This is a genomic window from uncultured Lacinutrix sp., assembly GCF_947500605.1.
Classification (GTDB): Bacteria; Bacteroidota; Bacteroidia; order Flavobacteriales; family Flavobacteriaceae; genus Lacinutrix.
The window spans coordinates 346,029-403,699 of record NZ_CANMSJ010000002.1; the positions used below are offsets into that span (position 1 = coordinate 346,029).

Below are 57,671 nucleotides of genomic sequence, written 5' to 3' on the forward strand. Positions count from 1 at the left end.
ATTAATATTGGTTATGCCCTAAACAATAAATTAAAAATACGTTCTGGTATTAATAAATTAAACTTAAGTTACGATACCGCAAACGTAATTATTTACGAGAATGTTAGCAATACTCCTAACAGCTCTCCTATGCGTAATATAAATTTTGTACCAACTAGTAATGGCCAAAATATATCTGTATTAAGTACAAATAGTTTTTCTGTACAACAAATTAGCGGTGTTATTAACGACAACTTAAATGCAGCATTAAGTCAACGATTAAGCTATGTAGAAGTACCATTAGAACTTGAGTATACAGTTGTAGAAAAACGTTTTGGATTAAATTTAATTGGTGGTTTTAGCACCTTCGTTTTAAATGATAATGAAGTTGTAACAGAAGTAGAAGGTAGAAAAAATAAAATTGGTGAGGCAAATAACATTAACAATATAAGCTTTAGTGCAAATGCTGGAATAGGAATAGATTACAAATTTAATAATACTGTTAAGTTTAGTTTTACTCCTACTTTTAAGTATCAAATTAATGCTTATAATGAAACCTCAGGGAATTTTAAACCATATATTATTGGTGTATATACTGGTATCAGTTATAAATTTTAATTTTTAAGTTATTTAGTTGGTTAAACTAATACCTAGTATCTCAATTATAATTGATCATCAATAATTATTTAAAAGCTGTTCTATGCCAAGAACAGCTTTTTTTATAATACAAATAAGTCATTATTAAAAACACTTCGAAATCTCAATTTTTGGCAAATAAAAAAGGTGAACGAGAGTTCACCTTTTTTGCCCCAAATCTACCATGAACTTAACCTACTTATGTTATGGTAAGCTCAAATATAACGAAGTGTTTGTAATAAAATTATTTTTTTAGATAAATGGCACATATATCTGATGAATAGCACCTAATTGAAGCCGTCGAATAAATTGATTATCAATAAGATATAATCTCAATAATAACTAAAAAGAAACAATAAGACATGAAAAAAGGTGAACGAGAGTTCACCTTTTTTGCCCCAAATCTACCATGAACTTAACCTACTTATGTTATGGTATTATAAATGTATACTAAAGATAGTTACCTAGGAAATCTTTTAGATTAAAAGCACTAAAGTTAGTTAAAGCGAAACACTCCTTTAATAGGCACGCTCTTTGTTTCCTTCGAAAAAGTTTATAAAGGCTCTATTAACTACTCGATTACCTCCTACTGTTGGATAATCTCCTGTAAAGTACCAATCTCCTAAATTCTTAGGACAAGCCTTATGTAAATTCTCTACAGATTGAAAAATAATTTCCACCTCTGCATTTACAGACTCATCACTTAATAATTGAGATATTTTAGCTGAAATTTCCTCTGGTGTAAATTGATTGTAAATTTCATTTACAAAATTCTTCACATCCTTATCTGGTAAATCTACTTGCGCTTTACACTTATGATAAACTTCTTCTACTAAATCGTATTTATTATTATCCTTTAACAACTCTAAGGCCGCATTAAAAGCTACCAACGTTTCTAAATTTGCCATATCAATACCATAACAATCTGGAAAACGAATTTGCGGTGCAGAAGAAACTACTACTATTTTTTTAGGATGTAATCTATCCATCATTTTAATAATACTCTTCTTTAATGTAGTACCACGAACAATACTATCATCAATAATAACAAGATTATCTGTACGCTTAATTACACCATAAGTAACATCGTAAACGTGTGCAACTAGGTCGTCTCTACTACTATCTTCTGTAATAAACGTTCTTAGTTTAACATCCTTAATTGCTATTTTCTCTATACGCGGTCTTTCTTTTAAAATATCGATAACCTGCTGCTTTGCTAGCTTACCATTACCATTTAAAATAGCTTGTGTTTTTCGCTCGTTAAGATGTTCTTCAACAGTTTCAATCATTCCGTAGAACGATGTTTCAGCTGTATTTGGAATATAAGAAAACACAGAATTAGCGGTATCATTACCAATCGCTTTTAATACCTCTGGCATTAATAGCCTTCCAAGCATTTTACGTTCTTGGTAAATTTCTGCATCACTACCACGAGAAAAATAGACACGTTCAAAAGAACAAGCTTTACGTTCTAAAGGCTCTAAAATTTTCTTGATTGAAACTTCTCCTGATTTTTTAGTAATAATAGCATGTCCTGGATCTAATTCCTTTACATCATCAAACTCTACATTAAATACAGTTTGAATAACTGGTCGCTCTGAAGCTACTACAACAACCTCATCATCCTTATAATAATAAGCCGGACGAATACCAGAAGGATCTCTTAAAACAAAACTATCACCATGCCCTAACATTCCTGCCATTGCATAACCACCATCCCAGTTTTTAGCAGCTCTTCTAAGTATTTTAGCAACATTTAAGCGCTCTGCAATTAATGGAGAGCATTCGCTTTTTTTGTAACCTTCTTTTTTTAATGTCTTATAAATTTTACTAACAGCATCATCAAGAAAATGTCCTATTTTCTCCATAATGGTAATAGTATCTGTGTATTCTTTTGGATGTTGCCCAAGTTCTACCAAACTACTAAATAACTCTTTTACATTAGTCATGTTAAAGTTACCTGCTAGAATTAAATTTCTATGCTGCCAATTGTTTTGACGTAAAAAAGGATGTACACTTTCTACACTGTTTTTTCCAAAAGTACCATAACGCACGTGACCTAAAAGTACTTCACCAATGTATGGTATATTTTGCTTTTGTAAAGCTACATCATCACCGTACTCAGGATGAGCTTCTAACTCATTATTAATACGTTCATTAATTTGAGCAAAAATATCCTGAATTGGTTGCTGCTCGATAGAACGTACTCTACTAATATAGCGTTCTCCAGGTTTTGTATCTAATTTAATACTGGCAAATCCTGCACCATCTTGCCCACGGTTATGCTGTTTCTCCATTAGTAAATACATCTTATTCACTCCGTAAAAAGCGCTTCCGTATTTTTCTTTATAAAATTCTAATGGTTTTAAAAGCCTAATATGTGCAATTCCGCACTCGTGTTTTAAAGCATCACTCATTGTTGTTGTGTTGTTGAGAGTTGTATGTTAATTTACAAAAATATTGTAAAAAATAATGTTTATTAAATTATATGAAATAAAAAACGCACTCAGTTTTGAGCGCGTTTTAATTTTATTTTAATTCTATTTCGAATTGCGTTAAATCCTTGAATTGCTGTAAGCGCTCGAAGATTTCTGCATCTGTTAAAGTTAGCATACGTTCTGTACCAAACTTCTCTACGCAAAAGGATGCAAGAGCAGAACCGTATATTACTGCATTTTTCATATTCTCGAAAGAGATGTTTCCTGTTTTAGCAAGATATCCAGAAAAACCACCTGCAAATGTGTCTCCTGCTCCTGTTGGATCAAAAACTTCTGCTAAAGGTAAAGCTGGTGCATAAAACATATCTCCATTATTAAATAGTAAAGCGCCATGCTCTCCTTTTTTAATAACTACATACTGTGGCCCCATTTCGTGAATTTTCTTTGCAGCATTCACTAAAGAATACTCTCCAGATAATTGGCGAGCTTCTTCATCGTTAATGGTAATAACATCTACGTTTTTTAATACTGCTTTTAAATCGTCCATAGCAATATCCATCCAGAAATTCATAGTATCTAAAATAGCCAATTTAGGTTTTTTAGACATTTGATCTAAAACACTTTGCTGTGTTAATGGATGTAAGTTACCAAGCATTACAATATCAGCATCCTTATATGTTTCAGGAACTACTGGAGTAAAATGCTCCAATACGTTTAGCTCTGTTGCTAAAGTATCTCGAGTATTCATATCGTTATGGTATTTCCCACTCCAAAAGAAAGTTTTACCGTCTTTTACAATTTCTATACCTTCGGTATCTATTTTTCTATCGGTTAAAAGATCTAAATATTCCTTTGGAAAATCGCCTCCTACTACAGATACTGCAGCAGAATCTACGTTATCAAAATTTGATGCAGATAAACCAATATAGGTTGCTGCTCCTCCAAGAATTTTATCGGTTTTACCAAATGGTGTCTCAATAGCATCAAAAGCTACCGTACCAACTATTACTAATTTGCTCATAAAGCGTTCTTAAAAATTAAAGTGCAAATATAGGTTTTTTAGTCGCTGTTTTTACTATTTCCTTTCGGAATAAAGTTGAATAAAAATTTATTTTTAATCTATATATAATAAAGACTAGTACTATTTACTTTCTCCCAAAGTCTGCAGGTATTTCTCCCCAAGCTTTAGTTTCCCATTTTACTATAGTAGTTTTGTAGTCATTCTCTTTTAGCCAAATCACCGCTCTATCTACTAGATCGTAAACAGGTTTGTTTTTTGCGGTACGCTTTAATTTAGAATTGCATGTTTTTTTTCGCACCCAACTCATAGCTGTTCTAGAATCTGTATATAAAATACGATCGCTATCGTGTTTTTTAAGAAAGCTTAAACCATGAACTAAGGCTAAAAACTCACCAATATTATTAGTGCCTTGAGCAAATGGGCCTTGAATAAATAGTTGTTTTTTAGATTTTGTATCAACACCACGGTATTCCATAATTCCTGGATTCCCACTTGAAGCAGCATCTACAGCAATAGAATTATAATTAGGTTTACCTATTTTTTTAAGTTCCTCTGCAGACAATTCTGTTTTAAAGCTTTTGTTTTTTCCTATAAAATCGAAATAATTTCCATTTAAAGCTTCGTTTGCTGCATCTTCAGTTGCAAAAGATTTGTATTGGGCACCGTCGTAGTTTTTTATCTGAATTTTACAATCTTTCCAAGATTTAAAAACACCAGTTTTATGTCCTTTCCAAACAGTATAATATTTTTTCTTTTTACTCATCTCTTACGTTTCCGTGAAAATAGAAATCTTATTTATTTGTTTTATGAAATCAATAAATCATTTACAACCTCAGGAAAATGTTTCATTTCCAATTCATGTATCTTACTAGCGATATCTTCTGCATTATCCGTAGTTAAAACCTTACATTTTGCTTGAAAAATGATTGCACCTTCGTCATAATGTTCATTTACGTAATGAATTGTTATGCCTGTTTCAATTTCTTTTTCACGAACAACGGCTTCATGAACATGCATTCCATACATGCCTTTTCCTCCAAATTTTGGAAGTAAAGCAGGATGCACATTTATTACTTTATTAGGGAAATGTCTTAGAATGTTTTCTGGGAATTTCCATAGAAAACCAGCAAGAACTATTAGGTCTGGATTAGCAGATTTCAATATATTAAGCACATCTTCTGTTTCAGTAAAGGCAATTTTATTAAATGATAAGGCGCTAACTTTCAGTTTTTTACAGCGATCCAAAACTTTGGCACGCGGATTGTTAGTTAATACTTGAATAACAGACGCATTGTCGCTATTTTGAAAAAACCTTATTAAATTTTCAGCATTACTTCCGCTTCCGGACGCAAAAATTACTACACGTTTCATTTTTTAGAATTCAATGTTAAATCTTCAAACAAAAAAAAGAATAATTATTAACAATTACGGGCTAAAACAGAAATTCCTCGAAATAAATTATTAACTTTCGGAGTCTTTTTTAATAGAAAGATCGGTTTTAAAATAAAGTTTTTTATTTTTGCCTCTTAATTAAAACTAAAAAAAATTAAAATTATGTCAGACATTGCATCAAGAGTAAAAGCGATAATCGTAGACAAATTAGGTGTTGATGAAAACGAAGTTGTAACTGAAGCTAGCTTCACGAACGACCTAGGAGCAGATTCATTAGACACAGTTGAATTAATTATGGAATTCGAAAAAGAATTCGATATCCAAATTCCAGACGATCAAGCAGAGAACATAGCAACAGTTGGTCAAGCTGTATCATACATTGAAGCTGCAAAATAAGCACTAATATTTATGGAACTAAAGCGAGTTGTAGTTACAGGTCTAGGAGCACTTACACCTATTGGAAACACCAAAGATGAATATTGGGATGCCCTACTTAAAGGTAAAAGTGGTGCTGCGCCTATTACGTATTTTGATACTGAAAAGTTTAAAACAAAATTCGCTTGTGAGTTAAAAAACTTTGTCGCAACCGATTTTCTAGATAGAAAAGAGGCGCGAAAAATGGACAGGTTCACGCAGTACGCAATGGTCGCATCTGATGAGGCTATTGCGGACTCGAACCTTAATTTAGATACCATCAACAAATTAAGAGTTGGTGTTATTTGGGGAGCAGGAATTGGAGGATTGGAAACGTTCCAGAACGAAGTATTAAACTTTGCAGCTGGAGATGGAACACCAAGATTTAATCCATTCTTTATCCCAAAAATGATTGCAGATATTGCACCAGGAAACATATCTATTAAAAATGGATTTATGGGACCTAACTATACAACTGTATCTGCTTGCGCATCATCTGCTAACGCAATGATAGATGCTTTAAATTATATTCGTTTAGGACATTGCGATGTTATTGTTACAGGTGGTAGTGAAGCCGCTGTAACTATTGCAGGAATGGGCGGATTTAATGCTATGCATGCATTATCTACAAGAAATGAAAGCCCAGAAACAGCTTCAAGACCTTTTGATGGAACTAGAGATGGTTTTGTTTTAGGTGAAGGTGCAGGTGCAATTATTCTTGAAGAATATGAGCACGCTAAGGCAAGAGGCGCAAAAATTTATGCCGAAGTATTAGGTGGCGGTATGTCTAGTGATGCTTACCACATGACAGCTCCACATCCAGAAGGAATAGGTGTTATTGCAGTTATGAAAAACTGTCTTGAAAACGCCGGTTTAAAACCTGAAGATGTAGACCACATTAATACACATGGAACATCTACACCACTTGGTGATGTTGCAGAACTTAAAGCCATTACTGAAGTTTTTGGTGATCACGCTAAAAACATCAATATCAATTCTACAAAATCAATGACTGGTCACTTATTAGGTGCAGCTGGTGCTATTGAGTCTATTGCATCTATTTTAGCAATGGAACATGGTATCGTGCCTCCAACAATTAACCATACAGTTGTTGACGAAAGAATAGATCCTAGTCTAAACTTAACGCTTAACCATCCTCAAAAACGTGAAATTAAAGTCGCGATGAGTAATACTTTTGGTTTTGGCGGACATAATGCTTGTGTATTATTTAAAAAGTTAGATTAAACCTTTAATGAAAAGAATTCGAAACATATTCTCAAAATCTAAAAAAGAAAAAGGAGAATTCTTTACAACCATTTCAGAAATTATAGGCTATAAGCCCAAAACGATTAAACACTTTAAAACAGCGTTTACACATCGTTCTATGAATATAAAAAACGATAACGGACATATTATAAATTATGAGCGTTTGGAGTTTTTAGGTGATGCTATGCTAAGTTCTGTAATTGCGCATCACTTATATATTGAAGTGCCTAGTGGAGACGAAGGTTATTTAACCAAAATGCGTTCTAAAATTGTTAGTAGAGAGCATTTAAACGAACTTGGTCGCGACTTAAAGCTTATAGATCTTGTGGAAAGTAAAATTCCTAAAGGGCAGTTTGGTGATAATATTCATGGTAATTTATTCGAATCTTTAGTAGGAGCCATTTATTTAGATGGTAACTATAAAGCTTGTGAGAAATTTATTTACAAACGTGTTATTACACCTTTTGTAGATATAGAACAGCTTGAAGGAAAGGTTATTAGTTATAAATCTTTATTAATAGAATGGTGCCAAAAAGAAAAAAAGACTTTCGATTATAATGTTTACGAAGATACCGGTAACGATAATATTCGTCATTTTTCTGTAAAACTATCTATAGACGATAAAATAGTATCAAAAGGTAGAGCAACTTCTAAAAAGAAAGCAGAAGAAAAAGCTTCAAAACGTGCTTTTTTTGTGTTTCAAAATCAAATTTCGAAAGCTTTTTCATAAGTTATTACTACTTTTCTTACTTCAAAATAAATTAAAAGTGAACTATAACGTTTTCGTGTTATGTTCTTGTTAAGATTCACTAAAATAAGCCACTTCAAACCATTTTAAATACTATATTTACATTTCTGTCAAAGAAAAGTTAGTATCAATATGGCAATTAAAAAACTCGTTTTAGATGATTTTTTAGAAGAAGAAGACTTCTCACTTATTGGTATTCATTGCACTATTGAAGATTATCGCTTAGCTTACTTACTTAACAAAGTTTTAGAATTAAAACTAGTTAGGCAAGACAATGATATCGATAATAACAATAATAAAACAGCTTTTTCTATTTTCGAATGGCAGGATGATACACAATTTAAAACTTGGAATTTAGTATCTAACACTTGTAAAGTGACTACAAGTCAAACAGATAACAATACAGATTCACTATTTAGTTTTAATCCAACTGTAACAAAAACGCACCATTTGGTGCCAGAGTTTAGCAAGGCCAATTACTTGTTAAAGATTAATAATGAGTTAAATTTTAAAAAAGAAAAACTCATTTTAGAAAAAATACTAAAAATAGATCAAGTTATTACAGCTTACAGTATAGCTCCTGAAAGCTTAAAATCTAAAGATCAACTAATATTCAACTAATGTTAAGAAAGAAAACCAAAATAGTAGCGACCTTAGGTCCTGCGACAAGTAGCAAAGAAGTTTTAAAAGGTATGTTAGACGAAGGTGCTAATGTTTTTAGAATAAATTTCTCACATGCAGATTATGATGATGTAAAAGAGCGCGTACAAATGATACGTGAACTTAATGATGAATTTGGTTACAACGCTTCTATTTTAGCAGATTTACAAGGCCCTAAATTACGTGTTGGTGTAATGAAAGGTGAAGTATATGTACAACCAGGAGACGAAATTATTTTCGCAACTGGAGAACGTTTTGAAGGCACAAAAGAACGTGTTTACATGACTTACGATAAGTTTCCTCAAGATGCTAAAGCAGGAGAACGTATTCTTTTAGACGATGGTAAATTAATTTTCGAAGTAATTTCTTCAGATAAAGTATCAGAAGTAAAAGCTAAAGTTATACAAGGTGGACCATTACGTTCTAAAAAAGGTGTAAACCTTCCAAACACAAATATTTCTCAGCCTGCTTTAACCGAAAAAGATATTGCAGATGCAAAATATGCTTGCGAATTAAAAGTAGATTGGATGGCATTATCATTCGTGCGTCATGCCGAAGATTTAATGGTATTACAAGAACTTATAAAAGAGCATAGTGACCATAAAATTCCAATTATTGCTAAAATAGAAAAACCAGAAGGTGTTGCAAACATCGATAAAATTGTTGCTTATTGCGATGGTTTAATGGTTGCTCGTGGAGATTTAGGAGTAGAAATTCCTGCAGAAGAAGTACCATTAGTACAAAAGCAATTAGTATTACGCGCAAAACGTGCTAGAATACCAGTAATTATTGCTACACAAATGATGGAAACAATGATCGATAGCCTTACGCCAACACGTGCAGAAGTTAACGATGTTGCAAACTCTGTAATGGATGGTGCAGATGCAGTAATGTTATCTGGCGAAACTAGTGTTGGTAAATACCCAGTGCAAGTAATCAAGCAAATGGCAGACATTATTCGTAGTGTTGAAAATAGTGATTTAATTAATGTACCTCACGAACCACCAACAATTAGAACCAAGCGTTACATAACAAAATCTATTTGTTATCACGCAGCGCACATGGCAAACGAAATCGACGCAAAAGGAATCTCTACACTAACAAATAGTGGTTATACGGCATTTCAAATTTCGGCTTGGAGACCAAAATCTCATATCCTTGTATTTACATCAAACAGACGTATTTTAACGCAACTTAACTTGCTTTGGGGAGTTAAAGCTTTCTTTTACGACAAATTTGTAAGTACAGACGAAACTATAGAAGACGTAAACAAAATGGCTCAAGAAATGGGTTATTTAGAAAAAGGAGACATGCTAGTAAGTTTAGCAGCCATGCCAATTCAAGAAAAAGGAATGGTAAATACTTTACGTATTACAGAAATTTAATTGTAGTTAAGAGCGTAGCGAAGAATCTATTTTTGGGCATTACCTATAGATCGTGCTTACACTAAGAAGCAATCACGATTTCTTCCTAAATAAATTAAGTGAGCAATCACTATAGAGTGACTAAGGACAGTAAATATAAATTAAAACCAGTTACAGGAATGTAGCTGGTTTTTTTATGCAAAAATATTATCCTCTAAACAAAAAGAAATCATCTTTCATGTCTTCAATCTGTGTATCTTCATTAGTAATGATATAATCTATTGCTTTAGAAGTAAACGTATCACCTTTGTCGGTAAGGGAGACAATATTTTTATCTACCACAATCATATTATTTTTCAGCGCAAGCTCCAAAACTGTTTTAGCTCTTACTTTCTGCCAATTAATATGTTCGCGTAAATGATTAACATGTCTTTCTTCTAACTCATTATGATTTTTTAAATGCAGCAAAAACGTTAATAGAGAAACCTCAATACGTTGTTGTTTTTCGCGATACATTACAGCAATAACTCCTTTACTAGGCGCAAATAAATACACAATTAAAAATAGTAAACCTAACATGGTTGTAATAGAACCTGCAATAGAAGCATCTAACCAATGTGCAAACCAATAACCAGAAATAGCACTCAACACGCCAAAAGTGATAGCAAGCCCTAACATCTTCTTTAAATCTGTAGTTAACAAATAGGCAGCAGCAGCAGGCGCAATCATAAGAGCGACCACTAAAATAGCTCCTACAGCATCAAAAGCACCAACAGTTGTAACCGAAGCCACACTCATTAGCCCATAATGGATAACAACAGGAGAAAACCCTAAAGAAGCAGCTAAACCAGCATCAAACGTACTCACTTTTAATTCCTTGAAAAAAGCTATAAGAAGTGTTACTGTAATTAATAAAATAACACCAATAATCCATAAAGCTTTCGGGCCAACATCTACACCAGCAATTAACAACCTATCGAAAGGTGCAAAAGCCAATTCTCCCAAAAGAACTGCATCTACATCTAAATGCACATCGTTAGCATTCTTTGCAATTAAAATTACACCAATACTAAACAGTGCAGGAAACACTAAACCAATAGCAGTATCCTCTTTTACTAATCCTGTTTTTTGAATATACTCCACCAAAACAACTGTTATAATTCCTGTAAAAGCAGCAAATAAAATTAATAATGGTGAATTTAAATCTTGAGTAATAAAGAAACCTATTACAATACCTGGAAGTATAGAATGACTTATCGCATCGCTTATCATCGCCATTTTACGTAACACTAAAAACGTACCTGGAATTGCACAAGCAATGGCTACCAAACTTGCAATAAGCTGTATTTCAATTTGAGCGTTATTCATCTTCTGTAGATTGTTTAGTGTATAAATTTTCAGCAGTTTCGAAACCCACTTCAGTTAAACTCCACATATTACCTTTCAGTTCCACATAGTTTTTTTCTACTAATTTTTGAAGTGTAGAACGTGTGTAACCTTGAAAATTATTTAATAATTTAATAGCATGAGGATGCGAAATATTCTCATGTGTTTCTGCAATATGATGCATAAAAGCAAGTGTTTTATGAAGCTCTAAATCGCGTCTGTTTTTAATAAATCGAATTTGCTTAAATAGTAAACCACGACTTGGAGAAAACACAAACGAAAACAAAACAAAAACCGAAGCCACCAATACAATTACTGGTCCTGTGGATAAATTCGTTTGACTTGCACTAATTGCTGTACCAAAAACACCTGAAAAAGCACCAAAAATTGCAGCTAAAAATACCATCGTCGCTAAACTATTTGTCCATTGTCTTGCCGCCGCAGCAGGCGCCAAAAGCATAGCACTCATTAAAACAACACCAACTGTTTGCAAACCTAAAACAATAGCTAGCACAATAAAACTTGTAATTAATATGTCTATAAATTTAGTATTGAATCCTAAGGTTTTAGTATAATCAGCATCAAACAATAAAAGTTTAAACTCTTTCCAAAACAACAACAGAACAAATAAGCACAAACCGGTTACAATTACCATTAACCAAACATCACTTTCTACTAAAGTTGCTGCTTGACCAAAAAGATATTTATCCAATCCTGCTTGATTTGCATTTGGCTGTTTTTGAATGAACGTTAATAATAACATACCAAAACCAAAAAACAGCGATAAAATTAAACCTAAAGCTGTATCACTTTTTAAATGTGTTTTCTTTACAATACTTTTAATCCAAAATGTACCAATTAAACCACTAACTAAAGCTCCTAAAAGCAATGTGTTAGTGTCTTTTGCTCCAGTAATTAAAAAGGCAATTGCAATTCCTGGTAAAGCTGCATGAGAAATGGCATCTCCAAGTAAACTTTGCTTTCTTAGTACAGCAAAACTACCAAGCATTCCTGTTACAGCTCCTAAAACAGCTGTACCAAGTGTGATGGTTCTTAATGTGTAGTCACTAAAGACTAATGAAAAATATTCTGTTATGTCCATTTTTGTCATTCCTGCGAAGACAGGAATCTATTTTATTATTTTAGTTAATGAAATTCTTCGCTACGCTCTGAATAACATATTAACTATTCTATTTTTAACCGAGTAAATACTGCTAACTGTTGACTGCTCACTGTCAACTTTCTTACTCTTGAACACTTACTTTAAAGTTAATACCATAGGTTTTTGTTAAGTTATCATCGTTAAATATATCCTTAACTGGTCCTGTAGCAATTTTCTTTACATTTAAAAACGTTACCCAATCAAAATATTCTGGAACCGTTTGTAAATCGTGATGCACAACAATTACTGTTTTACCAGCTTTTCTTAATTCTTTTAAAATATTGATAATTGCTATTTCGGTTGTAGCGTCTACACCTTGAAACGGTTCATCCATAAAGTAAATAGATGCGTTTTGTACTAAAGCACGTGCTAAGAAAATACGCTGTTGTTGCCCACCAGATAACTGACTTATTTGCCTGCCCTTAAAAGCCAACATCCCTACTTTCTCTAAAGCCTCTAAAGCTGCTTTTTTCTCTTTTTGTCTTGGTCTTTTAATCCAACCTAAACTACCATAAGTTCCCATCATCACCACATCTAAAGCTGTAGTTGGAAAATCCCAATCTACACTCCCTTTTTGTGGTACATAAGCAACTAATTGTCTTTGCTTTTCGTAAGGCTTCCCATAAATAGTAACACTTCCTGCAATAGGTTTTAAAATACCGAGAATAGATTTTATAAGTGTTGATTTCCCAGCACCATTTGGTCCAACAATAGCCATTAAAACACCTTCTGGAATTTCTAAATCGATATCCCAAAGTACTGGTTTGTAGTTATAAGCTACTGTTAAATCGTCTACTTTTACAGCTATTTTTTGTTTCATGTTTTTCGTTTAGATTCTTCGCTACGCTCTGAATGACATTTACTCATGCTTTTTTACAATTGGGTATGCACTGCCAACTGAAGACTACTCACTGTCAACTTATTTTAAGGCATTTACAATAGTATTCACATTATATTCAAACATTCCTACATAAGTTCCTTCTACAGTTCCTGCATTTCCTAATGCATCAGAAAACAAAGTACCACCAATAACAACATCGTGACCTTTAGATTTTACAGCTGCTTGTAATGCTTCAATAGTACGCTTAGGCACAGAACTTTCTACAAAGATTGCTTTCACTTTATTTTCTATTATAAAGGTAGCTAATTTTTGAACATCTTGAACTCCAGCTTCCGTTGCAGTACTTAATCCCTGTAGTCCAACAACATTAAAACCATAATTTTTTCCGAAGTAATTAAAGGCATCATGTGCTGTAACTAATATTCTTTTTTCTTTTGGAAGTGTTTCTATTGTTGCTAAAACCTTTTGCTCTAAAGCTTCTAACTTTTGAAGAAATAGCTTTTCATTTTCTAAAAAACTTGCAGCATTCTTTGGATCTTTTTCAGATAAAACCTTAGTTACGTTTTTAGCAAATTGCTTAAAAAAAGCAATATTAAACCATACATGTGGATCGTAATTTGAAGCAAAATACTCCGATCCTATTAATTGCGACTTATCTAAAGCTGCACCAAGCTCTACAGTGTTTTTAGTTTTACTTCCCATTTTCTCGAAAACCTCAACTAGCTTTCCTTCAAGATGTAAACCGTTATAAAAAATAATATCTGCGTTAACTAATTTAGACACATCGCCTTCACTTGCTTTAAATAAATGAGGATCTACTCCACTACCCATTAAGCCTTGAATGTTTACTAAATCTCCACCAATGTTATTAACCAAATCGGTTATCATGGTTGTTGTTGTTACAATGTTTAATTTCCCATTATCTTGGTTAGCATCGTTTTTACATGAGAATGCAATAAGTGTTAGTACTAATATTATTATCTTTTTTTTCATAAGTCTAAAAATTTGTTGTGAAGGTACTAAAAATGATGTAATTAGTTTAAAGTATATCTCAAACCAATAAAAATACGACGTCCTTGATTTGGTCCATAAACATAAGAAGGATCAAAAGTTAGTGCATAAGGATTATCTGCAGTTACTTGCGCGTTTCCTTGGGCATCAAATTGCACATCTTCGTCAAAAGGATCCTTAGCTCTTGCTATAATAAATGGGTTATTATTATTTGGTGTCCAATTTAAAATGTTTTTTACACCTCCATAAATTTCAAAATTATTAAAACCATCATAAGTTGCTTGAATGTTTTGAATGCTCCATGTTGGAGAATACTCTTGCCTTGGATCTAAATCACCTAAAATTGGCAATCGCATTGGACCATAAATATTTCCTGTATAATCGAAAGTTAAATTTGTTGGATAGTTTTTATAAGAAAACGACCACGTTCCTGTAAAACGTTCTGTTAATATTTGCCTTGTTTTTATATCATTTTCTGTTTGATTAACGTCTTGAACCGTAATTCCCAAACCTCCTGATATTCCACTACCAAAAATAGCATCAACATTTAAACTAAATCCTTTTGATACAGAAAAGCCATCTAGGTTATCGTAAATAATTTGATTTGGATTAGTATCGTAATCTGGAATAATAGCATTAGAAAAATAAGTATACCAAGCAGAAGCATCTATTGTAAATTGTAATGCATTTTTAGTGTATATTTTTTTTAAATAATTAATATTTACATTAAACGATTGCTCAGGTTTTAATTCTTCTTCAACAATAACATCTCGAGAACCTGTTAAGGCTGCATGCTCTTCGGTAAACAAGTTAACCACTCTAAATCCTGTTCCTGCATTTACCCTAAAAATATCATCGTTTGTTGGTTTATAACGGTATGCCACTCGCGGTGTTACAATAGAACCATGACGTTTATCATAATCATAACGCAGGCCTAAAAGCACTTTTTGTTTTTTAGTTAAGGTAATTTCGTCTTGCACAAACACAGATGGAATTATAATATTATCTGCCTCTACAGTTGCCGTAGTATTGTCGTTATAATAATTATAGCGTCCTGCAACACCAAATAACAAATCGTGATTTTTTAAAGATTTATCCCAAGTTAACTGTCCGAAACCTATACGCTGTTGTGCTAAATAAGGCACATTGCCATAAACCGAATTTTGGTCATGATCTGAATATGAAAACTGAAAATTCATGTTTTCCTCTACTGGTAATTGGTACTCTCCAAGCAACTCGTATCGTGTGGTGTAAATACTTTCGCCATAAACTTCGTCTCCTCCTCTAAAACCTTTATTCCATTGTAACTCTCCTCCCCAACGGTCTTCGTAAAAAAAACGTCCTGCAAGAGAAAATTTCTTTTTACTTTTTCTATCAAAACTCCATTTTTGAAATACCGAAATACGGTCTTGCAGCGTTAAGTCTGTAAAATTATCGTTGTTATTATCTATTGAATTATCATATTTAAAATAATTGGTACCAAACAAAAGTGTCGCTTTTTCACCAACTTTTGTTTTAAAACCAATATCTGCATTTACTTCTCCCCAACCACTAACATAACTATCTGCAAAAACAATAGGCGCATGTTCTGGAAGTTTTGTAATTATATTTATTAAACCACCAACAGCTTCACTACCGTAAAGTGATGATGCTGGACCTTTTACAATTTCAATTTGTTCGATTAAAGAATTTGGAATTCCGGACAAACCATAAACGGTAGATAAACCACTTACTATTGGCATACCGTCTATTAAAACCAAGGTATAAGGCCCTTCTAAACCATTAATATGAATATCTCCTGTATTACAAACATTACAATTAAGCTGTGGTCTTACTCCGTTTACATTCTGAAGTGCTTCGAAAATGTTTGGCGTTGGATTCTTTTTTAAGAAAGCAGGTGTATACACCTCAACAGGTACCGGACTTTCTAAACGACTAACCGATTTTAATGTTCCTGTTATTACAACTTCATTTAAAGCTTGATTTTCTAGTAAATCGAAATTCACAATAATATTAGTACTAGAAACTGTAATACTTTTTTTTCTTGTGTTAAAACCTGTAAACGAAGCGATAATTTTATACGCTCCTGAAGGCACATTTTTAATTTTGAAAGAACCATCTTCTTCACTTGTTGTGCCTAAGCTTGTACCTTGTAAATAAACATTAGCATATGGTAATGTTTCTCCTTGGGAAGTTATCACTCCTGAAATAGTGACTGTATTTTGAGCTTGACAAAACAAGCTTAAACAAAAAACAAAAGTAGTTATTAGTTTCATGAAATTTATATTTTGTGCAAATGTAAATAAAAATTTAGATTAATCTAAATTTAAATTTTAGAAGAATATATTACTATATTTGTTTCTGTTATATAAACCTATGATTACACAGACAGAAGAAAATTACATTAAAGCAATTTACCATCTCGGACAACAAGGCATGGAAACTGTAAGCACAAATGCCATCGCAGATTCTTTAAACACTAAAGCATCCTCTGTAACAGATATGTTAAAAAAATTAGCTGAAAAAAATTATGCTGATTACATTAAATATCAAGGTGTAATTTTAACTAAAAAAGGGAAAAAAATAGCTGTTGGTATTATTAGGAAACACAGGCTTTGGGAAGTTTTTTTAGTTGAAAAATTAAACTTTACTTGGGACGAGGTTCATGAGGTTGCAGAAGATTTAGAACATATACAATCGGAAAAATTAACAGACGAATTAGATGCTTTTTTAGAACACCCAACACATGATCCACACGGAGATCCGATTCCAGATAAAAATGGTAATTTTAAACAAATTGAAAAAATATTATTATCTAAAGCTTTGGTAGGGAGTAAATATCAATGTGTAGGTGTTAAAGACACATCTTCAACTTTTCTAAAATACTTAGATGCAAATGAAATTGCCTTAGGAACGGAGCTTAAAGTATTACACAAAGAACCGTTTGACCAATCTATTAAGATTAAATTAAATGGTCTCGACACAACGGTATCACAAAATGTTGCAAAAAACATTTTTTTAAAAACGCTATAGTTTATGAAACACACTCTATTCCTTTTAAGTTTTTGTTATATAAGTTTTATTTCTGCTCAAGACTCTACAAAGACTAAAGTTGAAACTCCAAAGATTATAACTAAATTAATGTACGGTAACACTATTAATATAGAAGGATTAGATTTTAAATTTGTTGGAACCCAAAGTGACTCTCGTTGTCCGAAAGGAGTACAATGTGTTTGGGCCGGAGAAGTAATTGCTACTGTAAATATTTTAAAAGAAGGGACTGTTTTAGAACGTAAACGCATTGTTTTTTCAGCTACATCTAAAGCACAAAGCTTAACAGGAAACATATTTTCTTCTGAAGCTTTTAATGTTTCGGGATTAGGCGTTGGACCATATCCTGAATACAGAAATAAGATAAAAAAGGAAGACTATTATATAAACCTAGAAATTAGAAATTAGACTTGAGTAAGTGCGTTAAGGATGGAACGGCATGTTTGAGCTCTTTTTTGTTTTTCTCAAAAAAAGCGAGTAGTGACAGCCTGTTAAAACGTCCAAAAAAATTATATTTTAGATTTAATGGCAACCGCAATCGTCTGTTCCGCAAGCTTTTTTAGACTTCTTTTTCCAGAAATACTTCTTTACAAGAAATCCTACAGCAAAACTTAAGATTATTAAAACGATAATATTTTGAAGTGTTGTGCTCATTATTTTAAGAATTGATACGCAATTAATGCAAAAATATATGCAATAGCCGTCATTATTGTAAATTGATAAACTGGCCATTTCCAGCTATTGGTTTCCTTTTTTACAATTGCCAAAGTACTCATACACTGCATGGCAAAAGCATAGAATAATAATAGTGAAATTCCTGATGCAAAATTAAACAATGGTCCGCCAAGAATAGGATTTACTTCGCCTGCCATTCGGTTTTTTATGGTTTCTTCGTCATCACTACCTACACTATAAATAGTCGCTAAAGTACCTACAAAAACTTCACGAGCTGCGAAAGAACTTACAATGGCAATACCAATTTTCCAGTCGTAACCCAAAGGTCTAATAGCTGGTTCAATAGCATGACCTGCAATACCTATAAAAGAATGCTCCAGTTTGTGTGATGCTATTTTATGCTCTAAATCGTCTAAGCTTAAATTATCTTGAGCGTACTGTTCTGTTATAATATTTTCGGCATTATTAAATTGTTCTCCAGGACCATAAGATGCTAATACCCATAAGACAATAGAAATCGCTAAAATTATTTTTCCTGCGCCAAAGATAAAAGATTTTGTTTTTTCTAAAACCGTTAATGCTACGTTTTTTAAAAGTGGTACTTTGTAGTTTGGCATTTCGACAACAAAAAACGACTTACTTTTTATTTTTAGAATTTTATTTAAAATCCAAGCCGAACCTACTGCTGCACCAAAACCTATTAAATACAATAACATTAATGTTAATGCTTGATAGCTTAAACCTAGTATTCTTCCTTCTGGAATAACCAACGAAATAATAATTAAATACACAGGTAAACGTGCAGAACAAGTTGTAAAAGGCGTCACTAAAATAGTTATTAAACGTTCTTTCCAACTTTCTATATTTCGTGTTGCCATTATTGCAGGAATTGCACAAGCAGTACCCGAAATTAAGGGCACAACACTTTTTCCACTTAGTCCAAAACGACGCATGACTCTGTCCATTAAAAACACCACACGACTCATATAGCCACTTTCTTCTAGAATAGCAATAAAGAGGAATAAGAATGCAATTTGTGGTATAAAAATAACAATTCCACCAAGTCCAGAAATAATACCTTCGGCAATTAAATCTGTCACCTTCCCTCCTCCCGGGAAGGTATCTTTAACCCAATTGCTTAGTGAAGCAAAAGACGAATCTATCCAATCCATTGGTATGCTTGACCAATCGTAAATAGCTTGAAAAATGGTTAAAAGAATAAAAAAGAAAATAACATATCCCCAAATTTTATGAGTAAGGATACGGTCTAATTTTGCACGTACATCTGTTGCTTGAGAGGCGTCTATGGTTTGTCCTTTTTTAAGAACATTATTAATAAACTGGTAACGTTTTATGGTTTCTTTTTGCTGAAGTCTTTTTAAGTCGCCTTTAGATTTTGTTTTAAAACTAGCAATGGCATCTATGACTTTTCTATCTGTTTTACCAAAATTTACATCTTGAGTAATAACCAACCATAATTTGTATAACAATTGATTAGGAAAAGCATTACGTAATCTATTAAAATACTCTACATCAATCTCTGATGCATTTAAACAAGGCTTAACAGAAAGCTCTTTATAATTGGTAATTTGTTGCTTTAAGTTATCTATACCTTCGTTTTTACGCGTACTAATAACAGCTATTTTAGTTTCTAATTGCTGTTCTAAATATTCAATATCTAGCGTAATACCTTTTCTACGCATTCTATCTGCCATGTTCACCACAAGCAAACAAGGAATTTCTAGATCTTTAATTTGCGTAAAAAGTAAAAGATTACGTTTAAGATTTTCTACATCACTAACAACAACGGCTACATCTGGAAAATCTTTATCGTTTCTATTTAACAGTAATTCTATAACTACATTTTCGTCTAAAGACGATGCATTTAAACTGTACGTTCCTGGTAAATCTATTATGTGAGCTTTAACACCACGTGGTAGTTTACAAATACCTTCTTTTTTCTCTACAGTAATACCTGGATAGTTACCAACTTGCTGGTTTAAACCTGTAAGGGCGTTAAAAACTGATGTTTTTCCGGTATTAGGATTTCCTATTAAGGCTACATTTAATTGCTTACTCATCTATTCTATCTATTAAAATGTGAATAGCAGTCTCTTTTCTAATTGCTAAATGACTTCCATTAATGTTTAGATATAATGGATCTGAAAAAGGCGCAACTTGTACTAACTCGACAAGATTACCAGGAAGGCAACCCATTTCAAGCAGTTTTAAAGGGATTAACACAGATGAGACATCTGTAATTATTCCTTTTTCTCCGCGTTTTAAATGTGCTATTGTATGTTGCAAGCTTATTTAGATTGATTTTAAAGAAGCAAAAGTAAGAGAAAAAACTTAAGCTAAAAATTTAAAACCTAAAAACTATTGTTTTTCCATACGTTTTAACTTTTCTATATCATTTAAGAGCTGAGAAATGGCTTCAGGATCTGTACCGTCGTAAAAACCACGAATTTGACGTTTTTTATCGATAAGCATAAAGTTCTCGGTATGGATCATATCGTACTTATCACCGTTACCTACAGATTTTACTGCTAAATAACTTTTCCTTGCCAGCTCGTAAATTTGCTTTTTATCACCTGTTACAAGGTTCCACTTAGCATCGTTTACTCCTTTTCGTAATGCATACTTTTTAAGTTGCACAACACTATCGATAACCGGAGTAACAGAATGCGATAACAACATAATATCATCATCTTTTAATATTTCTTTTTGAATAACACCCATATGATCTGTCATTATCGGACAAATAGTCTGGCAAGTAGTAAAAAAGAAATCGGCTACATAGATTTTATCTTTGTAATCGTTTTGAGTGATGGTTTTTCCGTTTTGGTTTATTAAACTAAAATCGGCTATTTTATGATATCTTTTTACATGCTGAATTGTACTATCAACCAAGGTCGTTTCTACGTTATTAGGCTGGTAGATAGGTAATGGTTTTTCAACATTTAGAATATTATATATTATTAAAACGATTACAGCTGAGAGGATAAAAAATCCAATCGCAAATTTTTTATAATCTTTAAAAAAAGAAAGCATAAAAGCAGAATTTAGTGGATATTTTGCAAAAATACAACGCAAACGTTTCTTAACCCATTTTTTTGGCTCATAAATTGCTGTTAAAACACAAAGCAATTAAGCAATAGCTTTTAAAACTAAGTCTAAATACTTACTTTTGGGCGTTATAAAAATGAATAGATAAACTACATGGGAATTATTATACAAATCTCTCAGTTTTTACTGGGTCTTTCACTATTAATCATACTTCACGAGCTTGGGCACTTTATACCAGCTAAATTATTTGGAACAAGAGTAGAGAAATTCTACTTGTTTTTTGATGTGAAATTTTCACTTTTTAAGAAAAAAATTGGAGAAACCGTCTACGGAATTGGATGGCTACCGCTTGGTGGTTATGTGAAAATTTCGGGAATGATAGACGAAAGCATGGATACCGAAGCAATGGCCGAAGAACCAAAACCGTGGGAATTTAGATCTAAACCAGCTTGGCAACGTTTAATTATTATGCTTGGTGGTGTGTTTGTAAACTTTGTATTGGCATACGTTATTTACTTTTTCTTGTCTTTTATTTATGGAGATCAGTTTAGAGATGCTACTACTATACAAGATGGTTATTTAGTTGAAAATCCATTATTAACCGATTTAGGTTTTAAAACTGGAGATAATATTACAAAGGTTGGTGATTATGTTGTTGAAAACGTTTCGGATATAAAAGGAAATTTTATTGGAGCAAAAACAATAACATTTATAAGAGATGGTGTAGAGCAAACTATTACAATGCCTGTTGATTTCTTAGGTCAGTTTTCAGATAGTAAACGTAGAGATTTGTTTGAAATGCGTTATCCTTTAATGGTTGTTAAAGCTTCAGATACTTCAGTAAATAAGGGAGCAAACCTTAAAGACAAAGATGTTATTAGAACTGTTGGAGGTAAAACAATAAAGTATATAGATCAATTAAAACCCGTTTTAAACGATTTAAAAGGACAAGAAGTAGAGGTTACACTTTTAAGAGACGAAAAGTTAATTACCGAAAAATTAAAAATAGATGATAATGCTAACTTAGGTATTGTATATTATTCTGGAGCAGACTCTAAAACAATGGAGAAACTTGGCTATTATAAAATGAAAACAAAAGAGTACTCTTTTGGAGAGAGCTTTGCAGGAGGTTATAATAAGTTTACTGGACAAATGGGTAAATACTTTGGACAGCTTAAAGAAATAGGAAATGTAGAAACGGGAGCCTATAAAGGTGTTGGTGGTTTTTATGCAATATTAAACGTTTTTCCAGATTATTGGCATTGGCAAACTTTCTGGAGCATTACAGCTTTTCTATCGATTATGTTAGGTGTGCTTAATTTATTACCAATTCCTGCTTTAGACGGAGGACACGTAATGTTTTTACTATACGAAATGATCTCTGGACGCAAGCCAAGTGATAAATTTATGGAATATGCACAAACTGCTGGTTTCTTTATTTTAATAGGCCTGGTGCTGTTTGCGAACGGAAATGACATCTTTAAAGCAATTTTTAATTAAAAAAATTAAAAATAATTTTGCAGATACTAAAAAAGAATATATATTTGCACTCGCAATAGCGAAAAACACTCCTCTTTAGCTCAGTTGGTTAGAGCATCTGACTGTTAATCAGAGGGTCCTTAGTTCGAGCCTAAGAAGAGGAGCAAGTTTACAGAAGCCACTAGAAATAGTGGCTTTTTTTATGGAGTAAACTCTCACCTAGAAAAAATTACTTCCATCTACACTTCTACTATTAATAATAAAGCATTACTAAATCCTCATATTTCTCAAAATAGAATAACAGGTGACAAATAACTTCACATTAAAGGAACTAATCCTAAAAAAATAAAGAAGCTATTAGAAGCAACTTAAATAACCTCAAACAATTTTCCTGGCAAAGGCCTAATTACACCTTTCAATTCCATATTTAACAACAAGCCAGCAATCTTAAAGGTTGGCATATTACAGTTTAGCGCTATAATATCTAACATTACCTTATCCTTATCTTTTAAATAATTATAAATTACTTTTTCGTTGTCGTCAAGCTCTACAAACAACTGTTTTTGTATTACCGGTTTTTTATTGTCTTCTAATTGCCAATTAAGTATGTAAGGCACATCTAGTGGCGTAGATAATAAATGTGCTCTTTGCTGTTTAATTAAATTATTACACCCAACACTCTGCGAATCTGTTGTGCGACCAGGAACCGCAAACACATCTCGATTATACGAATTTGCAATATCGGCAGTTACCAAACTACCTCCTTTATTAGCAGACTCGATAACTATAGTTGCTTCGCTGATACCTGCAATAATGCGATTACGTTTTAAAAAATTATTACGATCAAATTTGGCAGTACTCCAAAAATCGGTATAAAAACCTCCATTACCTTCCACCTCTGCCATATACTTTTTATGTGTTTTAGGGTAGATTTGATTTAAACCATGAGCCAAACAGCCAATAGTTTGCAAATTATGTTTTATAGCAGCCTTTTGCGCAGTAATATCTGTACCATAAGCAAAACCAGACACAATTACAGGATCGTAAATAGCAAGCTCTTCAACTAATTTTTCGCAAAAGGCAATACCCGAAGTTGTAATTTTACGTGCACCTACAATACTAATAATATGTTTTTTATTGAGGTTTATATTTCCTGCTTCAAAAAGTAAAATAGGACTATCTATACAGTGTTTTAATCTTTCAGGATAAGAATCGGAATTAAAATAGTGTGTTTTTATGCCTTCAGCTTTAATAAACTTAAGTTCGGCTTCTGCTGCTTCTAAGTGATTTCGGCTAAATAAATCCGAAATTGTAACACTTCCTATACCATCAATTTTTAGAAGGTTTTGTTTCTTTTCTTTAAGCACACCTTCGGCAGAACCACAGTGTGAAATGAGTTTTTTCGCGGTTACATCACCAATTTTAATGACATTTTGTAGCGCTAATATGTAAATCAAGTCGTTTTCCGTCATTTTATCTAATTGATTTTGAGACTACAATAAAAGAATTTTAACGGTGTTAATAACTAATAGAGCCTACCTTTTTATGGACAACAAAAAATCTTAACTTTGTTTTTATGCAATTAGAGACTTACATAAGCGATTTATTATACCGTTACGAATGTGTTACTGTACCTGAGTTTGGTGCTTTTTTATCACAACGCGTATCTGCAACTGTTCACGAAACTACAAACGCCTTTTATCCTCCAAAAAAACGATTATCGTTTAACGAGCAAATACAAACTAACGATGGCTTATTAGCACGTTACATTGCCGATGTAGAGAAAATTCCGTTTGAAACTGCTAACGAAAAAATTGCTAAACGTGTAAAATCTCTTAAATCTAATTTAACTGAAGGCACTACACTTTCTTTTGATAATATTGGTGATTTAAAGCTTAATGTTGAAGGTAAAATTGAATTTGACCCTAGTTATCACTTAAATTACTTAACTGATGCTTTTGGATTATCTCAACTAGTTTCTCCTGCTGTAACACGCGAAGTTTATAAAGAAGAAGTAGAAGCGATAGAAAAAGTAATCCCGTTAATAATTACTCCTGAAAGACGTAAAACAAAGCCTTATCTTAAATATGCAGCTATTGCATTGATTGCATTAACTATTAGCGGCTTAGTTTCTGGCAATTACTATGTAAATGAGATTAAGTCTCAAAACCAAATTGCCCAAGAAGAAGCTAATACACAACTAGAAACTAAAATTCAAGAAGCTACTTTTATTATTAGTAATCCATTGCCTGCTGCAACATTAAATGTAAGTAAGCAATCTGGAAATTACCATATAGTTGCAGGTGCTTTTAGAGTAGAAGAAAACTGTCTTACAAAAGTAAAACAACTTCAAGAGCAAGGTTTTAAAGCTAGAAAAATTGGTGTTAACAAATACGGTTTACATCAAGTTGCTTACGCAAGTTTTAATGATAGAAATGAAGCGCTACGTGAGTTAAATTCTATTCGCCAAAACAATAATGAATCTGCTTGGTTATTAGTTAAAGACTTAAACTAAACTCTTTCTCTTAATATTTACTAAAACTTAAGGCTGAATTTTTAAATCGGCTTACCTTTGCATTTTTAAACTTGAAATTTTTCTAAATACTACATTTACAAAGTGTCTATTAAGAAAAACTCATTAAACAGATTCCTGCTTTTGCAGGGAATATTATGGAAGCAAGAACAGCAAAAGACTCAAGAACAATAATGACGGATATGGTTTTACCAGGTGAAACCAATCCAATTAACAACCTTTTTGGTGGCGAACTATTAGCAAGAATGGATCGCGCTGCAGGTATTAGTGCGCGTCGTCACTCTAGACGTGTTGTAGTAACAGCATCGGTTAATCATGTTGCTTTTAATCGTGCTATTCCTTTAGGAAGTGTTGTTACTGTAGACGCAAAGGTTTCACGCGCTTTTAAAAGCTCTATGGAAATTTATATAGATGTTTGGATAGAGGATAGAGAGTCTGGTGTAAAAGCAAAGGCTAACGAAGCTATTTATACTTTTGTTGCTGTAGACGAAACCGGAAGACCTGTTCGTGTACCAGAATTAACTCCTGAAACCGAAATAGAAATTGAACGTTTTGAAGGCGCTTTAAGACGCAAACAACTAAGTTTAGTTTTAGCTGGAAAAATGAAGCCTCATGATGCTACTGAGTTAAAAGCTTTGTTTGAGTAGAAAATAATGCTTTAAAATATTCTTATAATAAATTAAAATAAAGAGTATAAGATTCCTGCGTTCTCAGGAATATGTTACATCTTAAAAATCCAACTCGAAGGATTCTGAGTCTTATTATCCTTATCAATTCTAAATTTTAAAATTGTTTCTCCTGTAGATGGATTTGTAAAAACCTCTCCAATTTCTTGCTTAGTTGTTACCTTATCACCAGTTTTAACGTATATTTTGCCAAGGTTTTGGTATGTAGTAATATAGTTACCATGCTTTACCATTACAATAGGATTACTACGTTTAGGTTTTAAAATACCCATAACTTCTCCATTAAATACGGCACGTACTTTCGCTCCTTTTTCGGTAGAAATTCTTACACCATTACTATTAATAGTTAAATTTCTATCTACAGGCGATGGCTGCTTACCATAACGCAGTTTTACCACACCTTTTTCTACAGGCCAAGGCAATTTACCTTTACTTCCTAAAAAGTCTGCAGCGAGCGCCTTAGCTTCTGCCGTTAATGCAAAACCTTTAGACTTTGTTGTTGTTTTAGCACCAGCTTTTTTATTAGAAGCCGCAATAGCATCTCTAATTAACCTATCTATCTGGTTATCTATTCTTTTTGCTTCTTTTTGTTTAGCTTTAATTTGAGCCGTGTATTTATTTAAGTCCTTTTTTATGGACGCCATAATAACCTCGTGTTGCTTACGCTCTATTTCTAAAGTCTTTTGTTCCTTTTTATTCTCAGCAATCAGTTTGTTTTTTGCCTCTTTTTGCACCAATAGATTAGTATTTGCTTTTTGAAGTGCAATGGTTTTAATCTTTATTTTATCGGCTTGCTCCTTTTGGTAGTCTGCATATTGGTTTAAATACTGAACACGTTTATAGGCTTGTTTAAAGTTTGTTGAAGACAATAAGAACATAATACGACTTTGCTTATTCTTATTTTTATATGCTTTCTGAAGCATTTTAGAATAACCATCTTTTAAAACCGTTAGCTCATCGCGATTTGCTGTAATTTGTTTTTGATTGGTATTAATTTCTCGCGTTAATAAATTTGCTTGCTGGTTCGTTACCTTAATAAGATTCTCTCGAACACTAACCTTATGGTTAAGATCTTCTATTTGTGAAACTTCCGATTTTTGTTTGGAATTATTTGAAGCTAACAATGCATTTATTTGCTGAATTTCTCGAGACAACTCTATACGTCTAGCCTCTAATTCCTTTTGCTTTCCGCTTTGCGAAAAAACAAAAGCACTGCAAAAAAACAGCACACTAAAAACTAATATTCTATGTTGAAACTCTCGCATTATTTTAATTCTATTAGATCGTATCCTGAAGGAACCTTGAATGGAAACCTTAGATCTTGGTTTAATTGTATACCTTTATATTCAAGTTCGATTTTTAATTCTTCTTCCTTTTCGATTGCTATAATTTTAATACGCTCAGGAAGGATTTCTTTCTCTACTTCTTGGTATGCTAAATAGTTTATCTCTAAATGACGTTGCTCTTTCGATTGTGTTATTTGTTGAGAATCCATTTTAAAATGGGCAGGATTAAACAATAAAAAGACTTCAAATAAAACTTCTTGATTTTTAGGCTGTAACATATACGAATTTTCATAAACTGAAGCTTCGTAGTCTTTTGTGTTTGGCTTGAATACAGGTTCTCCCAAAAGTAAAGCCTGTACTTTATAAAAATCTAATTCTGTACCTAATAGCTCACTTAAATAAGTAAAATCTCCATCAAAATAAGTACCATCTAACTTGTTATAAAACGCAACTCTTTTGGGTGTAATTATAGCCTTAACAACTGTTATTGGTGAAGATATTAGCATTATTGTACTATCCTTATGCATTCTTAGTTTTAAAGAATAACTTTTGGACTTATCACCTTCAATAACATTTATCTTAACTTTAGCACTTAACATACTAAACTTCGTATTATTCTTATCGCTGTTTTTTATAATTTGTCTTGCTGAAAGATTTGGATTTAATGTACCATTATCTGTAATTGTTTTAGCAGATCTACAACTTACTAAACCAATACAAAGTATAAGTATTAGCGATACTATTTGAGGTTTAAATGTCATTTACTTAGGAGTTTCTAACTTTTTGGCTTTATCACTAAACGTTTTTGCTTTAGCTAAATTGTTTAAACCAATGTAAGCTTTGCTTAGCTGTTTAAAAAAATCGGCTTCCATTTTATTATCTTCTATAATATAATCTAATCCAGTTTCAAGTGTTTCGATAGCATTATCGTACTTAGTTAATTGGTTTAAAGCAACACCATTAGTAAGATAAAGTACTGGTTGCGAAGGATATTTTTCTAATCCTTCTTTACTTTTTTGTTCGGCTTTATCAAAGGCTTTTAAATCGATATGCAATAAAATAATGTTCCTTAATATTCCAAAATTATCAGGTTCAAGAGCTTGAGCTTTTGTGTAATATTCTATCGCCGTTGTTTTATCGTTTTTAGCTAAATAATATTGAGCAATCTCGATAAAAGTCTTGGTATCGGCTGCGCTGTCGCTAACCAAAGATGTTATTTCAACCAAATCTTTTTCGTACTGCGGATTCTTATTTACAAAGTTTACAAAATCTGCAAGTACTTTTAGCTTAGCTTCAGGTTTAATTTGTCTACTATTTAAAACTACTTTCATAGATTTTATAGCCATTGCTGCTTCACCATCGTCTAAATAGAATTTATACAATGCTAAATGTACTAATTGAGATTCTGGATGAACTTCTAATAGTTTTTTAGCTGTTTCAAATGCCTTTTTAGTATCGTTACTTTCGCTATATCTAAAGATTAAAGCTAAGTAATTTTTTTCGGCTTCTGGATTTTCGTCTACACGTTCCTCTAGCGTTTTTATTTGCTGTTTTTTCTGCCCAGTAGCATTATAGATTTGATTTCTTAAACGGTCTCTTTCGTCTGAAACACCCAGTTCTTCATCTATATCGTCTAATACTTTTAAAGCGTCTTTGTATTTTTTAGTTCTTACGTACAATGAAGCTAAGTCTTCCTTATAATCAGGATGGTATTTCACTAATTGCTTGATTGTTTTTATGGCCTTATCGTAATCTTTTTGCTGCGCATAACTTTCGTACAATTCATCTAAATACCATTCGTTATCTGGTTCTTTACTTACGGCTTTTTTAAGCGCATCTTCAGCTGCTCCAAAGTTTTTAAGTTTATTGTAGTTTTTACCTAACTCAAAGTACAAAATAGATCGCGAATCGTCCATTTCAATACATTTCTGTAATGCATCAATAGCTTTATCGTAGTTCTCGATTGCCTTTTCTTGTAATGCTTTATAGAATAATTCTTGAAACTCATCCGTTACATTTCCTAAATCGTCATCTGGTGTTGCATTGAAATCTACTTGCGCAGAAGAAACGACCGGAAATAGGAGTATTCCGAAGATAAAAAGTAATATATAGCTTAGTTTATTCATTTATGTTAGATTCTTCGCTTTCGCTCTGAATTACAGCTCAAAAATTATTCCAAAAAATTACAATATTCCTACTTTCATAAGAGTTGAATTATTCTAAAATAGAATAATCGCCAATACTAATTTTAGTGAATTTACCATCGTACTTAACGTGGTTACCAATCATAGCTTCATCTAAATTAGCGTTTTTAATTGTAGTTTCATTCTGAATCAAACTATATTTAATTGTACTGTCTTCGATAACACAATTATTTCCAATAGAAACATGAGGTCCTACTGTTGCGTTTTTTAAGATTACATTTTCTCCAATATAGCAAGGCTCGATAATAGTTGAGTTTTTATTTTTAACTGAATCTGCTATTAATTGCTCCTCTCCATCAGCTTTTAAAAAGTCTAGCATACGCTGGTTAGTTTCTAACGTTACTGCTTTATTTCCGCAGTCCATCCATTCACTAACCTCACCTGTTTTAAAAGTTTTACCATTAGCCATCATACCTTTAATTCCATCATTAATTTGGTATTCGCCGCCATTAATAATGTTATTATCTAGTACTTTTTGTAATTCGTCTTTTAAAGCAGAAACCTCTTTAAAATAGTAAATACCAATTACTGCTAAATCACTAACAAACTGTTCTGGCTTTTCTACAAGCTCCACAATTTCTTTATTTTCGTTTAATTTAACTACACCATAAGCTTCAGGCTTATCTACTTGCTTCACCCAAATAACAGCATCTGCTTCTGGATCTAGGTTAAAATCTGCACGAATAAGTGTATCGGCATAAGCAATTACTGCTGGTCCAGATAAAGACTCTTTTGCACACATAATAGCATGTCCTGTTCCTAATGGCTGGTCTTGTCTGTAAATAGATACTTTTGCACCTAAACCTGTAGCTAATGCTTCTAAACTTTTTACAACATCGTCACCAAACCAAGCAGCATCACCTAAAACAAAGGCAATTTCTTCTATTGGTTGATTTAATACTTTTACAATATCTTTTACTAAACGGTGCACAATAGGCTGTCCAGCAACTGGAATTAATGGTTTTGGCACTGTTAAACTATGTGGGCGCAGTCGAGATCCTCTACCTGCCATTGGTACTATTATTTTCATCTTATATTATTTTTATTTCCGCTTTAGCGAAACGTATTTACAAATTCCTTCTTATTTTACTCCTGTACTTCCAAAACCACCTTCACCTCTATCGGTTTTAGAAAGTGTTTCTACTTGTTGCCATTCGGCTCTTTCGTGTTTAGCAATTACTAATTGAGCAATACGCTCTCCATTCTCTACAACAAATGTTTCAGAAGATAAATTAATTAAAATCACACCTACTTCTCCTCTATAATCTGCATCTATTGTTCCTGGAGCATTAAGCACTGTAACGCCTTTTTTTGCGGCTAGACCACTTCTTGGTCGTACTTGTGCTTCTACACCAATTGGAAGCTCTAAAAACAATCCTGTTGGCACAATTGCACGTTCCATTGATTGTAATGTAATACTTTCTTTAATGTTGGCTCTTAAATCCATTCCTGCAGATGCTACAGTTTCGTAATGAGGTAAAGGGTGAGCAGATTTATTTATAATTTTAATATCCATTTTATATTCTATTTTCCTAAGGGAATAAATTGTTTTTATGAGATTCTTCGCTTTGCACTGAATGACAAATTATTTTTTACTTAATAATTGTTTTAATTCTTTTTTTTCAAGCTGAAAAACAAGGGTTAAAAATACAATTAATACACTAATTCCTACAATATAATTACCTCTAAAATTATAGAAATACACCATAGAAAGTACTGTTGAAAGTCCGAAATACAATACAATCTTATTTAAATTGTATGGAATAGGATAGTATTTTCTTCCGAAGAAAAAAGAAGATAACATCATTATTGCGTAAGCAGAAAGTGTTGCTATTGCAGATCCTTTAAAACCTATAATAGGTATTAAAATATAATTTAAAGCTAATGTAATTACAGCTCCTAATATTGAAATGTAAGCACCAAACTTAGTGCGGTCTGTAATTTTATACCAAACCGAAAGATTGTGATATATGCCTAAGCAGAAATTAGCTAAAAGAATAAATGGAACAATCCACATGGCTTCGTAGTATGCTTCACTTCTAATAATGTAAGGTTTTAAAACATCGGCAAAGACAACAACACTTAATAGAATTACAGAACCAAAAGCAACAAAGTACTCTAATATTTTCGCGTAATTTTTTTGAGGATTCTCTGTTTTAGAATGACTAAAAAAGTAAGGCTCGATACCTAAACGAAATGCTGTTGCGAACAAGGTCATAAACAATGCTAATTTATAACATGCAGAGTACATACCTATTTGCTCATCGGCAATGTTAGCTGGCAATAATTTTTCTAATAGTATACGGTCGAAAGTCTCGTTAACAGAATAAGCTATTCCTGCAATTAGTACTGGCATAGCATAACGCATCATTTTTTTCCATAATACAAGATCGAAGCTGAATTTTATTTTAGAATAAAACGGAATTAATAATAGTAGTGTTATTGCACTAGCAATTAAGTTAGAAATGAATATGTAACTGATTTGAAAATCATCTACACAAATTTTTGATAATAAGGTGTTTGAATAAGATAATTCATATAAATACAATAACAAGAAAACATTTAAACCTAAATTAATAGCTACGTTTAATATTTTAATAATAGCATAACGCATAGGCTTTGCAGTTGCACGTAACCATGAAAATGGGATAATTACCAAAGCATCCAACAAAAGTATTATAAAAATTAAATTTAAATACCTAAGCTCAATATCTATAAGTGTGGAAATTTGATTTCTAAAAAGAAAAGCTACACCTAGCAAAGCAAAGGAACTTACTATTAATGAAATTGCAGATGTACTTGTTACTTTCTCTTTCTTTTCATCTTTATTAAAAAACCTAAAAAACGCAGTTTCCATACCGTAAGCCAAAACCACATTAAAAAGTACAAAATAGGCGAATATAAAAGATACACGTCCATATTCTGCAGTAGACAGCACATTTGGATCTGTATAAAGTGGTACCAAAATAAAACTTAACATTCGTGGTAACACAGTTGCTAAACCGTATATGAATGTTTGTTTAAAAAGAGATTTAAATCCGCTCAAATTTATGTGTAATAATTAGCTTAAATGTACTGTAAATAATGAAGAATTACAATGTTAATTGCATTAACGTCTTTGAGGAGCACTTGGATACTCTATTCTACTTTTTTCTTTAATATTCTTTATTAATAAGTATTTTAATGTAGCGTTCTCCGTATAACTAATAACAGCTTCATTATCTTTTAAGTCAAAAGGAAAATCTTGTTTAGTTGGTATTTGATTTCCATACTCAGCATTTTTATTATTACTCATAACAATGTCTTCTTTTTGATTTGCCTTAGTTTTAAAACTAGCTATGTAACCCATTTTACTAATTTCAACTTTAGCTGTTAAGCCTTTAAAGTAAACACTATCTAGCACTACATTGTTTGTATTAGTTAAAACATTAATATACATATGAATTCCAGAACCTCCTCCTTTTACACCTGCAACCCAACTTTGGAAATAGGTCTCACCTAGAGTAAATGAGGCATTCTCTTCAAGTTTATAGGCTTCCTGATTATCATTTACATCACTTATTTTTTTTGAGCTTGTACATTGCGTAAAACTCGTTAGCATTACAAAAAGTAAAGCTATAACTGTAACAGATTTATAGTGTTTCATAATTATGAATTGATTCTAAATATATTAAATAATTTTCATTCCCTTTTCTAATTAGAAATCTATTAAAAGAAAAGCGTTTTTTATCTATAAATTAATTCGAATGGTTTTAAATACAAAAAAAACCTTGCTCAAGAAGAACAAGGTTTTTATTATTTTAGATTCTACTTCAAGTGTAGAAAAACAAATATTAATTATTTAAAGCTTCAGCTCCACCAACAATCTCTAAGATTTCGTTAGTAATAGAGGCTTGACGTGCTTTGTTATAAGTTAATTTTAACTGATCTCTAAGTTCAGTTGCATTATCTGTTGCTTTATGCATTGCTGTCATACGTGCACCATGCTCACTTGCAAAACTATCTCTAATACCTTTGTATAATTGAGTTTTAAGTGACTTTGGAATTAATTGTTCTACGATTTCTAATTTAGATGGTTCGAAAACATAATCTGTATTAACAACAACCTCTCCTTCAACTGGAACAATTGGTAAAAACTGCTCTGTCATTATAATTTGAGTTGCAGCATTTTTAAACTTGTTATAAACAATTTCGATTTTATCGAATTCACCAGTAACAAATTTATCCATTAACATCTCTGCTATAATTGCCACATTATCGAAAGTTAAATCATCGTATAACTCACTGTGGTTTGCAACAACATTACCTTTTTTTGCAAAAGCATCGTTTATTTTCTTTCCTACAGCAATTACAGAAACGTTTTTACCTGCATAAACATTCTCAATTAAATTATTAGTTTGCTTGATAATGTTCGAGTTAAAAGCTCCTGCTAAACCTCTGTTTGAAGAAATTGAAACGATAAGCACATTTTTAACTTCTCTTACTTCAGAATACTGACTTCCAGTATCTGCATCAAGAGTAGCACTTAAACTTTGTAAAAGTTCTGTTAACTTATCTGAATAAGGACGCATTGCTGTAATAGCATCTTGTGCTTTCTTTAACTTTGCAGCAGATACCATTTTCATGGCACTAGTAATCTGCATCGTTGAAGATACTGAAGATATTCTATTACGTATTTCTTTTAAATTAGCCATATTGAAAATATGAATATTAAACTCCTACTTCCATAAACATGAAAGTAGGACTATTAATTATGATCTGTATTTAGCTGAAAGGTCTTTACATACAGTTATTAATGTATCTGTAACCTCGTCAGTTAATTTTCCTGCTTTTAAAGTATCTAAAACACCTCTATGCTTAGCGTTTAAGAATTCAAGATAATCTCTTTCGAATTCTTTAATTTTATTTACAGGAACGTCTTTTAATAAGTTTTTAGATCCAGCATAAATAATTGCTACTTGATCTTCTACTGTAAATGGATCGTTTTGACCTTGCTTTAAGATCTCTACGTTACGTTTACCTTTATTAATTACGTTTAAAGTAACAGCATCTAAATCTGAACCAAACTTAGCGAAAGCTTCTAACTCACGGTATTGTGCTTGATCTAATTTTAAAGTACCAGATACTTTTTTCATAGATTTAATCTGTGCGTTACCACCAACACGAGATACAGAAATACCTACGTTAATTGCTGGACGAACACCAGAGTTAAATAAATCTCCATCTAAGAAAATTTGTCCATCAGTAATCGAAATTACGTTTGTTGGAATATATGCTGAAACGTCACCTGCTTGAGTTTCAATAATTGGTAATGCTGTTAAAGAACCACCACCTTTTACGATTGGTTTTAATGAATCTGGTAAATCATTCATTTCTTTAGCAATAGCATCATTATTAATGATCTTTGCAGAACGCTCTAATAATCTTGAGTGTAAATAAAATACATCTCCAGGATATGCCTCACGTCCCGGTGGACGTCTTAATAATAAAGATACCTCACGGTAAGCAACTGCTTGTTTTGATAAATCATCAAATACAATTAAAGCTGGTCTACCAGTATCTCTAAAGTACTCACCAATAGATGCTCCTGTAAAAGGTGCATATACTTGCATTGCAGCAGGATCTGATGCATTTGCAGCTACTATTGTTGTGTATGCTAAAGCTCCTTTTTCTTCTAAAGTTTTAGCAATAAGTGCTACTGTTGAAGCCTTTTGACCTACAGCAACATATATACAATATACAGGCTCACCTGCATCGTAAAATTCTTTTTGATTTAAGATAGCATCAATACAAACTGCAGTCTTACCTGTTTGTCTGTCACCAATAACTAACTCACGTTGTCCTCTACCAACTGGAATCATAGCATCAATTGCTTTAATACCTGTTTGTAATGGTTCTGTTACTGGTTCTCTGTAGATAACTCCTGGAGCTTTACGCTCTAAAGGCATCTCATAAGTTGTTCCAGCAATTGGTCCTTTACCATCGATAGGGTTACCTAATGTATCTACAACACGACCAACAATACCTTCACCTACTTTAATAGATGCAATACGATTAGTACGTTTTACTGTAGAACCTTCTCTAACTCCTACTGATGTTCCTAAAAGTACAATACCAACGTTATCTTCTTCAAGATTAAGTACAATACCTTCTAATCCACCATCAAATTCTACTAATTCTCCATATTGAGCGTTAGCTAATCCGTATGCACGAACGATACCATCACCTACAGTTAATACTGTTCCAACTTCGTCTAATGAAGCGCTAGCTTCAAATCCTGCAAGTTGTTGTTTTAAGATTGCTGATACTTCAGCTGGTTTTACTTCTGCCATCTTATTATTTATTTAGATATATAAATACCTTAGTTTAATGTAAATTCTCTTCTTAATTTGTTTAGTTGATTTGTAATACTTGCGTCGTATTGTAAATCTCCTACACGTAAAATAAAACCTCCTAGGATAGTTTCATCTATAATATTTTCTACAGCTACTTCTTTTCCAGTAAGTTCTTTAACTTTTGCTAAAACTTTTACTTTTAAATCGTCTGTTAATGGTAATGCCGTAGTTACTGTTGCAACTTCAGTTCCATTTAATTTATCGAATAATAAAGAATATTGCTTAGCAACTTCACTAAGTAATACAATTCTTTTATTTGCAATTAATGTATTTATAGCATTTACTGTTAAAGAATTAATGCCTTTAAAAATCTCTAATAAAGCAGATTTTTTTATTGCTGCACTAACCACAGGACTATTAAGCATATCGCTTAAATCTTTACTTGCTGCAATAGTGTTTGTTATTAGCTTCATATCATTATTAACAACATCTGTTGCTTTTTGATCTGTTGCTAAACTTAACACTGCTTTTGCGTAACGTATTGCTGCTCTTGTTCCTGCCATAACTACTAGTTAAGTGTTGCTTCTGCTAATAGAGAATCAACTAATGCTAATTGCTTGTCTTTGTTTGCTAATTCTTCACGTACTACTTTCTCTGCGATATCTACAGATAAACCTGCAACGTGATTTTTAAGTTCTGCCATTGCCGATTTCTTTTCGCTTTCGATAGCTGCTTGCGCTTGAGCAATTATACTATTTGCTTGCGTTTGTGCTTCTACTTTAGCATCGTCAATCATTTTATTCTTCATGTCGCGAGCTTCTTTAAGCATTGCTTCACGTTCTGCACGAGCATCGTTTAATAACTTTAAGTTATCTGCTTGAAGATTTTGCATTTCTAATTTAGCTTTTTCAGCTGAATCTAATGCATTTTTAATCCCATCTTCTCTGTTTTGTAAAGCGTCTAAGATTGGTTTCCATGCAAATTTTCTCATTAATAAAATTAATATTAATAAGATAAAGGCTTGCATAAAAAATAAGCCTACTGAAAAATCATTTATTAAAGTTTCCATACTATATAGATTACTTAAATTCTTTTTGTTTAATTTTTAAAAACAGTTTCTGCAACCAACCGTTGCAGAAAGCTGTTCTTTTTGTTTTTAGGATTATGCTCCTAAGATTAATGCACCAAAGGCTAAACCTTCTAATAAGGCTCCGATAATGATCATTGCAGTTTGAATTTTCCCTGCTGCTTCTGGTTGACGTGCAATACCTTCCATTGCTTTTCCACCAATTTGACCTAATCCGATTCCTCCTCCGATTACTACTAATCCTGCTCCAATTAAATTGTACATACTAATTTGATTTTTATAAATATTAATTAAACAAATTCTTCTTAATGATGGTCATGTTCTTCAACTGCCATACCTATAAATAACGATGATAACATCGTAAAAATAAACGCTTGTAAAAATGCTACTAAAAGCTCAATAACTGTAATAAATAATGCTAACACTAAAGACATACCTGTAGATCCTACAACACCAAATGATTTTTTCATTGTAATCATTAATGCTATTAAGCTCATTACAACAAAGTGTCCTGCCGTCATGTTTGCAAATAAACGCACTAATAAAGAGAAAGGCTTAATTAAAACAAAACCTACTAACTCTATTACTGCTAGTACTGGGCGTAATATTACTGGAACACCTGGCATCCATAATGTGTGTGCCCAAAAATCTTTACTTCCGCTAAACATATAAATAACCATAGTAAAAATAGCTAAACAAGCTGTTACTGCTATTTGTCCTGTAACGTTAAATCCTAATGGTGTTAAACCTAGTAAGTTTAATATCCATATAAAAAAGAATACTGTTAATAAAAAGCCCATAAACTTACGGTACTTTTTCTCTCCAATATTTGGCTTTGCAATATCGTCTCTAACATAAATTACTAACGGCTCTAATACACGACCAAATCCTGTTGGAATTGATTTACCGTTTTTATAACTTCTAGCTAAAGCACCAAAACCTAATAACATTAACAATCCTGCTAATAACATTCCAAATACAGATTTAGTAATAGAAAAATCTAATACTTTGTGTGCATTTGTTGCATGATGAGACTCATCAAAGTTAACAGTTGCTGCTCCTGCTTCTAATTCGTATATTTTACTGTGAAGTTTTACTAAACGCGCATTTCCTTTTTCAACCACAACTTTTCCTTGGTCGTCATGATGAAATGCTGAAGACATAAATGTTTTTAAACCATCTTTAGTCCAAACAATTACTGGTAATGAGAATCCCCAATGTTTACCAGACGCATTGTCTGTGTATAAATGAAAATCGTGAGAATCTTTTAAGTGATGAGCGATGTATTCTTTAATTTCTTCAGGTGAATCTATTAAATTACCTTTTTCATCTTGATCTCCACCTTCGGCAAATACCGAAAACGATGATAATGCCAAAACTAATACCGCTATAAACTTGATAGTTTTTGTTGCTACCGCCATACTTTTTTTAAATAATGAAATTTACGTCCTTCAAATTTTGTGCAAATGTACGGAATAATTTCAAATCGCAAACTCTTTTTATTTCAGTTTTTTCTACTCGAAATTTTTCTTAAAATAAACTAAATACTTCTTTACAACTATTTACTGTTTAATAACTTACCAACAGCTATTGCTTCAACTATTAAAAAAATAAATAAAGGCACCACCAAACCTATACGTTCTGGCTGTGTTAAACTCTCCTTTTCGAACACCGTTGTTTGAAACATAAGAACAAATATTCCTATTTTAAAGAACATAAGTGTTAAATAAGCGTAACCTGCTTGATTTGGTAATTTACTTGCTACAAAATCTACAGATGCATAAACAATTATTGCTGCTATAGCGTGATAACAATATACTTTTAATAATGAAAAAGATAATATAGATGTATTTAAATAATTGTGAAAATTATATGTTAACAGCAGTAAAACAGCTAGAGATACAGCAACATAAAGAATACGTTTTACCATTATTTTTTATTAGTTTTTTGGTCTTTGTTTGTTATTTTTAATACTTGAAATATGACGGAAGCTACCGCTACAAAAACAGCTATTAAGGTTACTATTTTGTAGTAAAGCTGATTATTATTATCAAACTTTACATCTAACCATTCTCCAAGCTTACTTCCTAAATAAATAGTTAAGCCCATTTGAATAGCTATAGACGTAAACTTTAAATATTGATTAAGCTGTTTTTTTGGTTTTTTGCTCACCTTTAATGTCTTTTACCGTAGATTTCATAACACATGTTACATTAAATGTTGCTCCAGGCTCTACTGCTAACTTCTCTGTTATTACTTCTCCCTCAATATGTGCAGATGCTTTTAGCGTTAGCGTTCCCGTAAGCTTAAGCTTTCCGGCAAACTTACCTTCGAAATGTGCATTACTACTTTCTAAAGAACCATGGATTTCTCCTGTTTTACCAACAACAACTTTTCCTGGCGTTATAACATCTCCTTCTATAATACCATCTATTCTAATATCACCTTCACTTGAAAACGTGCCTACTATTTTTGTGCCTTTGGCTATTAAATTTTGAATTGAAGAACTTTCGTTTTGTTTGCCTTTTTTATTCTCAGAAAACATTGCTATTATTTTTTTAAGGTTATGCGATACTTTACCAAACAAACTTTAAAAGAACCCTAAACAGATTGCTTTTTATTCGGTATTATTGGTTAGTTAAGTAAGCTTGTAAATTTTTATGAATTTGAAGCGTTCTGTAATTATTAGTTGAAATTCCAAAAAATGGACGATCAATTTTATTCTTCAATTCTGAAGGAAATAAATCTATAAATCCTTTTGCTGTTTCTATACTTCTTAATCCATGTACAACAACAAAGGTTTTATCTTTACTGTAAACATCTATAGATGTAGACATGTTATTGTATTTTGCTTCGCTTAATGTTTCGTCTAAAGCCTTTTTAAAAGCATCTATTTCAGTTTTTGCTGAACTAGAGAATTGATATACTACTTTGCATTTTGTCGCTGTAGTATCATCCTCAAAGTCTGATTTTTCTAATCCTCTTATAGATGTATCTAAAATCGCTTGTGCCTGAATTCCTTCTTGAGTATTAGCATAATTTACAGCAACCTCATTAATTGCTTGTTTGTAAGCTTCAAACCCATGTAACCTTCCTTTTGCAAAAGCTTTTAGCAACTCAAATTTTGGCACTATATCATCTCCTTCGAAGGTTCCAATATACTTTACACACTTTTTTATAACAGCTTCAAATTCTTGAGCTTCAAACTGCTTATAAGTATCTTCATAAATACTTTCTGGGCTACTATCGTCTTTTGCTAATGCTGCTTCTGGATTACTTAATATTTTCGCATAACGAGAATCGGGATAATTAGTAATGATTTCATTTTTAAGAATATCCTTTTCTGCAGTTCTACCTAAAGTCTCATACATTTTTAGCAAATTATACTTTGCAGGAAGTATTAAACGCTCTTCTGGATTGTTGTTTAACAAATCGGTAAACTTAGATTTTGCCAAGTCGTACTCTTTAAACTTCTCCTTATATATTAATCCTAGTTGGTAATATGCAAAATTGCGTTCTTTAGATATGCTATCTATCGCTTTTTCTTCCGAAGGAATCTGTGCTATATAATAATCTATATCTAGTAATTGATCGTCTTCTGTACTCTCGGTAGATATATTAGAACTTGTTATAATTTGAGCAGCTCTAGAACCGTCTGACCATCTCCAATTATCTGTATTTTCTCTATCTCCCCAAATACGTTGAAATTCGTTTTTACCGTATGCAACTGTTTGGTCATTATAGAAATAAAAGCTTGATGCCGATGGTAATCCTCCTTTTGGTTTAAAAGAATTACTTTGTGTTTGACCTGCATTATTTTGTGCCAATCCTTTTTTCTGTTCCTCTATAGCTAAACGATCTACTTCTGCTGCTTTCTCTTCTCTTAATTTGGCAACATAATTTCCAAAATAACTTTGTCTTGCATTATCATTCATTTTAACTAAACGCAAAATACTATCGTTTACCTCAGCAACTCCTTCGTAATAAATAACATCGTCTAGGTTTTCTCTTTTACGCTTAATAGTTCTATATGACTTACTGTTTTCTACCATTTTAGTCATGGTACTATCGTAATAAGCACCTGCTACTTTGTAGTTGTTAACATCGAAACTCATATCGCCAAGAATCTCGTAGTTTCTTGACATTAGAATTTTATCTTGAGAATTGGTGCGAATAGATTTGTTGTAATAAGCAATGCCTAAAGAATCTACATTTTGCTTAACATGGTATTGTGCTATTTGATGATAGATTTGATCTAAAAAAGGTCTGTTTTCTCTATCTTCTTCTAGCTTTGTTAAATGCTCTATAAACTCAAGTTTATTTCCTTTTTCGTAATCAAAGTTTTTAGCTTTTTCTACGTGCGCGCTTACTAGGTATTTACGAGGGATTTTTCGGTTTAAATCTATTACTTTATCAAAAGCAATATTTGCACTATCTTTATCTTGAAGCGCATTATACAACTGACCTTGAATAAAGTAATATCTACCTTCTTCGTTACGTTTTTTTGTAGACTCTGCAGCAATTACAATTTGCGTTAAAGCACTATCTAAAGATTTTGTGTTTATATATGCTTGAGCAATTGTAGAAGTTGCATCTGCCAAATCTTGACCTTCAAGTTCTTCTTGTTCTAAAAGCGTTTTAATATTTTTAATAGCCAACTCATCATTCTCAAGGCGCATGTTGGTTTTTTCTCTCCAAATTCGTGCTTGATTGATATTACTACTCGCTGGATATTTATATAAAATATAGTTGAAAGCCTCTAAAGCTGGAACAAAACGCTGATCGAAATAACGAGATTTACCTAAAAGAAGATAAGCTTCGTCTATTTGTGGATTATATTCTTTTCCTTGAATATTCATGCCATGTTTCTGGATGGCTTTTACTGCTTTCTCTTCTGCTGTAGTAAAGTTTGCGTTTTTAGACTGCCCAGGCATTACAATTTCATCAAGAATTTGCATGCGCTCTACGGGTAAAATATCCCAATAGTTATCTCTATAAGCCTCATTAAGAGTTTCACGTCCTTTCTCTAAGGCAATAAAACCATTATATAATGTGTTATATTCTGTAGTTACAGCGTGGTAGTTTCTACTAATAAAACTGTCGTTTTTACGCGAACAACTGGTTATTATTAAGGCAGAAACTGCTAGAAGTAATATGGATTTTTTTACTGTTTTCAACGGTGTTGTATTTAGTCTAATTAGATAACTTTAAACTTAATCGAATATTGTTAACCCTTAGATAAGCACGTAAAAATAAGCATCTTTTTTGAATTTACTAATTATTAGCAACAATCCAATAAGAAAATTAAACCTCAGCTACTCCCGAAAAATGTGCTTCCAACTCTTTTAAAGTTTCAGGATTGGTAGCTAAATCTTTTATTACTTCTCCTTTTTCTAAAACTACAATACGTTCGCAAACATCTGTAACGTGGAGTAAGTCGTGACTAGAAACTAAAACAGTAACTCCTTTTGTTTGTGCTAAATCTTTAATAATCCCTTTTAATCTAATTTGTGTTGTTGGATCTAAATTTGCAAAAGGTTCGTCTAAAATTATTACTTCCGGATTACCAATAAGAGCAGCAACTATACCAGCTTTCTTTTGGTTTCCTTTACTTAAGTCTCTTAGATATTTCTTTTTGTTTAGAATTTCGTCATGGAAGAAATCTTCAAACTGAGCTAAAAGCGCATCTACATCTTGCTTGTTTTGACCTCTAAGTTCACCAATAAAATAAAAATATTCTTCGGCAGTTAAGTAACCAATTAAAAAGCTTTCATCTATAAAAGCAGAAGTAAATGGTTTCCAATCTTCACTCTCACTAACTAGCACGTCTTTACTTTTTATAGATCCAGTTGTTGGTTGAATAAGATCTAATAACAAACTAAAATAGGTTGTTTTACCAGCACCATTGTTTCCTACTAATCCGAAACTTTGACCTTTGGGAATTTCTAAATTTTCTATATTTAAAACGGTTACTTCGTTGTATGTTTTTATAAGGTTTGATGTTTTTATCATGATTGTAATACGTTTAACTGTTGGTTATTTTTTTTCTGAAAAAGCGGCAATGGTTTTGTACTTTCCTTTTTTATAGACATTAACAATAAAATTGAAAATATACTTTCTAAATACAATACCTAAAACGCCACTTAAAGCTATTGTAATAAGTCCTGCATTAAAGCCAATAAGCTTATATGGTATGTAAAACAAAATCATTGGTAAAAACACTTTTGGTAAACTAATTAATAACTGAACAGGATTAAACCCATTAGTATTACTAAACGCCTTCGCTTTAACATTAAGCTCTATTGGTACTCTGTTAAGCGCACCTCCAAATAATGTAATAAATGAGTTTAAACCTACATTAAACACTGCTCCTGCAGCAATCATGGCATAAATATCCCATCCAAAATAAATGTAAGGTGTTGCTAAAATAAAAGAGATAATTACTGCAAAAACCATTAAATACCACTTAGACTCTAAATATTGCTTGTATGGTATATTTTGGCTCATTAGCATTTTATAATACTCGCTATCCCAAGATGGTACTAATTGACCAAATGAAATTAAAAACCCACCTGTTATAAACATAGATGCAAAAGCTAAAAGCGCAGGCATTTCTCTGTAAGTATCTTGTGTGAAGAAAAATAAGCCATAGAATAAAAACATAAACGACATCATCATTACTTGTTTTGGTCTTACATTTCTCCAAATTAGCTTCACATCATTTTTAATAAAAGGTGCAACACTTCCAAAACGATTAAGCCAAGATAAATCTGTTGCATTTACTTCTTTTACTTTTTTAGAAACAGCATCGTCTAAATAAAATCCTTTTTTAATAAAATTAAATGTGGCTTTATAAAGTAAAACTAAAATTCCTATTGGTAAAATTGCAATGTATGGGTTGTTATATAAGACATTGAACGCGTTACCAATAGGTTCCGATATTTTAAAAATATTGTAATATTCTAATCCTACAAACACGGCTAAAACAGTTAGTATACTATAGAAAACGACATTGTTTTTATTCACTAAAAAATTAGTAAAATTTAAACATAGCGTTATGGCCACAACCGAAACAAACCAGCCTAAAACATTAAGCACAGGATAGCCATGAAATAACATAACAATGCTAAATGGTATAAAAATAAAGAGTGGTAAAATATTAAAGAATGAAATACTCGTTTTACCAAGTAAAAAATGAATAACAGTACTTCTTTTTATAGGGATTACCATTAGCGGTTTTACGTTCATTACCGGTAATTGTTGCATAAAGTAACGGAAGAGCAAATCGAACAAAAACCAAAATATAAGAAACTTATTAACCGTTTCTATTGGGTCTACATCTGGTATTGCTTTTTTAGCAATAAAAAAGACACCTGCTCCAAAGGCTAAAGCTATACCTCCAAAATAAAGCACTATAAAGGCCATTAAAATTTTGATAGCAAGACCTTTTTTAAAGTAAGAAGCACGACGAAACTGCTTCCACTCTAAACTTAGAAATTTTTTAAACATAGTTTATGGTTTGGTTTAATAGATAAGTATCAAAAATATAGAAATTGTTACAAAGAAAATTCTGGATAGGTTTCATTTATTAGCTCCTCTGCTTTTCCTGGCAGTAATTCTAAGCTTATATAGCTTATTAAAACTAAGAAAGTAAAAATACTTGCAACTGACAATACTATATAATTATTATCTGAAAAACCATCAGAGACATTAAAGACATTATGAAGCTGTAATAATAAAAAGAAAGATGAACCACTGGCTTGTCTAAAAATCATTTCTTCTAACATCCATTTTTTATCGGAAACTTCTTTTCTTTTTTTAAATTGTCTTTTTAAATGCACACCCTTATAACCACTCCAAACAGCAATTAAAATATAGAATCCAAAAACAAAGTATATGGCATAATCTGTTGTAAAAGCTAAATAAAACGCTAAAAACATGGTAATGGTTATTACAATTTGAGGTAATGCAAACCATTTTTTAAGTTCTGTCCACAAATAGCGCATATACCTTTTATTCATAGCCTTTTGCTTTTGTTCGATTGGTTCCATAAACCCAAAAATACCGAATTTTTTAAAGGCTTTAGTTTTGGCGTCTTCAAAAGATAATTGTGGTTGTTCTTCCCACATAGCTTCAATATCGTTTGCTAAATGATCTACAAGTTCTGTTTGTAAATCATAATATACTACATAGTGCTTTCTTGTAAAAGCGTATAGGTCTTGTATTTCAAGTTTGTTTAATTTCATATTAGTTATGCAATAGATTTATATTGTAATACATACTCATTACTTTAATTGTAACTTTTACAAACACGTAAATTAAGGTAATACACAATGCAAATAATGCAGTAACAAACAGACTGTTTAAACTTTCTATTCTTGACTGAGTAATAATTGAGATCATATGTAAAAATTGAAATAAAATATAGTACATAAAACCTAATCTTTCTACACCAGAAAACCTTGAAAGATTAAATGCTTTTGAACCAATAAAATAAACTACCCCAATAATTGATACTGAAAACACAGGAACAGCAAATAGATATTTAGGTGATATTATAATAGAACCCACCAAATAGTTGTTTAATAAAAACACAAGTAATAGGAAGACAATTAATGTTTTAAAACAAACCAATTCTTTGAATATCAATTTTGAATTCCTACTTACTACAGAATTAATATATTTCTTATTATCACTTAACAAATCGGCTTTATTTTCAACCATATATACTTTAAAGACATCATAAAATGAAGATTCATTATCAGCATCCATTCTATTTTCAATCTCCGATGCTACGTGATCCGTCATTTCCATACGAATATCTGCATAAACAATATCTGAGTTATCTAAATAATTATCAATAAACTGTAAATGTTCTTTCTTTAGTTTTTCCATTATTCTAAATTAAATTTAGGATTAACCAACGCTTGCATAGTAGCAATATAGCTTGCTAACTCTTCTAATTTATTTGCTGTTTCTTTAGTTCCGTTTTCTGTTAACTTATAATATTTTCGTAAACGGTTATCTACTTTTTTAACCTCAACATCTAGCAAACCTTCGGCTTCAAGTTTATGCAACGCAGGATACAATGCACCTTCGGTTATTTTTAATTCACCTTTAGTTAACTCCTTAACTTTTTGAGTGATTTCGTACCCATACATTTTATCACTTTCGGTTAAAAGCTTTAAAATAATGGTAGTTAAACTGCCTTTGTATAATTTAGAATTACTCATAATCAAATATACATAATTTTCTTATGCATGTAAAACTTAGGTATTATTTTTTCCTTAATTGATTTTAATTGGTTTCAAGCTTCACTATTTTTACAAAAAATAAACACATGTCACATTTTCATAAATTATCAATAAAGAATATAACACGTCAAACAGAGCAATGTGTGACGTTAAGTTTTAATATTCCTGAAGATTTAAAACAGACGTTTAGCTTTACTGCTGGACAATACATTACACTTAAAGCTACAATAAATGAAAAAGAAGTACGTAGAGACTATTCTTTATGTTCATCGCCAAAAAGTGGAGACATTACTGTAGCGGTTAAAGAAGTTGAAAACGGTACATTTTCTAAATATGCAAATAACACTTTAAAAGAAGGAGATGTTTTAGAGGTTGCAGCACCTCAAGGTCGCTTTACTTTTACTCCAGACAGCTCAAAAACTAGAACAATAGCTGCATTTGCTGCTGGTAGTGGTATTACTCCAGTATTAAGTATTGCTAAAGCCGTTTTGGAAGAAGAACCAAACAGTACATTTGTATTGGTTTATGGCAACAAAACGACTAAAGACACTATCTTTTTTGATGAAATACTAAAACTTCATCACGAATACAAAGCACGTTTTGATACTAAATTTGTGTTTAGTCAGTCTCAAGAAGAAGACGCCTTATTTGGTCGTATAGAAAAGAGTACAGTTAATCTTATTGTAAAAAACAAATACAAGCATACTACTATAGATGCTTTTTACCTTTGTGGCCCAGAAGCCATGATACATACAGTAAAAGATGTTTTAACTGAAAACAATGTTGCTAAAGACAAAGTACTATTCGAGCTTTTTAAAGTTGCAAAAACAGAGCAAGCAATAGAAAACACTGTAAACACTGGAGAGACAGAAATAAAGGTAATAGTAGACGATGAAGAAGCAACCTTTATTATGCCTCAATCTCAAACTATTTTAGAAGCTGCCTTAGACAAAGACTTAGATGCTCCTTACTCTTGCCAAGGTGGTATTTGTAGTAGTTGTATTGCTAGAGTTACAGAAGGAGAAGCAACTATGAGACAAAACAATATTTTAACAGACAATGAGGTAGCAGAAGGCTTAATTTTAACTTGTCAAGCACAACCTGTAAGCTCTAAAATTGTCGTAGATTATGATGACGTTTAATAGAAAAACGTTAAAAACAGTATTTTACCTTGTTTTTTATTCATTTTATCGAAATACCGAATAATAAAATTATTATAATAGAATTATCCCGACAAACTACATAGATTTGTAGCAGGTTGTAACGCTAAAATTTGTTAGTTTAAGGGATAAAACAGTAGATATATTTAAAACGTTATAAAACCTATAAGTCTCACTTTTTTAAGTGAGGCTTTTTTTTTTACAACACAGATTCTATTTTCTTTATTACAGTTTCTGGAGCAATTGTCCTTGCAGCTTCTTTATAATTTTCCGGATACTTATTACCATAAATAGACGTAGGGATTAATGGAAACTGAACTCTATTTGCCAATAGATTATAGCTTTCGTTTTGATTAAATGGTGCAAATCCAGCATAAGGATGTGTAACATTCCATATCGTAATTACCTTTCTACCTAGCATTGCTGCAATATGTGCATTACCAGAATCCATAGATAACATAACATCTAAATTAGAAATAACATTTAGCTCTTGATCTAAAGACAGTTTTCCTGCTAGATTAATAACATTATCATATTTATTTTGGAGGGTATTTAAAGTTTCAACTTCTTTTTTACCGCCTCCAAACAATACAACTTTATGCGTTTTAGATAATATTGCAATAACACGCTCTAACAAATCTAAAGGATACATTTTAGACTGATATTGTGCAAAAGGAGCTATACCAATCCAGTTTTTAATATCTTTCCCTAAGAGCTCTTGTGTGCTTTGGTCTAATTTAGCTTGCTCAGGAAAACTAGGATTAGAAAGATTGATAGTATAGCCTAAATTCCTAAAAACATCTGCATAACGTTCGTGAGTGGTTTTAAGTTGCTCAAATTTATGGCCTTCAACTAAAGCTTTCTTTTCTTCTCGTCCTTTATTAATTTGCTTAAAGGTTTTTCCGAAGAAAAAAAACTTAAGAACCTTTGTTCTTAGAACGTTATGTAAATCTGCAACTTGATCTACACCTAAAATCTTCAACTCTTTAGACAGTTTATATAATCCTAAAAAGCCTTTATGCCTTCCTTTTAAATCTGCAGAGAAAACAGTAACGTTTTCTAAGTCTCTAAAAAAAGGTTTAAAGAATTCTCGTGTTAAAACAGTAAGTTTAATATTAGGGTGTTGTTGAGAAAAAGCACGTAAAACAGGAACAGACATTGCAACATCACCCATTGCAGAGAGTCTAATTACTAAAATATGTTTTTGTTTGGGCATAGCCTTGTTGTCTTTTTATTTAAAATTTAAGCTGTAAAATTAAAATACTCCTTTCTTTAAATTAAAGGAAAGGAGTATTTATAAAGTTAGAGAAAGCAATAAGACTACTTTAATCCTCTTAGTACAGGATTAAGCTCATCGTCATTATACATTTTCATTTGCTTATATACTTTCATGTATTTATCACCATTACTTATATCTTCTAATAATGTATCTATAGCTGTAGATAAATCTACGCGCTGTTCTAATAAAATATCAAGTTTTGTTTGGCATGCAGCTCTATGCGCATCGGTTGCATCTTCTCTAGTTGCTTCCTCTTCCATGTGGTATACTTTAAGCGCTAAAATAGAAAGTCTATCGACTCCCCAAGCTGGGCTTTCTGTATTAATAGTTGCATTCTCTTTTGATGTAACGTCACTGTATTTTTCTAAAAAATAACTATCAATATACTCTACCATATCTGTTCTGTCTTGGTTAGAAGCATCAATCTTACGCTTTAACGTTAAGGCAGCAACTGGATCTATTTGTGGATCACGAATAATATCTTCATAATGCCATTGTACAGTATCTATCCAACATTTTCTATATAACAAATGCTCTAATAAATCTGTTTTATCATATTTATTAGTAAACGGCTGGTCTACAGTATTTATTTTATGGTATGTTGCTATTACATCTTGAAAAATAGCATTCGCTTTATTTGAAAACATATTGATTTATTTTTATGACTGTAAAATTACGCATAAATATTTAACTTTACCATTCAATACTTATATTCAAAACAATGCATATTCACAATTTATCTGAAGAAAATTCAATTTTAAATACTTTTGTTTCCGAATTACGAGACGTAAACGTTCAAAAAGACAGTATGCGTTTTAGACGAAATATAGAGCGTATAGGTGAAGTTTTAAGCTATGAAATAAGTAAATCTTTAAGTTATAAAACACAACAAATAACCACGCCTTTAGCAGAAACTGAAGTACAAGCTATTGAAAACGAAATAGTATTGTGTTCTATTTTAAGAGCAGGAGTTCCTTTACATAATGGTTTATTAAACTATTTTGACAAAGCCGAAAACGCTTTTATTTCTGCTTACAGACATCATTTAGAAAACCCAGAATCATTTGAAATTATTGTAGAATATCTTGCTTGTCCAGACTTAGAAGGTAAAACACTAATTCTTGCAGATCCAATGGTAGCAACAGGACAATCTTTACTTGCCACTTTTGAAGCCTTAAAACCATTTGGAACACCCAATGAAATACACTTAGCAGCGGTAGTTGGCGCGCAAGAAGGCATAGATTTTATTGCTGAAAATTTTCCAGAAAACACACATTTATGGATTGCAACAATAGATAAAGACCTTAATGATAAAGGATATATTGTACCTGGATTGGGTGATGCAGGTGATTTAGCTTTTGGTGTTAAACTACAGCATTAATAACACCAATGGAATTACCAAAAGCAAAAGTACAAACAACGTTTTAAACCATTTTTCCTCAATGGTTTCTATGTAGTTTGATATAATAATAGCTAATGGAGCGAACAAGAATAAAAATTCACTTCCATTCTTTTTTGGAGCAATAATTACTAAAGTTGTTGCAATTAAAAAAGCTACAAATACAATCTTGTATGCTGCTCTATAGGTTTTCATTTTCTTGTTAATGTCTCTTAAATAAAAAATGGAAGCCCATAAACCAAAAGATAAAAACATGGTTATAGCAACAATAAATTGTACAGAATTATAGGCATTAAAGTTAAATCCAACTGATGTATTAATATTTAACAAAGAGCCAAAATCGTCGTTTACAACTATAGAAAGACCTATAGATATTATGGTTATTGTAAGTAAACCTACAAATGGTACAATCCATTTTTTGACATCAGATTCTGCGTAAAATAATAATGCAATAAAAATTAATATAAAAAAGAGGAGCGACCAAAAGTAAAACAGACTTGCAAAACCAATTAAAAAGCTAGCATCAAATAGTTTTTTTATGTGTTCGTTTTGTGTTCTTAAACTAATAATTCTTCTAAAAGCTAGAAGTATTAAAAAATTAGATAAGATAATTTCCCAATCTAAAAACACCTGTGGAACAGCTAGTAAAAATAGGCTAAAGAGCAATAATTCTGCATTACCTTTTTGAGATAACGAGTTTTTAGCAACTATAAAATCTACTAATAAAACGGATAAAAAACAGCATAAAAAAACAGCTGCTAATTTAGAAACCGACACTACATTAAAAGTAAAAATAGAGTACTTATATATCGCTACAAATAAAGCTAATAAGGACAGTAAAAAAACAATTAAAAAATTAATTGGTTTAGATTTACTAAAAAAACTTGTTATCATTATCGGTTTTTGTATTTTTGTCTTTTAAATATACTACTATTCTTATGAAAGATTTATTTTACGCTCTACAGGACTTTTTTGTAAATGTTGCATTTGCACCTTTAGACGCACTTAGAGCACTAGAGCTAGAAAACTGGTTTCTTGCAAATGGCATTAACTGGTTCTTTATGATTATATGTGCAGTAGCAATGGTTTACTGGATGTTACAACTAAAGAAATTTGACAGCAACAACGAAGAAGATAAAAGTATCTCTTCGCATTCTTTTTTATAGAAACTAATTTATTTAGTTTATAAATCGAAACCAATATCTTTTCGATAATTCATCTTATCAAAGTGTAGTTTTTCTATATTTTGATAAGATTTTTTTATGGCCTCTTGGTACGTTTCACCGTAACTAGTAATTGCCATAACACGTCCTCCAGAGGTTACAACCTTATTATCTTTAAGTTGTGCTCCTGCATGAAAAGCAATAGAACCTTCTATATTTTCTATACCAGAAATTTCTTTTCCTTTCTCGTAGGCTTCAGGATAACCACCAGACACTAGCATAACTGTTGTAGCAGCACGCTCGTCTATTTCTATATTAATTTTGTCTAAAGTTTGGTTAGCAACAGCCTGAAAAACTTCAACTAAATCATTTTTTAAACGTGGTAATACTACTTCCGTTTCTGGATCACCTAAACGCACATTGTATTCTATAACAAAAGGATCGTCTCCAACTTTTATTAAACCAATAAACACAAAACCTTTATAAGGTAAGTTATCCTTTTGAAAACCGTTAATTGTTGGAATAACAACACGCTCTTTTATCTTAGACATAAAAACATCGTCTGCAAAAGGCACAGGAGAAATAGCTCCCATTCCACCAGTATTTAAACCAGTATCTCCTTCTCCAATGCGTTTATAATCTTTAGCAGTAGGTAAAATTTTATAGTTTTTACCATCTGTTAATACAAAACAGCTTAATTCTATACCATCTAAAAACTCTTCGATAACAACTTTTGTACTCGCGTCACCAAATTTTGCATCTACAAGCATAGCTTTTAACTCTGCTTTAGCTTCGTTTATATCTTCTAATATTACAACTCCTTTTCCTGCAGCTAATCCATCGGCTTTTAATACGTATGGAGGATTTAGCGTTTCTAAAAAAGCATAACCTTCTTCTACAGTACTTGCATTAAAACTTTGGTAAGCAGCAGTAGGGATGTTGTGTCTAAATAAAAACTCTTTAGCAAACTCTTTACTACCTTCTAGTTCTGCAGCAGCTTTTTGCGGCCCAATAACGGCAACATTTTTAAGCGCTTCGTCTTCTAAAAAGAAATCATGAATACCTAGTACCAAAGGATCTTCTGGCCCAACAATAACCATAGTAATGTGGTTATTTAATACTACTTCTTTAATGGCTTGAAAATCTGTTACACCTACAGGAACGTTAGTTGCAATTGCAGCTGTACCTGAGTTTCCAGGTGCTACATATAAATTGCGACATTTGTTACTTTGTGCAAGTTTCCAAGCGATTGTGTGTTCTCTTCCTCCAGAACCTAGTATTAAAATATTCATAGTTGTAGTTGTTTGTACAAAAATACTGTTTTGAATTAAAAAAAGCATCTCAAATTTAGTTTTTCAATTGAAATCTACCTTCCTTTAAAAAGGAACGGATATTAAATAATATTTCTTTAATTTACATTTCTATTATTTGAAACTATTACAATTGAATCTATTTGATCTTTCTTTAAAACTAAAAGGCTTTCCTATTAAAAAAGCGAAGCTGGCTTTAGAAAATATTAAAGCTTTAAACGCCAAAGATAAAGAGCAATATGTTCTTAATAAAAGAGCCAAAATTGTAGAGTATCACTTAGAACATAATCCGTTTTACAAATCGTTTGTTAGTAATGCAAACGCTAAAGATTGGAATAGTATTCCTGTTCTAACTAAACGTAATTTACAACAGCCTTTAAAAAATAGAATTTCCAAAGGCTATTCAGAAAAAAATTGTCAGATTAATAATACTTCAGGCTCTTCTGGCTACCCACTATCTTTTGCTAAAGATCAATTTTGCCATGCTTTATCTTGGTCTATATTTATGGATAGATACAGTTGGCATAATTTAGATTTAAACACCTCTAAACAAGCTCGTTTTTATGGAATTCCGTTAGATAAAATAAGTTATTATAAAGAGCGCTTAAAAGACAAACTTAGTAATAGGTTTCGTTTCTCGGTTTTTGATATGAGCGACAAACAGCTTTCTAAAAATGTTAAATTATTTAGCGAATCTAATTATGAATATCTATATGGCTACTCTAATGCCTTAAGCCTTTTTGGAAAATATCTAGAAAGAGAAAATATTGTTTTAAAAGATAAATGTGAAAGTTTAAAAGCGTGTATTGCTACTTCTGAAACTTTATTTGAAAATGATAAAAAACTGCTGGAAAAACAATTTGGAGTTCCTGTAATTAACGAGTATGGCTGTGCAGAATTAGGCCTAATAGCGTTTCAAAATAAAAAAGATGAATGGTTAATAAATAATGATGATTTATTTGTTGAAATTTTAGACGAAAACAATATTATTTTGCCTCTTGGAGAGCAAGGTCGTATAGTAATTACAGCACTCTACAATAAAGCGCATCCTTTTATTCGCTACGATATAGGTGATATTGGTACATTGTCTAAGCAAAGCACTTTAAGTAAACCTATTTTAGAATCTTTAGCAGGAAGAACTAACGATACTTTAAATTTACCTAGTGGAAAAACTGCAGCAGGTTTTACTATGTACTACGTAACAAAAACTGTTATTGAAGATGCTTCGAAAATAAAAGAATTTATGTTAGAGCAATTTAAACTCGATACGTTTAAAGTAAGTTATGTTGCCGAAGAAGCGCTTACAGAAGCTCAAAAAGCAACTGTTAAAAAAGCTTTAGACGATTATTTAGAACCAGGTTTAAATGTCTCTTTTGAAAGAAAGGATAGCTTAGAACGGACAAAAAGCGGAAAAGTAAAGCAGTTTATTTCTTACGTAAAGTAATTGTTTGCTTCTTTTTTACAAAAAAGTGTTCCCAAAGAAATATAAGCATACTGTAGATTGCTTTTAAAGTAGAAAAACCCAAACCTTTTTTATAAACCCAATAGTTATGCTTTAATAAAGCAATCTTATTTGAAGACATCGCGTTTTTATGAACACGATAAAAAGCTAAAGATTCTTGTACACTTTTAGCTGGTTTTCCTGAAGCTTTTATAGCATTTAACCATAATAGCCAATCTTGGCGTTTACGCAGGTTAGGCGATGTAATTTTACCTAGTTTCTTTGCGTTATATATTCCGGTTAAATTACCAATGTAATTGCTTTTTAAATATTTTTTGTATGATAAAATCGGTAATGCCTTTACCAATTTATTAAGAGGTTTTCCAAATTCGTCTATTTGCTCGTAACTGCAAAAACAAACATCGCAATCTTGATTTTGCATGAATGCTATTTGTTTGTCTAGTTTTTCGGGTTTCCAAAGATCGTCCGCATCTAAAAAAGCGATATAATCGCCTTTTGCTGCCATTATTCCTTTATTTCTAGATATTGCTGCTCCTTGATTTGTTTCGTTTGTAATAAGCTTAATATTCTCATTTTTAAATATGAAATCATTTACAATACTAATAGTATTATCTGTAGAAAAATCGTCTATTAAAAGCAACTCCCAATTCGTGTAGGTTTGGTTTAATATTGATTTAATGGTTTCGCCAATAAATGCTTCGGAATTATAAAGTGGAGTAATTATTGAGACGAGTGCTTTCATATGTTTATTTTATTTTTTTAAATTGTCACATGTTGTTCGCTATTAATAATCTCTTATGGGTATACCTTTTTTAACATGCTCGTTTCAAAATTAATAGGCTTTTTTTTCTCCTTTAAAAATATTTAAAGCAGTTTGAATAATAATTTTAAGATCTAATAATATCGACCAATTTTCAATATAAAAATTATCGAATTTAATACGGTTTATTATGTCTTCGTCATTCTTAATCTCTCCTCTATAGCCTTTTATTTGAGCAAGACCTGTAACACCTGGTTTAACATGGTGGCGGAAAATAAAATTATACTTATCTATTTTTTTTGAGTATTCTTCGGTATAAGAAAGCATGTGTGGTCTTGGCCCAACGACAGACATATCTCCAAATAGCACATTAACAAATTGAGGTAACTCGTCTATACTTGTTTTACGTAAAAACTTACCTATTTTGGTAACGCGTGTATCGTTTTGCTGTACATAAGTTCCTTTTACTTCTTTAATTGTTTTTAAAGATCTAAACTTATAACAATTAAACTCTTTATAGTTAATGCCGTTACGTTTATGTTTATAAAATAATGGCCCTTTAGACTCCAATTTTATTAAAATAAATAGAATAACAGAAACCCAAGATAAGAGAAAAACAATAATAAATATTGAAAAAAAAACATCGAAAGTGCGCTTAACTAATTTATTAAAATCATGATTTAAAGCTACTTCTTCTATCGATAATACAGGAAGATAATTATAAAAGTCTGTCTTTAGTCGCTTAGAAAAAAGCTTTTTAGTTTCTGGTATAAATTTAATATTACAATGATGAATATTAGCATATTTTACAAAATCGTTTACTTGATTTTCTGAAAGCTCATCCATAGCACAGTAAATTTCGTCGATACCACTATTCTCTTCTAGAAATTTAAAACTTTCTTTTATATCTCCAGTAATACCTTTTGATTTAACGTTACTAAATCTAGCTAATAGTTTATACCCTAATTCCTTTTTATTATTAAATATCGATTTTAATTCATTTGCTCCATCGGTGTCACCAATAATAATAACACGACGAACGTTTCCTTTTAGTTTTAATCGATAAGCTTTAAGCAAGTAATAGCTTAGAAGCTTAACAAAACCAATAATTGCAAAAGTAAATACTAAATATTTAAAGGTTACAAAAGCTTGGATATTAACACTTCTAAAAGCACCAATAAAAGCATAGACTAAAAACGAAAATATTAAAAATTGCTTAATTAATAATGATAATATATTCAGTACAGATGTATATCTATAAACATTATAGAAGCTAATAAACGAAGTGGACAAAAGCCAAAAAACAATGCTATATGCTACATATAACAAATGCTTGTTGTTAAAAACTGTAGAAGAAAAAAAATGAAGATTTTCTTCGTTAAAGTTTAAAAAGTAATATGCAAGAAGATTAACAATAAAGATGTCGAAAGACATCAAAATAGGTCTTATTAACCACGAATATCTTCCGCGTACATATTCCATTTACTATTTATTATTATAGCCTGAAAAGTCTTTATGTTCACTTTTATAAAGCTCATCATCACTCAGGTTTTTAAAATAATCGAAAGTAATTCTCATTCCTTCAGCTCTTCCTACTTTTGGCTCCCAATTCAATATTTTTTTAGCTAGAGAAATATCTGGCTGTCTTTGCATAGGATCGTCTACTGGTAAATCTTTATAAATTACTTTTTGATTTGTACCTGTAAGTTTAATAATCTCTTCGGCAAAGTCTTTTATTGTAATTTCATGTGGGTTTCCAATATTAACCGGATAGCTATAATCGCTTAGAAGCAATCTATAAATACCTTCCACTTGATCGTCTACATAACAAAAAGAACGCGTTTGTAAACCTTTACCAAAAATTGTTAAATCTTCACCACGTAGTGCTTGACCCATAAAAGCAGGTATAACACGACCGTCGTTAAGCCTCATTCTTGGTCCGTAAGTATTAAAAATACGAACAATTCTAGTTTCTATTCCATGAAATCTATGGTAAGCCATAGTGATAGATTCTTGAAAACGTTTAGCTTCATCATACACACCTCTTGGTCCAATGGTATTAACATTACCATAATAATCTTCGGTTTGAGGGTGTACTAATGGATCTCCATAGACTTCTGATGTAGATGCTATAAGCAACCTAGAACCTTTTGCTTTTGCCAAACCTAATAAGTTATGCGTACCTAAAGAACCTACTTTTAGTGTTTGAATTGGTATTTTAAGATAATCTATAGGGCTTGCTGGTGATGCAAAATGTAATATATAATCTACACTACCTTCAATCTCTATAAATTCGGTAATATCATGTTCGATAAAACTAAAATTAGCATGCTCTTGAAGGTGAGCTAGGTTTTTTTTATCTCCAGTAATGTAGTTATCCATACCGATAACTTGATAACCTTCTTTAATAAATTTATCGCATAAATGAGATCCTAAAAAACCTGCTGCTCCTGTTATTAATACTGTTTTTAAACCCATTATCTTCCTATTGATATATATTTAAATCCTTCGTTTTCAATATCTTTTACATCGTATAAGTTCCTACCATCAAAAATAACACTACCATTCATAGCTTCCTTCATCTTATCAACATCAGGAGTTCTAAAAATACTCCATTCTGTACAAATTACTAAAGCATCTGCATTTTCTAAAGCCTCGTACATGCTTTCTTTGTATGTTATTTTATCTCCAAGTCTTCTTTTTACATTTGGCATAGCTTCTGGATCGAAGGCTGTAATGTTTGCTCCAGATTCTAATAAACTATCAATCATATAAAGTGCTGGCGCCTCACGAATATCGTCAGTTTCGGGCTTAAATGCTAATCCCCAAATAGCAATATTTTTTCCTTTTAAGTCATTATTAAAATGTGCTTCAATTTTAGGAATTAAAACCAATTTCTGTCTTGCATTAACATTTATAACCGCATCAAGAATTTGAAAATTATAATTATTCTCTAATCCAGATTTATGAAGTGCTTTTACATCTTTTGGAAAGCATGAACCTCCATAACCTATTCCAGGAAAAAGGAAACGTTTTCCAATTCTAGAATCTGTTCCCATACCTATTCTAACTTTATCGACATCTGCTCCTACTTTTTCACAAAAGTTAGCAATCTCGTTCATAAAAGTAATTTTAGCTGCTAAAAAAGCATTAGAAGCGTA

59 protein-coding genes and 1 tRNA gene (2 of these 60 cut by a window edge) are annotated in these 57,671 nt (G+C 31.7%); 16 read left to right on the plus strand and 44 right to left on the minus strand.

The genetic code is table 11. The features are described from left to right. Positions 1-597, plus strand: partial view of a hypothetical protein gene (locus tag Q0935_RS04670; protein ID WP_299382824.1) — the 3' end only. 1,089 nt of this gene lie to the left of the window's left edge; the window shows 597 of its 1,686 coding nt (coding positions 1,090-1,686); its start codon lies off the left edge, out of view; the stop codon is at positions 595-597. A 536-nt stretch (positions 598-1,133) separates the two neighbouring features. Here the strand turns inward: Q0935_RS04670 and Q0935_RS04675 are convergent. The 4 genes from Q0935_RS04675 to Q0935_RS04690 all read right to left on the minus strand — a co-directional run bounded on the left by Q0935_RS04675 (position 1,134) and on the right by Q0935_RS04690 (position 5,445). Next, positions 1,134-3,032, minus strand: coding sequence for an amidophosphoribosyltransferase (locus tag Q0935_RS04675; protein ID WP_299248961.1), 1,899 nt, complete (start codon positions 3,030-3,032; stop codon positions 1,134-1,136). A 112-nt stretch (positions 3,033-3,144) separates the two neighbouring features. Then, positions 3,145-4,074: a PfkB family carbohydrate kinase gene (locus Q0935_RS04680; RefSeq protein ID WP_299382827.1), complete on the minus strand. Its 930-nt coding sequence runs from the start codon at positions 4,072-4,074 to the stop codon at positions 3,145-3,147. A gap of 124 nt (positions 4,075-4,198) precedes the next feature. Then, positions 4,199-4,837, minus strand: a complete 639-nt coding sequence (locus tag Q0935_RS04685; RefSeq protein WP_299248955.1) for a ribonuclease H family protein — start codon at positions 4,835-4,837, stop codon at positions 4,199-4,201. A 41-nt stretch (positions 4,838-4,878) separates the two neighbouring features. Beyond that, positions 4,879-5,445 (minus strand): phosphoribosylglycinamide formyltransferase, encoded by a 567-nt coding sequence (locus Q0935_RS04690; protein WP_299382830.1) that lies wholly within the window; start codon positions 5,443-5,445, stop codon positions 4,879-4,881. 183 nt (positions 5,446-5,628) lie between these two features. Here Q0935_RS04690 and Q0935_RS04695 point away from each other — a divergent pair, with 183 nt between their 5' ends. From Q0935_RS04695 to pyk, 5 genes are all read left to right on the plus strand, one after another. Next, positions 5,629-5,862, plus strand: a complete 234-nt coding sequence (locus Q0935_RS04695; RefSeq protein ID WP_013869581.1) for an acyl carrier protein — start codon at positions 5,629-5,631, stop codon at positions 5,860-5,862. 12 nt (positions 5,863-5,874) lie between these two features. Continuing rightward, entirely contained in the window at positions 5,875-7,125 is a 1,251-nt protein-coding gene (gene fabF, locus Q0935_RS04700) for a beta-ketoacyl-ACP synthase II (protein ID WP_055436280.1), read from the plus strand. Positions 7,126-7,132: 7 nt separating this feature from the next. Then, a complete protein-coding gene (gene rnc / locus Q0935_RS04705; RefSeq protein ID WP_299248941.1) occupies positions 7,133-7,876 on the plus strand; it encodes a ribonuclease III in 744 nt (247 codons plus the stop codon). A 150-nt stretch (positions 7,877-8,026) separates the two neighbouring features. Further along, entirely contained in the window at positions 8,027-8,515 is a 489-nt protein-coding gene (locus tag Q0935_RS04710) for an IPExxxVDY family protein (protein ID WP_299382833.1), read from the plus strand. Continuing rightward, positions 8,515-9,939 carry a pyruvate kinase gene (pyk, locus tag Q0935_RS04715; RefSeq protein ID WP_299248935.1) on the plus strand — a complete coding sequence of 475 codons (1,425 nt, stop codon included), beginning with the start codon at positions 8,515-8,517 and terminating at the stop codon, positions 9,937-9,939. Before Q0935_RS04710 ends, pyk begins: the two co-directional genes overlap by 1 nt. 186 nt (positions 9,940-10,125) lie before the next feature. On the opposite strand, the gene Q0935_RS04720 is transcribed toward pyk, so the two are convergent. The 5 genes from Q0935_RS04720 to Q0935_RS04740 form a co-directional block, all read right to left on the minus strand. Continuing rightward, positions 10,126-11,286 (minus strand): metal ABC transporter permease, encoded by a 1,161-nt coding sequence (locus tag Q0935_RS04720; protein WP_299382836.1) that lies wholly within the window; start codon positions 11,284-11,286, stop codon positions 10,126-10,128. After that, positions 11,279-12,406 (minus strand): metal ABC transporter permease, encoded by a 1,128-nt coding sequence (locus tag Q0935_RS04725; protein WP_299248929.1) that lies wholly within the window; start codon positions 12,404-12,406, stop codon positions 11,279-11,281. The genes Q0935_RS04720 and Q0935_RS04725 overlap by 8 nt, the downstream gene beginning before the upstream one ends. Positions 12,407-12,548: 142 nt before the next feature. Beyond that, on the minus strand, positions 12,549-13,286 hold the full coding sequence (locus Q0935_RS04730; RefSeq protein ID WP_299248925.1) for a metal ABC transporter ATP-binding protein: 738 nt from the start codon (positions 13,284-13,286) through the stop codon (positions 12,549-12,551). Positions 13,287-13,385: 99 nt separating this feature from the next. Further along, positions 13,386-14,300, minus strand: a complete 915-nt coding sequence (locus Q0935_RS04735; RefSeq protein WP_299382839.1) for a zinc ABC transporter substrate-binding protein — start codon at positions 14,298-14,300, stop codon at positions 13,386-13,388. A gap of 41 nt (positions 14,301-14,341) precedes the next feature. Beyond that, positions 14,342-16,594: a TonB-dependent receptor gene (locus tag Q0935_RS04740; RefSeq protein ID WP_299382842.1), complete on the minus strand. Its 2,253-nt coding sequence runs from the start codon at positions 16,592-16,594 to the stop codon at positions 14,342-14,344. A 100-nt stretch (positions 16,595-16,694) separates the two neighbouring features. On the opposite strand from Q0935_RS04740, the gene Q0935_RS04745 reads away from it, so the two are divergent. Further along, positions 16,695-17,351, plus strand: coding sequence for a metal-dependent transcriptional regulator (locus Q0935_RS04745; protein ID WP_299382845.1), 657 nt, complete (start codon positions 16,695-16,697; stop codon positions 17,349-17,351). Positions 17,352-17,354: 3 nt separating this feature from the next. After that, positions 17,355-17,777: a hypothetical protein gene (locus Q0935_RS04750; RefSeq protein ID WP_299382848.1), complete on the plus strand. Its 423-nt coding sequence runs from the start codon at positions 17,355-17,357 to the stop codon at positions 17,775-17,777. Positions 17,778-17,891: 114 nt separating this feature from the next. Here Q0935_RS04750 and Q0935_RS04755 read toward each other — a convergent pair whose 3' ends face one another. The 4 genes from Q0935_RS04755 to Q0935_RS04770 all read right to left on the minus strand — a co-directional run bounded on the left by Q0935_RS04755 (position 17,892) and on the right by Q0935_RS04770 (position 21,098). Next, entirely contained in the window at positions 17,892-18,023 is a 132-nt protein-coding gene (locus Q0935_RS04755) for a FeoB-associated Cys-rich membrane protein (RefSeq protein ID WP_299248912.1), read from the minus strand. After that, complete coding sequence (feoB, locus tag Q0935_RS04760) at positions 18,023-20,125, minus strand: ferrous iron transport protein B (protein WP_299248909.1); 2,103 nt, start codon at positions 20,123-20,125, stop codon at positions 18,023-18,025. The genes Q0935_RS04755 and feoB overlap by 1 nt, the downstream gene beginning before the upstream one ends. Next, on the minus strand, positions 20,118-20,351 hold the full coding sequence (locus Q0935_RS04765; RefSeq protein ID WP_055436269.1) for a FeoA family protein: 234 nt from the start codon (positions 20,349-20,351) through the stop codon (positions 20,118-20,120). The genes feoB and Q0935_RS04765 overlap by 8 nt, the downstream gene beginning before the upstream one ends. Positions 20,352-20,423: 72 nt before the next feature. Then, the gene (locus Q0935_RS04770) at positions 20,424-21,098 is read right to left on the minus strand and encodes an SCO family protein (protein WP_299382854.1); all 675 of its coding nucleotides are present in this window, start codon (positions 21,096-21,098) and stop codon (positions 20,424-20,426) included. Positions 21,099-21,266: 168 nt separating this feature from the next. Here Q0935_RS04770 and rseP point away from each other — a divergent pair, with 168 nt between their 5' ends. Continuing rightward, on the plus strand, positions 21,267-22,613 hold the full coding sequence (gene rseP / locus Q0935_RS04775; protein ID WP_299248900.1) for an RIP metalloprotease RseP: 1,347 nt from the start codon (positions 21,267-21,269) through the stop codon (positions 22,611-22,613). A 69-nt stretch (positions 22,614-22,682) separates the two neighbouring features. Beyond that, a tRNA-Asn gene (locus tag Q0935_RS04780) sits at positions 22,683-22,756 on the plus strand. Positions 22,757-22,960: 204 nt separating this feature from the next. Here the strand turns inward: Q0935_RS04780 and dprA are convergent. Then, a complete protein-coding gene (gene dprA, locus Q0935_RS04785; protein ID WP_299382857.1) occupies positions 22,961-24,064 on the minus strand; it encodes a DNA-processing protein DprA in 1,104 nt (367 codons plus the stop codon). Positions 24,065-24,168: 104 nt separating this feature from the next. On the opposite strand from dprA, the gene Q0935_RS04790 reads away from it, so the two are divergent. Further along, on the plus strand, positions 24,169-25,107 hold the full coding sequence (locus Q0935_RS04790) for an SPOR domain-containing protein (RefSeq protein WP_299382860.1): 939 nt from the start codon (positions 24,169-24,171) through the stop codon (positions 25,105-25,107). 155 nt (positions 25,108-25,262) lie between these two features. Next, positions 25,263-25,772 carry an acyl-CoA thioesterase gene (locus tag Q0935_RS04795; protein WP_299248890.1) on the plus strand — a complete coding sequence of 170 codons (510 nt, stop codon included), beginning with the start codon at positions 25,263-25,265 and terminating at the stop codon, positions 25,770-25,772. Between the two features lie 74 nt (positions 25,773-25,846). On the opposite strand, the gene Q0935_RS04800 is transcribed toward Q0935_RS04795, so the two are convergent. The 22 genes from Q0935_RS04800 to Q0935_RS04905 form a co-directional block, all read right to left on the minus strand. After that, positions 25,847-27,076, minus strand: a complete 1,230-nt coding sequence (locus Q0935_RS04800; protein ID WP_299382863.1) for a peptidoglycan DD-metalloendopeptidase family protein — start codon at positions 27,074-27,076, stop codon at positions 25,847-25,849. Next, entirely contained in the window at positions 27,076-27,858 is a 783-nt protein-coding gene (locus Q0935_RS04805) for a DUF4292 domain-containing protein (RefSeq protein ID WP_299382865.1), read from the minus strand. The genes Q0935_RS04800 and Q0935_RS04805 overlap by 1 nt, the downstream gene beginning before the upstream one ends. Then, positions 27,859-29,223: a tetratricopeptide repeat protein gene (locus Q0935_RS04810; protein ID WP_299382868.1), complete on the minus strand. Its 1,365-nt coding sequence runs from the start codon at positions 29,221-29,223 to the stop codon at positions 27,859-27,861. A gap of 88 nt (positions 29,224-29,311) precedes the next feature. Next, a complete protein-coding gene (locus tag Q0935_RS04815; protein WP_299382871.1) occupies positions 29,312-30,331 on the minus strand; it encodes a sugar phosphate nucleotidyltransferase in 1,020 nt (339 codons plus the stop codon). A 51-nt stretch (positions 30,332-30,382) separates the two neighbouring features. Further along, positions 30,383-30,817 carry a dUTP diphosphatase gene (gene dut / locus Q0935_RS04820; RefSeq protein ID WP_299382874.1) on the minus strand — a complete coding sequence of 145 codons (435 nt, stop codon included), beginning with the start codon at positions 30,815-30,817 and terminating at the stop codon, positions 30,383-30,385. Positions 30,818-30,886: 69 nt separating this feature from the next. Continuing rightward, positions 30,887-32,347, minus strand: coding sequence for an oligosaccharide flippase family protein (locus tag Q0935_RS04825; protein WP_299382877.1), 1,461 nt, complete (start codon positions 32,345-32,347; stop codon positions 30,887-30,889). A 63-nt stretch (positions 32,348-32,410) separates the two neighbouring features. After that, positions 32,411-32,947 (minus strand): hypothetical protein, encoded by a 537-nt coding sequence (locus tag Q0935_RS04830; RefSeq protein WP_299248870.1) that lies wholly within the window; start codon positions 32,945-32,947, stop codon positions 32,411-32,413. Positions 32,948-33,134: 187 nt separating this feature from the next. After that, positions 33,135-33,995 carry an ATP synthase F1 subunit gamma gene (gene atpG / locus Q0935_RS04835; protein ID WP_299248867.1) on the minus strand — a complete coding sequence of 287 codons (861 nt, stop codon included), beginning with the start codon at positions 33,993-33,995 and terminating at the stop codon, positions 33,135-33,137. Positions 33,996-34,052: 57 nt separating this feature from the next. Further along, positions 34,053-35,633: a F0F1 ATP synthase subunit alpha gene (gene atpA / locus Q0935_RS04840; RefSeq protein ID WP_299382879.1), complete on the minus strand. Its 1,581-nt coding sequence runs from the start codon at positions 35,631-35,633 to the stop codon at positions 34,053-34,055. 29 nt (positions 35,634-35,662) lie between these two features. Next, entirely contained in the window at positions 35,663-36,199 is a 537-nt protein-coding gene (atpH, locus tag Q0935_RS04845) for an ATP synthase F1 subunit delta (RefSeq protein WP_299382882.1), read from the minus strand. 5 nt (positions 36,200-36,204) lie between these two features. Beyond that, positions 36,205-36,705 carry a F0F1 ATP synthase subunit B gene (locus tag Q0935_RS04850; protein ID WP_299248859.1) on the minus strand — a complete coding sequence of 167 codons (501 nt, stop codon included), beginning with the start codon at positions 36,703-36,705 and terminating at the stop codon, positions 36,205-36,207. A gap of 93 nt (positions 36,706-36,798) precedes the next feature. Then, the gene (gene atpE, locus Q0935_RS04855; RefSeq protein ID WP_055436251.1) at positions 36,799-36,987 is read right to left on the minus strand and encodes an ATP synthase F0 subunit C; all 189 of its coding nucleotides are present in this window, start codon (positions 36,985-36,987) and stop codon (positions 36,799-36,801) included. A gap of 41 nt (positions 36,988-37,028) precedes the next feature. Beyond that, a complete protein-coding gene (atpB, locus tag Q0935_RS04860; RefSeq protein WP_055436250.1) occupies positions 37,029-38,144 on the minus strand; it encodes a F0F1 ATP synthase subunit A in 1,116 nt (371 codons plus the stop codon). Between the two features lie 137 nt (positions 38,145-38,281). Further along, the gene (locus Q0935_RS04865; protein WP_299248848.1) at positions 38,282-38,653 is read right to left on the minus strand and encodes a DUF6168 family protein; all 372 of its coding nucleotides are present in this window, start codon (positions 38,651-38,653) and stop codon (positions 38,282-38,284) included. Continuing rightward, a complete protein-coding gene (locus tag Q0935_RS04870) occupies positions 38,653-38,895 on the minus strand; it encodes an AtpZ/AtpI family protein (protein WP_241489644.1) in 243 nt (80 codons plus the stop codon). The genes Q0935_RS04865 and Q0935_RS04870 overlap by 1 nt, the downstream gene beginning before the upstream one ends. Continuing rightward, positions 38,867-39,268, minus strand: coding sequence for a polymer-forming cytoskeletal protein (locus Q0935_RS04875; protein WP_299248841.1), 402 nt, complete (start codon positions 39,266-39,268; stop codon positions 38,867-38,869). The genes Q0935_RS04870 and Q0935_RS04875 overlap by 29 nt, the downstream gene beginning before the upstream one ends. A gap of 82 nt (positions 39,269-39,350) precedes the next feature. Continuing rightward, positions 39,351-41,900, minus strand: coding sequence for a tetratricopeptide repeat protein (locus Q0935_RS04880; protein ID WP_299382888.1), 2,550 nt, complete (start codon positions 41,898-41,900; stop codon positions 39,351-39,353). A gap of 127 nt (positions 41,901-42,027) precedes the next feature. Further along, positions 42,028-42,735 (minus strand): ABC transporter ATP-binding protein, encoded by a 708-nt coding sequence (locus tag Q0935_RS04885; RefSeq protein WP_299382890.1) that lies wholly within the window; start codon positions 42,733-42,735, stop codon positions 42,028-42,030. Between the two features lie 24 nt (positions 42,736-42,759). Further along, positions 42,760-44,232 (minus strand): DUF5687 family protein, encoded by a 1,473-nt coding sequence (locus Q0935_RS04890; protein WP_299382893.1) that lies wholly within the window; start codon positions 44,230-44,232, stop codon positions 42,760-42,762. Positions 44,233-44,279: 47 nt separating this feature from the next. Further along, positions 44,280-44,969, minus strand: a complete 690-nt coding sequence (locus Q0935_RS04895; RefSeq protein ID WP_299382897.1) for a hypothetical protein — start codon at positions 44,967-44,969, stop codon at positions 44,280-44,282. Position 44,970: 1 nt separating this feature from the next. Then, positions 44,971-45,618, minus strand: coding sequence for a hypothetical protein (locus Q0935_RS04900; RefSeq protein WP_299382900.1), 648 nt, complete (start codon positions 45,616-45,618; stop codon positions 44,971-44,973). Next, a complete protein-coding gene (locus tag Q0935_RS04905) occupies positions 45,618-45,956 on the minus strand; it encodes a PadR family transcriptional regulator (protein ID WP_299248823.1) in 339 nt (112 codons plus the stop codon). The genes Q0935_RS04900 and Q0935_RS04905 overlap by 1 nt, the downstream gene beginning before the upstream one ends. 107 nt (positions 45,957-46,063) lie before the next feature. On the opposite strand from Q0935_RS04905, the gene Q0935_RS04910 reads away from it, so the two are divergent. Next, entirely contained in the window at positions 46,064-47,119 is a 1,056-nt protein-coding gene (locus Q0935_RS04910) for a ferredoxin--NADP reductase (protein WP_299382903.1), read from the plus strand. 217 nt (positions 47,120-47,336) lie between these two features. Here Q0935_RS04910 and Q0935_RS04915 read toward each other — a convergent pair whose 3' ends face one another. Together Q0935_RS04915 and Q0935_RS04920 are read right to left on the minus strand one after the other, a co-directional pair. Continuing rightward, positions 47,337-48,353: a glycosyltransferase family 9 protein gene (locus Q0935_RS04915; protein ID WP_299382906.1), complete on the minus strand. Its 1,017-nt coding sequence runs from the start codon at positions 48,351-48,353 to the stop codon at positions 47,337-47,339. Positions 48,354-48,457: 104 nt separating this feature from the next. Further along, positions 48,458-49,063: a DUF4254 domain-containing protein gene (locus Q0935_RS04920; protein ID WP_299382908.1), complete on the minus strand. Its 606-nt coding sequence runs from the start codon at positions 49,061-49,063 to the stop codon at positions 48,458-48,460. 74 nt (positions 49,064-49,137) lie between these two features. Between Q0935_RS04920 and upp the strand changes: the two genes are divergently transcribed. After that, complete coding sequence (gene upp / locus Q0935_RS04925) at positions 49,138-49,797, plus strand: uracil phosphoribosyltransferase (RefSeq protein WP_299382911.1); 660 nt, start codon at positions 49,138-49,140, stop codon at positions 49,795-49,797. Here the strand turns inward: upp and Q0935_RS04930 are convergent. Next, on the minus strand, positions 49,786-50,709 hold the full coding sequence (locus Q0935_RS04930; RefSeq protein ID WP_299382913.1) for a DUF6427 family protein: 924 nt from the start codon (positions 50,707-50,709) through the stop codon (positions 49,786-49,788). The two genes, upp and Q0935_RS04930, sit on opposite strands and share 12 nt — an antisense overlap. 44 nt (positions 50,710-50,753) lie before the next feature. Here Q0935_RS04930 and Q0935_RS04935 point away from each other — a divergent pair, with 44 nt between their 5' ends. Next, positions 50,754-50,981, plus strand: a complete 228-nt coding sequence (locus Q0935_RS04935) for a hypothetical protein (RefSeq protein ID WP_055436236.1) — start codon at positions 50,754-50,756, stop codon at positions 50,979-50,981. A 17-nt stretch (positions 50,982-50,998) separates the two neighbouring features. Here the strand turns inward: Q0935_RS04935 and purD are convergent, their stop codons facing one another. Next, positions 50,999-52,270, minus strand: a complete 1,272-nt coding sequence (gene purD / locus Q0935_RS04940) for a phosphoribosylamine--glycine ligase (protein WP_299248796.1) — start codon at positions 52,268-52,270, stop codon at positions 50,999-51,001. Between the two features lie 136 nt (positions 52,271-52,406). Here purD and Q0935_RS04945 point away from each other — a divergent pair, with 136 nt between their 5' ends. Next, on the plus strand, positions 52,407-53,732 hold the full coding sequence (locus Q0935_RS04945) for a phenylacetate--CoA ligase family protein (protein WP_299382916.1): 1,326 nt from the start codon (positions 52,407-52,409) through the stop codon (positions 53,730-53,732). Here the strand turns inward: Q0935_RS04945 and Q0935_RS04950 are convergent. The 4 genes from Q0935_RS04950 to Q0935_RS04965 all read right to left on the minus strand — a co-directional run. After that, on the minus strand, positions 53,713-54,492 hold the full coding sequence (locus Q0935_RS04950; RefSeq protein ID WP_299382923.1) for a glycosyltransferase family 2 protein: 780 nt from the start codon (positions 54,490-54,492) through the stop codon (positions 53,713-53,715). The two genes, Q0935_RS04945 and Q0935_RS04950, sit on opposite strands and share 20 nt — an antisense overlap. A 90-nt stretch (positions 54,493-54,582) precedes the next feature. After that, positions 54,583-55,992: an exopolysaccharide biosynthesis polyprenyl glycosylphosphotransferase gene (locus tag Q0935_RS04955; protein WP_299382927.1), complete on the minus strand. Its 1,410-nt coding sequence runs from the start codon at positions 55,990-55,992 to the stop codon at positions 54,583-54,585. A 3-nt stretch (positions 55,993-55,995) separates the two neighbouring features. After that, entirely contained in the window at positions 55,996-56,988 is a 993-nt protein-coding gene (locus tag Q0935_RS04960) for a UDP-glucuronic acid decarboxylase family protein (protein WP_299382930.1), read from the minus strand. Further along, positions 56,988-57,671, minus strand: the 3' portion of a protein-coding gene (locus Q0935_RS04965; RefSeq protein ID WP_299382933.1) for a UDP-glucose/GDP-mannose dehydrogenase family protein. Its footprint extends 615 nt past the window's final position; 684 of the gene's 1,299 nt are visible here — the last part of the coding sequence; its start codon lies beyond the right edge, outside the window — the gene reads right to left on this strand; its stop codon occupies positions 56,988-56,990. Before Q0935_RS04965 ends, Q0935_RS04960 begins: the two co-directional genes overlap by 1 nt.

Coding starts and splice junctions, on each gene's coding strand:
- Q0935_RS04675 (WP_299248961.1), bottom strand. CDS start 3,032: ATGAGTGATGCTTTAAAACACGAGTGCGGAATTGCACATATTAGGCTT.
- Q0935_RS04680 (WP_299382827.1), bottom strand. CDS start 4,074: ATGAGCAAATTAGTAATAGTTGGTACGGTAGCTTTTGATGCTATTGAG.
- Q0935_RS04685 (WP_299248955.1), bottom strand. CDS start 4,837: ATGAGTAAAAAGAAAAAATATTATACTGTTTGGAAAGGACATAAAACT.
- Q0935_RS04690 (WP_299382830.1), bottom strand. CDS start 5,445: ATGAAACGTGTAGTAATTTTTGCGTCCGGAAGCGGAAGTAATGCTGAA.
- Q0935_RS04695 (WP_013869581.1), top strand. CDS start 5,629: ATGTCAGACATTGCATCAAGAGTAAAAGCGATAATCGTAGACAAATTA.
- fabF (WP_055436280.1), top strand. CDS start 5,875: ATGGAACTAAAGCGAGTTGTAGTTACAGGTCTAGGAGCACTTACACCT.
- rnc (WP_299248941.1), top strand. CDS start 7,133: ATGAAAAGAATTCGAAACATATTCTCAAAATCTAAAAAAGAAAAAGGA.
- Q0935_RS04710 (WP_299382833.1), top strand. CDS start 8,027: ATGGCAATTAAAAAACTCGTTTTAGATGATTTTTTAGAAGAAGAAGAC.
- pyk (WP_299248935.1), top strand. CDS start 8,515: ATGTTAAGAAAGAAAACCAAAATAGTAGCGACCTTAGGTCCTGCGACA.
- Q0935_RS04720 (WP_299382836.1), bottom strand. CDS start 11,286: ATGAATAACGCTCAAATTGAAATACAGCTTATTGCAAGTTTGGTAGCC.
- Q0935_RS04725 (WP_299248929.1), bottom strand. CDS start 12,406: ATGGACATAACAGAATATTTTTCATTAGTCTTTAGTGACTACACATTA.
- Q0935_RS04730 (WP_299248925.1), bottom strand. CDS start 13,286: ATGAAACAAAAAATAGCTGTAAAAGTAGACGATTTAACAGTAGCTTAT.
- Q0935_RS04735 (WP_299382839.1), bottom strand. CDS start 14,300: ATGAAAAAAAAGATAATAATATTAGTACTAACACTTATTGCATTCTCA.
- Q0935_RS04740 (WP_299382842.1), bottom strand. CDS start 16,594: ATGAAACTAATAACTACTTTTGTTTTTTGTTTAAGCTTGTTTTGTCAA.
- Q0935_RS04745 (WP_299382845.1), top strand. CDS start 16,695: ATGATTACACAGACAGAAGAAAATTACATTAAAGCAATTTACCATCTC.
- Q0935_RS04750 (WP_299382848.1), top strand. CDS start 17,355: ATGAAACACACTCTATTCCTTTTAAGTTTTTGTTATATAAGTTTTATT.
- Q0935_RS04755 (WP_299248912.1), bottom strand. CDS start 18,023: ATGAGCACAACACTTCAAAATATTATCGTTTTAATAATCTTAAGTTTT.
- feoB (WP_299248909.1), bottom strand. CDS start 20,125: ATGAGTAAGCAATTAAATGTAGCCTTAATAGGAAATCCTAATACCGGA.
- Q0935_RS04770 (WP_299382854.1), bottom strand. CDS start 21,098: ATGCTTTCTTTTTTTAAAGATTATAAAAAATTTGCGATTGGATTTTTT.
- rseP (WP_299248900.1), top strand. CDS start 21,267: ATGGGAATTATTATACAAATCTCTCAGTTTTTACTGGGTCTTTCACTA.
- dprA (WP_299382857.1), bottom strand. CDS start 24,064: ATGACGGAAAACGACTTGATTTACATATTAGCGCTACAAAATGTCATT.
- Q0935_RS04790 (WP_299382860.1), top strand. CDS start 24,169: ATGCAATTAGAGACTTACATAAGCGATTTATTATACCGTTACGAATGT.
- Q0935_RS04795 (WP_299248890.1), top strand. CDS start 25,263: ATGGAAGCAAGAACAGCAAAAGACTCAAGAACAATAATGACGGATATG.
- Q0935_RS04800 (WP_299382863.1), bottom strand. CDS start 27,076: ATGCGAGAGTTTCAACATAGAATATTAGTTTTTAGTGTGCTGTTTTTT.
- Q0935_RS04805 (WP_299382865.1), bottom strand. CDS start 27,858: ATGACATTTAAACCTCAAATAGTATCGCTAATACTTATACTTTGTATT.
- Q0935_RS04810 (WP_299382868.1), bottom strand. CDS start 29,223: ATGAATAAACTAAGCTATATATTACTTTTTATCTTCGGAATACTCCTA.
- Q0935_RS04815 (WP_299382871.1), bottom strand. CDS start 30,331: ATGAAAATAATAGTACCAATGGCAGGTAGAGGATCTCGACTGCGCCCA.
- dut (WP_299382874.1), bottom strand. CDS start 30,817: ATGGATATTAAAATTATAAATAAATCTGCTCACCCTTTACCTCATTAC.
- Q0935_RS04830 (WP_299248870.1), bottom strand. CDS start 32,947: ATGAAACACTATAAATCTGTTACAGTTATAGCTTTACTTTTTGTAATG.
- atpG (WP_299248867.1), bottom strand. CDS start 33,995: ATGGCTAATTTAAAAGAAATACGTAATAGAATATCTTCAGTATCTTCA.
- atpA (WP_299382879.1), bottom strand. CDS start 35,633: ATGGCAGAAGTAAAACCAGCTGAAGTATCAGCAATCTTAAAACAACAA.
- atpH (WP_299382882.1), bottom strand. CDS start 36,199: ATGGCAGGAACAAGAGCAGCAATACGTTACGCAAAAGCAGTGTTAAGT.
- Q0935_RS04850 (WP_299248859.1), bottom strand. CDS start 36,705: ATGGAAACTTTAATAAATGATTTTTCAGTAGGCTTATTTTTTATGCAA.
- atpE (WP_055436251.1), bottom strand. CDS start 36,987: ATGTACAATTTAATTGGAGCAGGATTAGTAGTAATCGGAGGAGGAATC.
- atpB (WP_055436250.1), bottom strand. CDS start 38,144: ATGGCGGTAGCAACAAAAACTATCAAGTTTATAGCGGTATTAGTTTTG.
- Q0935_RS04865 (WP_299248848.1), bottom strand. CDS start 38,653: ATGGTAAAACGTATTCTTTATGTTGCTGTATCTCTAGCTGTTTTACTG.
- Q0935_RS04875 (WP_299248841.1), bottom strand. CDS start 39,268: ATGTTTTCTGAGAATAAAAAAGGCAAACAAAACGAAAGTTCTTCAATT.
- Q0935_RS04885 (WP_299382890.1), bottom strand. CDS start 42,735: ATGATAAAAACATCAAACCTTATAAAAACATACAACGAAGTAACCGTT.
- Q0935_RS04890 (WP_299382893.1), bottom strand. CDS start 44,232: ATGTTTAAAAAATTTCTAAGTTTAGAGTGGAAGCAGTTTCGTCGTGCT.
- Q0935_RS04895 (WP_299382897.1), bottom strand. CDS start 44,969: ATGAAATTAAACAAACTTGAAATACAAGACCTATACGCTTTTACAAGA.
- Q0935_RS04900 (WP_299382900.1), bottom strand. CDS start 45,618: ATGGAAAAACTAAAGAAAGAACATTTACAGTTTATTGATAATTATTTA.
- Q0935_RS04905 (WP_299248823.1), bottom strand. CDS start 45,956: ATGAGTAATTCTAAATTATACAAAGGCAGTTTAACTACCATTATTTTA.
- Q0935_RS04910 (WP_299382903.1), top strand. CDS start 46,064: ATGTCACATTTTCATAAATTATCAATAAAGAATATAACACGTCAAACA.
- Q0935_RS04915 (WP_299382906.1), bottom strand. CDS start 48,353: ATGCCCAAACAAAAACATATTTTAGTAATTAGACTCTCTGCAATGGGT.
- Q0935_RS04920 (WP_299382908.1), bottom strand. CDS start 49,063: ATGTTTTCAAATAAAGCGAATGCTATTTTTCAAGATGTAATAGCAACA.
- upp (WP_299382911.1), top strand. CDS start 49,138: ATGCATATTCACAATTTATCTGAAGAAAATTCAATTTTAAATACTTTT.
- Q0935_RS04930 (WP_299382913.1), bottom strand. CDS start 50,709: ATGATAACAAGTTTTTTTAGTAAATCTAAACCAATTAATTTTTTAATT.
- Q0935_RS04935 (WP_055436236.1), top strand. CDS start 50,754: ATGAAAGATTTATTTTACGCTCTACAGGACTTTTTTGTAAATGTTGCA.
- purD (WP_299248796.1), bottom strand. CDS start 52,270: ATGAATATTTTAATACTAGGTTCTGGAGGAAGAGAACACACAATCGCT.
- Q0935_RS04950 (WP_299382923.1), bottom strand. CDS start 54,492: ATGAAAGCACTCGTCTCAATAATTACTCCACTTTATAATTCCGAAGCA.
- Q0935_RS04955 (WP_299382927.1), bottom strand. CDS start 55,992: ATGGAATATGTACGCGGAAGATATTCGTGGTTAATAAGACCTATTTTG.
- Q0935_RS04960 (WP_299382930.1), bottom strand. CDS start 56,988: ATGGGTTTAAAAACAGTATTAATAACAGGAGCAGCAGGTTTTTTAGGA.